This is a genomic window from Shewanella sp. Pdp11, from assembly GCF_002838165.1.
Taxonomy (GTDB): Bacteria; Pseudomonadota; Gammaproteobacteria; order Enterobacterales; family Shewanellaceae; genus Shewanella; species Shewanella hafniensis.
The window spans coordinates 4894040-4951710 of the sequence record NZ_CP015194.1 but is presented as its reverse complement, the minus strand read 5'-3'; the positions used below and the strand labels follow the sequence as shown (position 1 = coordinate 4951710).

At 46.5% G+C, this 57671-nt stretch carries 51 protein-coding genes and 4 tRNA genes (2 of these 55 running past the window's edge); 41 read left to right on the top strand and 14 right to left on the bottom strand.

The window, feature by feature from the left end:
- A protein-coding gene (locus AYJ58_RS21775; RefSeq protein WP_106651701.1) for a zinc-dependent metalloprotease crosses the window boundary here: on the top strand, nt 1-278 show its 3' portion. Its footprint begins 2131 nt before the window's first position; only the last 278 of its 2409 coding nucleotides appear in the window; the start codon falls outside the window, past its left edge; its stop codon occupies nt 276-278.
- A 20-nt stretch (nt 279-298) separates the two neighbouring features.
- Here the strand turns inward: AYJ58_RS21775 and AYJ58_RS21770 are convergent, their stop codons facing one another.
- On the bottom strand, nt 299-2107 hold the full coding sequence (locus AYJ58_RS21770; RefSeq protein WP_106651700.1) for a protein kinase domain-containing protein: 1809 nt from the start codon (nt 2105-2107) through the stop codon (nt 299-301).
- Nucleotides 2108-2356: 249 nt separating this feature from the next.
- On the opposite strand from AYJ58_RS21770, the gene AYJ58_RS21765 reads away from it, so the two are divergent.
- The gene (locus tag AYJ58_RS21765; RefSeq protein ID WP_106651699.1) at nt 2357-2698 is read left to right on the top strand and encodes a hypothetical protein; all 342 of its coding nucleotides are present in this window, start codon (nt 2357-2359) and stop codon (nt 2696-2698) included.
- 102 nt (nt 2699-2800) lie between these two features.
- Entirely contained in the window at nt 2801-3457 is a 657-nt protein-coding gene (locus AYJ58_RS21760; RefSeq protein WP_106651698.1) for a thiopurine S-methyltransferase, read from the top strand.
- Between the two features lie 311 nt (nt 3458-3768).
- On the opposite strand, the gene AYJ58_RS21755 is transcribed toward AYJ58_RS21760, so the two are convergent.
- A complete protein-coding gene (locus AYJ58_RS21755; RefSeq protein ID WP_106651697.1) occupies nt 3769-3960 on the bottom strand; it encodes a bacterioferritin-associated ferredoxin in 192 nt (63 codons plus the stop codon).
- A 315-nt stretch (nt 3961-4275) separates the two neighbouring features.
- Here AYJ58_RS21755 and AYJ58_RS21750 point away from each other — a divergent pair, with 315 nt between their 5' ends.
- Nucleotides 4276-5796 carry a methyl-accepting chemotaxis protein gene (locus AYJ58_RS21750; RefSeq protein ID WP_232790893.1) on the top strand — a complete coding sequence of 507 codons (1521 nt, stop codon included), beginning with the start codon at nt 4276-4278 and terminating at the stop codon, nt 5794-5796.
- An 86-nt stretch (nt 5797-5882) separates the two neighbouring features.
- Here AYJ58_RS21750 and AYJ58_RS21745 read toward each other — a convergent pair whose 3' ends face one another.
- A complete protein-coding gene (locus AYJ58_RS21745; RefSeq protein WP_106651696.1) occupies nt 5883-6818 on the bottom strand; it encodes a D-2-hydroxyacid dehydrogenase in 936 nt (311 codons plus the stop codon).
- Nucleotides 6819-6912: 94 nt separating this feature from the next.
- Between AYJ58_RS21745 and AYJ58_RS21740 the strand changes: the two genes are divergently transcribed.
- On the top strand, nt 6913-7245 hold the full coding sequence (locus AYJ58_RS21740; RefSeq protein WP_198555555.1) for a DUF3392 domain-containing protein: 333 nt from the start codon (nt 6913-6915) through the stop codon (nt 7243-7245).
- A 20-nt stretch (nt 7246-7265) separates the two neighbouring features.
- Here the strand turns inward: AYJ58_RS21740 and AYJ58_RS21735 are convergent, their stop codons facing one another.
- From AYJ58_RS21735 to rsgA, 5 genes are all read right to left on the bottom strand, one after another.
- Nucleotides 7266-7988 (bottom strand): glycerophosphodiester phosphodiesterase, encoded by a 723-nt coding sequence (locus AYJ58_RS21735; protein WP_106651695.1) that lies wholly within the window; start codon nt 7986-7988, stop codon nt 7266-7268.
- Nucleotides 7989-8002: 14 nt separating this feature from the next.
- Nucleotides 8003-11206: a mechanosensitive ion channel domain-containing protein gene (locus AYJ58_RS21730; protein ID WP_106651694.1), complete on the bottom strand. Its 3204-nt coding sequence runs from the start codon at nt 11204-11206 to the stop codon at nt 8003-8005.
- A 68-nt stretch (nt 11207-11274) separates the two neighbouring features.
- Complete coding sequence (locus AYJ58_RS21725) at nt 11275-12156, bottom strand: DMT family transporter (RefSeq protein ID WP_106651693.1); 882 nt, start codon at nt 12154-12156, stop codon at nt 11275-11277.
- Between the two features lie 6 nt (nt 12157-12162).
- Nucleotides 12163-13041, bottom strand: coding sequence for an archaetidylserine decarboxylase (gene asd / locus AYJ58_RS21720; RefSeq protein ID WP_106651692.1), 879 nt, complete (start codon nt 13039-13041; stop codon nt 12163-12165).
- A gap of 62 nt (nt 13042-13103) precedes the next feature.
- Nucleotides 13104-14168 carry a small ribosomal subunit biogenesis GTPase RsgA gene (gene rsgA, locus AYJ58_RS21715; RefSeq protein ID WP_106651691.1) on the bottom strand — a complete coding sequence of 355 codons (1065 nt, stop codon included), beginning with the start codon at nt 14166-14168 and terminating at the stop codon, nt 13104-13106.
- 112 nt (nt 14169-14280) lie between these two features.
- On the opposite strand from rsgA, the gene orn reads away from it, so the two are divergent.
- The 28 genes from orn to AYJ58_RS21575 all read left to right on the top strand — a co-directional run bounded on the left by orn (nt 14281) and on the right by AYJ58_RS21575 (nt 41917).
- On the top strand, nt 14281-14826 hold the full coding sequence (orn, locus tag AYJ58_RS21710) for an oligoribonuclease (protein ID WP_006080044.1): 546 nt from the start codon (nt 14281-14283) through the stop codon (nt 14824-14826).
- Nucleotides 14827-15175: 349 nt separating this feature from the next.
- Nucleotides 15176-15251 (top strand) — tRNA-Gly (locus AYJ58_RS21705).
- Between the two features lie 42 nt (nt 15252-15293).
- Nucleotides 15294-15369, top strand: a tRNA-Gly gene (locus AYJ58_RS21700).
- Nucleotides 15370-15403: 34 nt separating this feature from the next.
- Nucleotides 15404-15479 (top strand) — tRNA-Gly (locus AYJ58_RS21695).
- A gap of 114 nt (nt 15480-15593) precedes the next feature.
- Nucleotides 15594-15669: transfer RNA gene (locus AYJ58_RS21690), tRNA-Gly, on the top strand.
- 500 nt (nt 15670-16169) lie between these two features.
- Nucleotides 16170-16625 carry a hypothetical protein gene (locus AYJ58_RS21685; RefSeq protein WP_106651690.1) on the top strand — a complete coding sequence of 152 codons (456 nt, stop codon included), beginning with the start codon at nt 16170-16172 and terminating at the stop codon, nt 16623-16625.
- A 270-nt stretch (nt 16626-16895) separates the two neighbouring features.
- Nucleotides 16896-18380 (top strand): NAD(P)H-hydrate dehydratase, encoded by a 1485-nt coding sequence (locus AYJ58_RS21680; RefSeq protein ID WP_106651689.1) that lies wholly within the window; start codon nt 16896-16898, stop codon nt 18378-18380.
- A 101-nt stretch (nt 18381-18481) separates the two neighbouring features.
- A complete protein-coding gene (gene tsaE / locus AYJ58_RS21675) occupies nt 18482-18940 on the top strand; it encodes a tRNA (adenosine(37)-N6)-threonylcarbamoyltransferase complex ATPase subunit type 1 TsaE (protein WP_106651688.1) in 459 nt (152 codons plus the stop codon).
- An 8-nt stretch (nt 18941-18948) separates the two neighbouring features.
- Nucleotides 18949-20370, top strand: coding sequence for an N-acetylmuramoyl-L-alanine amidase (locus tag AYJ58_RS21670; RefSeq protein WP_106651687.1), 1422 nt, complete (start codon nt 18949-18951; stop codon nt 20368-20370).
- 13 nt (nt 20371-20383) lie between these two features.
- Complete coding sequence (gene mutL / locus AYJ58_RS21665) at nt 20384-22270, top strand: DNA mismatch repair endonuclease MutL (RefSeq protein ID WP_106651686.1); 1887 nt, start codon at nt 20384-20386, stop codon at nt 22268-22270.
- On the top strand, nt 22263-23189 hold the full coding sequence (gene miaA / locus AYJ58_RS21660; protein WP_106651685.1) for a tRNA (adenosine(37)-N6)-dimethylallyltransferase MiaA: 927 nt from the start codon (nt 22263-22265) through the stop codon (nt 23187-23189). Before mutL ends, miaA begins: the two co-directional genes overlap by 8 nt.
- 92 nt (nt 23190-23281) lie before the next feature.
- Complete coding sequence (gene hfq / locus AYJ58_RS21655; protein ID WP_006084207.1) at nt 23282-23554, top strand: RNA chaperone Hfq; 273 nt, start codon at nt 23282-23284, stop codon at nt 23552-23554.
- 23 nt (nt 23555-23577) lie between these two features.
- Complete coding sequence (gene hflX, locus AYJ58_RS21650; protein WP_106651684.1) at nt 23578-24885, top strand: ribosome rescue GTPase HflX; 1308 nt, start codon at nt 23578-23580, stop codon at nt 24883-24885.
- A gap of 36 nt (nt 24886-24921) precedes the next feature.
- Entirely contained in the window at nt 24922-26061 is a 1140-nt protein-coding gene (hflK, locus tag AYJ58_RS21645; RefSeq protein ID WP_106651683.1) for an FtsH protease activity modulator HflK, read from the top strand.
- Between the two features lie 3 nt (nt 26062-26064).
- Nucleotides 26065-26958: a protease modulator HflC gene (hflC, locus tag AYJ58_RS21640; RefSeq protein ID WP_106651682.1), complete on the top strand. Its 894-nt coding sequence runs from the start codon at nt 26065-26067 to the stop codon at nt 26956-26958.
- A gap of 370 nt (nt 26959-27328) precedes the next feature.
- Nucleotides 27329-27919, top strand: coding sequence for a ubiquinol-cytochrome c reductase iron-sulfur subunit (gene petA / locus AYJ58_RS21635; protein ID WP_106651681.1), 591 nt, complete (start codon nt 27329-27331; stop codon nt 27917-27919).
- On the top strand, nt 27919-29133 hold the full coding sequence (locus tag AYJ58_RS21630) for a cytochrome b (RefSeq protein ID WP_006080061.1): 1215 nt from the start codon (nt 27919-27921) through the stop codon (nt 29131-29133). The genes petA and AYJ58_RS21630 overlap by 1 nt, the downstream gene beginning before the upstream one ends.
- Nucleotides 29133-29831 (top strand): cytochrome c1, encoded by a 699-nt coding sequence (locus tag AYJ58_RS21625; RefSeq protein ID WP_063881808.1) that lies wholly within the window; start codon nt 29133-29135, stop codon nt 29829-29831. Before AYJ58_RS21630 ends, AYJ58_RS21625 begins: the two co-directional genes overlap by 1 nt.
- Before the next feature lie 96 nt (nt 29832-29927).
- The gene (gene sspA / locus AYJ58_RS21620) at nt 29928-30557 is read left to right on the top strand and encodes a stringent starvation protein SspA (protein WP_006080065.1); all 630 of its coding nucleotides are present in this window, start codon (nt 29928-29930) and stop codon (nt 30555-30557) included.
- Nucleotides 30557-30994: a ClpXP protease specificity-enhancing factor gene (locus AYJ58_RS21615; protein ID WP_106651680.1), complete on the top strand. Its 438-nt coding sequence runs from the start codon at nt 30557-30559 to the stop codon at nt 30992-30994. Before sspA ends, AYJ58_RS21615 begins: the two co-directional genes overlap by 1 nt.
- A gap of 194 nt (nt 30995-31188) precedes the next feature.
- Nucleotides 31189-31773 carry an anthranilate synthase component II gene (locus AYJ58_RS21610; protein ID WP_106651679.1) on the top strand — a complete coding sequence of 195 codons (585 nt, stop codon included), beginning with the start codon at nt 31189-31191 and terminating at the stop codon, nt 31771-31773.
- Between the two features lie 191 nt (nt 31774-31964).
- On the top strand, nt 31965-34445 hold the full coding sequence (locus AYJ58_RS21605) for a S9 family peptidase (protein WP_106651678.1): 2481 nt from the start codon (nt 31965-31967) through the stop codon (nt 34443-34445).
- 204 nt (nt 34446-34649) lie between these two features.
- Nucleotides 34650-35795 carry an HDOD domain-containing protein gene (locus AYJ58_RS21600; protein ID WP_006084202.1) on the top strand — a complete coding sequence of 382 codons (1146 nt, stop codon included), beginning with the start codon at nt 34650-34652 and terminating at the stop codon, nt 35793-35795.
- A gap of 55 nt (nt 35796-35850) precedes the next feature.
- On the top strand, nt 35851-36762 hold the full coding sequence (locus AYJ58_RS21595; RefSeq protein WP_106651677.1) for an alpha/beta hydrolase: 912 nt from the start codon (nt 35851-35853) through the stop codon (nt 36760-36762).
- Between the two features lie 307 nt (nt 36763-37069).
- Complete coding sequence (locus AYJ58_RS21590) at nt 37070-38287, top strand: aspartate aminotransferase family protein (protein ID WP_012197666.1); 1218 nt, start codon at nt 37070-37072, stop codon at nt 38285-38287.
- 127 nt (nt 38288-38414) lie between these two features.
- On the top strand, nt 38415-39434 hold the full coding sequence (gene astA, locus AYJ58_RS21585) for an arginine N-succinyltransferase (protein ID WP_106651676.1): 1020 nt from the start codon (nt 38415-38417) through the stop codon (nt 39432-39434).
- Nucleotides 39435-39443: 9 nt separating this feature from the next.
- Complete coding sequence (astD, locus tag AYJ58_RS21580) at nt 39444-40904, top strand: succinylglutamate-semialdehyde dehydrogenase (protein WP_106651675.1); 1461 nt, start codon at nt 39444-39446, stop codon at nt 40902-40904.
- 209 nt (nt 40905-41113) lie between these two features.
- The gene (locus AYJ58_RS21575; RefSeq protein WP_106651674.1) at nt 41114-41917 is read left to right on the top strand and encodes a DUF1338 domain-containing protein; all 804 of its coding nucleotides are present in this window, start codon (nt 41114-41116) and stop codon (nt 41915-41917) included.
- Nucleotides 41918-42058: 141 nt separating this feature from the next.
- Here the strand turns inward: AYJ58_RS21575 and AYJ58_RS21570 are convergent, their stop codons facing one another.
- The 4 genes from AYJ58_RS21570 to crp form a co-directional block, all read right to left on the bottom strand.
- Complete coding sequence (locus AYJ58_RS21570; protein WP_106651673.1) at nt 42059-43387, bottom strand: ATP-binding protein; 1329 nt, start codon at nt 43385-43387, stop codon at nt 42059-42061.
- Nucleotides 43384-44058 (bottom strand): response regulator transcription factor, encoded by a 675-nt coding sequence (locus AYJ58_RS21565; RefSeq protein ID WP_006080080.1) that lies wholly within the window; start codon nt 44056-44058, stop codon nt 43384-43386. The genes AYJ58_RS21570 and AYJ58_RS21565 overlap by 4 nt, the downstream gene beginning before the upstream one ends.
- Nucleotides 44039-44386, bottom strand: coding sequence for a PepSY domain-containing protein (locus tag AYJ58_RS21560; protein WP_106651672.1), 348 nt, complete (start codon nt 44384-44386; stop codon nt 44039-44041). Before AYJ58_RS21560 ends, AYJ58_RS21565 begins: the two co-directional genes overlap by 20 nt.
- Before the next feature lie 82 nt (nt 44387-44468).
- The gene (gene crp, locus AYJ58_RS21555) at nt 44469-45104 is read right to left on the bottom strand and encodes a cAMP-activated global transcriptional regulator CRP (protein ID WP_006080082.1); all 636 of its coding nucleotides are present in this window, start codon (nt 45102-45104) and stop codon (nt 44469-44471) included.
- Between the two features lie 430 nt (nt 45105-45534).
- Between crp and AYJ58_RS21550 the strand changes: the two genes are divergently transcribed.
- Nucleotides 45535-46314, top strand: a complete 780-nt coding sequence (locus tag AYJ58_RS21550; protein WP_106651671.1) for a tetratricopeptide repeat protein — start codon at nt 45535-45537, stop codon at nt 46312-46314.
- 122 nt (nt 46315-46436) lie between these two features.
- Here AYJ58_RS21550 and thpR read toward each other — a convergent pair whose 3' ends face one another.
- Nucleotides 46437-46982: an RNA 2',3'-cyclic phosphodiesterase gene (thpR, locus tag AYJ58_RS21545; RefSeq protein WP_106651670.1), complete on the bottom strand. Its 546-nt coding sequence runs from the start codon at nt 46980-46982 to the stop codon at nt 46437-46439.
- A 199-nt stretch (nt 46983-47181) separates the two neighbouring features.
- Here thpR and AYJ58_RS21540 point away from each other — a divergent pair, with 199 nt between their 5' ends.
- The 7 genes from AYJ58_RS21540 to AYJ58_RS21510 all read left to right on the top strand — a co-directional run bounded on the left by AYJ58_RS21540 (nt 47182) and on the right by AYJ58_RS21510 (nt 56647).
- Nucleotides 47182-49401 carry a putative bifunctional diguanylate cyclase/phosphodiesterase gene (locus AYJ58_RS21540; RefSeq protein WP_106651669.1) on the top strand — a complete coding sequence of 740 codons (2220 nt, stop codon included), beginning with the start codon at nt 47182-47184 and terminating at the stop codon, nt 49399-49401.
- Nucleotides 49402-49479: 78 nt separating this feature from the next.
- The gene (hrpB, locus tag AYJ58_RS21535; protein WP_198555553.1) at nt 49480-52029 is read left to right on the top strand and encodes an ATP-dependent helicase HrpB; all 2550 of its coding nucleotides are present in this window, start codon (nt 49480-49482) and stop codon (nt 52027-52029) included.
- Nucleotides 52030-52111: 82 nt separating this feature from the next.
- On the top strand, nt 52112-54436 hold the full coding sequence (gene mrcB / locus AYJ58_RS21530; protein ID WP_198555552.1) for a penicillin-binding protein 1B: 2325 nt from the start codon (nt 52112-52114) through the stop codon (nt 54434-54436).
- 144 nt (nt 54437-54580) lie between these two features.
- On the top strand, nt 54581-54859 hold the full coding sequence (locus AYJ58_RS21525) for a peptidylprolyl isomerase (protein WP_006084190.1): 279 nt from the start codon (nt 54581-54583) through the stop codon (nt 54857-54859).
- Nucleotides 54860-54949: 90 nt separating this feature from the next.
- On the top strand, nt 54950-55345 hold the full coding sequence (locus tag AYJ58_RS21520; protein WP_106651668.1) for a DUF2391 family protein: 396 nt from the start codon (nt 54950-54952) through the stop codon (nt 55343-55345).
- 158 nt (nt 55346-55503) lie between these two features.
- The gene (locus tag AYJ58_RS21515; RefSeq protein ID WP_106651667.1) at nt 55504-55734 is read left to right on the top strand and encodes a hypothetical protein; all 231 of its coding nucleotides are present in this window, start codon (nt 55504-55506) and stop codon (nt 55732-55734) included.
- A gap of 211 nt (nt 55735-55945) precedes the next feature.
- On the top strand, nt 55946-56647 hold the full coding sequence (locus tag AYJ58_RS21510; protein ID WP_106651666.1) for a DUF3581 domain-containing protein: 702 nt from the start codon (nt 55946-55948) through the stop codon (nt 56645-56647).
- 80 nt (nt 56648-56727) lie between these two features.
- Here the strand turns inward: AYJ58_RS21510 and AYJ58_RS22150 are convergent, their stop codons facing one another.
- Nucleotides 56728-57671, bottom strand: the 3' portion of a protein-coding gene (locus AYJ58_RS22150; protein WP_106651665.1) for a methyl-accepting chemotaxis protein. Its footprint extends 361 nt past the window's final position; 944 of the gene's 1305 nt are visible here — the last part of the coding sequence; the start codon falls outside the window, past its right edge — the gene reads right to left on this strand; its stop codon occupies nt 56728-56730.

Below are 57671 nucleotides of genomic sequence, written 5' to 3'. Positions count from 1 at the left end.
GGCTGGTCGAAGGCGTGTGGATGCGAGTGAACGCTGTGGTGATTGATGAAGTACTGGCAACACTGCACAATCCTCAAACCTCACCAGAGGTGAGGGCTGCGATTAACGATCGCGCTCAGTTTGTGATTAAGCAATTGAAAGCGAGGTCGAATCGAGCCAATGCAAGTCTTGCTGCCCATTACACTTGGTTGCAACAAGGTCTGGCTGCGGGCTTAACCGATGCTAAGGTTAAGCTGATCCCTAAGCCGTTAACCTTACCGCCGGGATCGCCGATTTAACCCGATGAACATAGGCGCCATTAGGCGCCTATTTCTTTTGGATTTTTTGGATAAAAGTGATCGGCTTTACGCTCTAGATGAGTAAAGCGGCGGGTGTTTTTGTAAGGTAGTTTCATAAAGCCCGACACGCCGTGACCTTGGATTTTGCCGACATGATGCAAGATGCGATCGAGGCTGGCGCGAAACGCCGCTTGCTTACGCGGATTGAGCAGCTTCAAGTAACTGTGAATTTTTAAGTGATTCGGCAGCGCCTCAAAAATGATACAGCCTGTGTGGTGAATTTGGTTGATGCGGGCTAATTCTTCCATGATCTCCACCGGTAATTCGAGGTTTTCGTCGGGATCTTTACCGTCTTCAAAATAAGAGTGTAATCGTGACTTATCTTCTAAGGTGGGCACATCACCGACTTCAAAGGGTAATTGCAGATCGGCGCTGGCGACAAACGGCTCGCTGGTGTCAGCTCGTTCGATATGCAGTGTGTCTTTGGCGTTAAAGAAACAGGCCTTAAATACCCCAATACGTTTAATTCCCCGTGCTAAGTCCACCATATTGTTGACCGCAATAATTAAGGCACTTTTTTGTTTTGCATCGTAAATCGCAAGATTGGAGTCGATAAACACGCCTGTTTCCTGCCAATGAATAGCCAGACCACCCACGATCGGATATTGCGCTAACCGACCCACTGCGGCGATAAAGCCTTTTTCGGTATCGCCCATGCCCGCGAGGAAGTTGCGGTAATATTTTTCGAGCTGAATATCATCCATCTTAGCGATCGGATCTTGGGCGTTGTGTTCCTTTAAAAAGGATTTGCGAGAACTGTAGCTGACGGTTTCAACATCTTTATCGCGGGATTGTACCCACACAGGAATTTCACCCTGTAAATCAGCTTTGGGCAGTTCTGGTAAATGCAGTCTGTGGCTGTGGCGCATACTTTTTAAGAAGTAATCACCAGCAATGTTGCGCTGCTCAGGATCTGTGCTGAGCATGCCCTCTAAGGTGCGGGCTAATTCGATTGGTAAGCCAATGCTGGTGGGCGAGATAACTTGTGCGCCGAAGCGACTTGCTTGCCCTGAGGCGAGGGCATACAGAGTCGCAGCAACACCTTGTTCGTCAAAGCGCGGGCTAGAGAGTGCTCCATTGAGTTGTTCTTCGCCGATAAAGTACACATCGCCCATGCGGGCGTTGGTATGTTGTTGATCGCTCGACATTAACGCCATCACATTGTCTTCGACGGGCTTATTATGTTCATCCCGTTGGGCAAACACCGCTGAGCCCCAATCGATCAACGATAAGTGTTGCTGCTCAATGTCGTAAACCAGATTCGAAGGTTTGATATCGCCGTGCACTAAGGGCTTGCCCGTGCGCAGGTAATACAAGATATCGGCGAGTTGGCGGGCGATGCTCATGACCATAGCGGTAGGCAGGGCGCCCATACGGCGGCAAAGTTGGTCGAGATCTTCGCCTTTTGCCCGTTCCATCACGAGTATTCCCTGTTTACCGACTCGCTCAAATTTGATCGCGCCCGGTACATTGGGATGCTTGAGTAAGGACAGCATAAAGGCTTCTTCTTCGAGCCTATCTTGAATATGTTGCGGCAGATTAATCCGTGAGAACTTAAACACATGGGCATCGCCCGCTTGATTGATACCTGCAAACACGAAACCGTAGGCGCCTTTGCCGACCAATTCAATATCGGTATAACCTAATTTACTCAGCTGTTGCTTACAGAGGCGGATCCACGCCTTGTGTTTACGGGCATCATTGGCTTTGAGCAAGTAAATGGATTGCTCTTCAGAAATATAAAAATGCTGCAGCTGAGGTGTTTGCAAATTGTGCTCCTTGTTTTGTTCATTTAACCAGTAAGCGGGGGCGATAATCAAATGGCGGCTGGCTTTATTTTAGGATCTTGAGCGGCATGGGCTTTCAGCGTCAGGCGCGGCTTACCTAACCGATCATTTCGTCACTGACTTTGACTTATATCAAGTTAAATCCTCGCGACTATAGGTAATCTTTGGGACATGAGATGGGATCAGTTTTTGTTAATTAACCTACAGACAAAGTACAGCTAAGGAGGGCGTATGCCCACCCAATATAAAGCCTTGTTGATCGAGTTATTGGAATATCCACGCAAGCGTATTTTACAGTCAATGGAAGTGACCCATTGCCCGCATGCGGTATTTTTTAATGATAGCGACGAGCAATGTTTAACGTGTCATCAGGGCATGGAATGTATCTGGATGAACCAGAACGACGAGCTGGTGGCCGTGAACGAAAAATCGATTGCCGAGTTAAAACAACAGTTGTTGATCGCCGTGGACTTTATCGACTCATCGTTAAGCCCGCACCATTTATCACGCCGTCAATGTCAGTGTGATAACTGTGTTTGGCTGCGTAAAGTGCAAGCCACGTTAGATCAGTAAGTGAGTCTTTACATTACTGAACTTGTCGAATGGCAGGCTACTTTGCATCTGCTTTAAAATGTCATTAGAGTAAGGACAACTTTAGCGAATAGAGATAAACCCATGGAACCCGGTTTTTGGCATGAAAAGTGGCACCAGCAACAAATAGGTTTTCATCAGCAAGACATCAATCCTTTCCTCGTTAAGTATTGGCAGCAGCTTAGATTACCCGCAAATACCCAGGTTTTTGTGCCCTTATGCGGTAAGTCGCTAGACATGTGCTTCTTGGCCGAACAGGGGCATCAGGTCATAGGTTGTGAATTGAATGAATTGGCGGTGCAGCAATTTTTCAGCGATAACCAACTCGAGATGTCGCAAACGACCGTGGGTGAACACCAGCATTATCAAACTGAACAGATCAGTTTGTATCAGGGTGATATTTTCACCTTACCTAAGGTTATCACTCAAGAAGTGACAGCATTTTATGATCGCGCGGCGTTGATCGCATGGCCAGAAAGTATGCGTGCCCAATATGCCAAGCAGTTAGCGAGCTTATTACCTAGTGGCTGTGTCGGTTTATTAGTGACCTTAGATTATCCGCAAGAAGCGTTAATTGGCCCACCTTTCGCCGTATCCCCAACCTGGGTTGAACAGCATCTGAGTGATGACTTTGATGTTGAATTATTAGCCTCCCAAGACGTGTTGGCCGACAATCCCCGCTTTATTAAAAAAGCCGTGCCTTGGCTTAATGAAGCCGCCTATTTGTTGAAACGTAAGTAGGATTGACTCGGAAGTTGGATCTGTAACCCCATTGAATTATTCGCGGCTTTCGAGCTTGGAGTTCAGTGGGGCTTGTCATTAAAACATCATATCTAAAGATTAGACTGGCAAGATTATTTAAGACGAAGTGACACTCTAAACTGGCAAAACTATTTAGGAAGAAGTGACAGATAGAAGACTTTGTTGCTGCGGGACTTTTTGGATTGAGTTTGCTTTAGCTGGATTAAGTTTGCTTGAGTCAGCGTGGTTTTAGCTTGTCGGAAGTGTGTTCGTGAGTGAGTTACCCATTACCACTCTATTCGCGATTCAATTTACGCGACTTCGTAATAATTAGGCTCACGATCTAATTGATTCTGGATGATCTGCACTGCCATTCTGGCGCATTTACCACATTGATCGGCAACACCTAAGCGCTTTTTTACGTCAGCAAGCGAGCTATCGCCCTGGCTTACTGCATTTTTAATTTGGGTATCAGTGATCGCATGGCAAAGACAAACGTACATATATTAGTCTCCAAAAGAATTGGGCTAATTCTAAATGAAAACGCTTATCAAATGCAATCATGTTTTTTGGGTGATTTTCATACTTTAACGCTTTTGTTACATGGCGCACGTTTTATCGTCTATGCTAGGTGTGTTTTAGCACTAAAAAGCTAGGCAGTTTTAGAAGTAGGTTTAGGAATACAGAGTCAGGGTGATGATGCCTCACGGATGGATAACTCATGGATGAATAACGAAGAATTAATCAAAGATCCATAAGGTTTCATGAGAACAAATCTACCAGTTACACAGTGAGAATATGATTATCCAGCGGATTGGATTTTATTGTCGACCACGGATACTCAAAGTCATATCACTTACGCCAATCAATCTTTCTGTACCGTTGCCGGTTACGACCTCGATGCCATGCTAGGCAAGCCCCACAACATGGTGCGTCATCCAGATATGCCTCCGCAAGCGTTTGAAGATCTGTGGCGATGTATCAAAAAAGGCGAGCCTTGGAAAGGGATAGTGAAAAACCGCTGCGCCAATGGCGATCACTATTGGGTCGATGCCTATGTCTCACCGATTTCAGTTAATGGCAAAGTTGTTGAGTTTCAATCGGTACGCACTAAACCCACACGCGATCAGGTTAAGCGTGCAGAAATAGCCTATGCAGAGTTGAACAAAAAGGGCAGCGTCAGCGCGTTAAAACGTACCTTGGATATGCCAGTTAAATTGCTGTTACTCGCATTGGTTGCCATGCTACCTATGCTTTACCTTGCTCTGCAAATTGGCTTAATGGGCTTTATTGCCCTTGCGATTAGCATTCTGGTATTGCTGGTGGGCGGTAATCTGGTGCTGAATCGCTATTACGCGATAGTGGCTAAGGCAAAGCATATCTACGATAACCCCTTGATGGCGCATATTTATAGTGGAAGCAGTGATGATCTTGGCGCGATTGATTTAGCACTGCAAATGCAGAATTCAGAGCTTAAGTCGATTCTTGGGCGTGCATCGGATTCCTGTTATAACGTGTCAGAACAGGCCAAAATATCTGCCGCCAAGGGTAAACAAATCCAGAGTACCAGTCAGGCTCAACTGTCTGAAATAGAACAAGTCGCTACGGCGATGCAGGAAATGACCGCTACATTAGGCGATATGTCCTCTAATTGTGCTGATGCAGCCAGTGCCTCGCAAATGGCATCCGCTGAAACCATCAATGGCGATAAAACGGTGTCGAGCACCATTAGCTCGATTCAAGCTATGGCGGAGCAGCTGCAACAAACATCAAAGGTGATTACTGAGTTAGAAGCCCACAGTAAAGATATTGGCACAGTACTCGATGTGATTCAGAGTATTGCGGGGCAGACGAATCTACTGGCATTAAATGCCGCGATTGAAGCGGCTAGAGCGGGTGAGCAAGGGCGTGGCTTTGCTGTCGTTGCTGACGAAGTGCGGGCGCTGGCGCAACGTACCCACGATGCTACTAAGGAAATCCAAAGCATGATTAACCTGTTGCAGCAGGGGACCAACAAAGCTGTGGTCAGCATGCAGCAAGGAGTGGTTGCCGCTGCCGACTGTATCTCAACAGCGGATCTTGCGGGCGCAGCCTTACGCACAATCCGTGAGGCCATTTCGACCATTACCGATATGACGCACCATATTGCCAGCGCGGTTGAAGAGCAATCGAGTGTGGCAAATGAGATGAATCGCAGCGTGGTAAATGTGTCGCAATTTACCCATTCTAGCCATCAACTCGGCAGTGAAATGGTCGGCTTGAATGATGAAGTGACTCACGAAATGGATTCACACTCGGTATTAGTTGAGCAATTTTTAAAGCGCAGCTTTAGGATTTAACTGTCTAAAACTTAAGATAAATAAGGCAATAGTCTGACTATAGCCTTTGCTTTTTCTGCTCTCTGCATCAATTCCTGAGCGCTAACTCAATAGCCCTTACTAAAGTCGATTCGATTCTGCAGTGGCTCACCGCTAATGTAGCGGCGATAGTTTTGGCTAAAAATCTCGACGATTTGTGCGGGATGGCTTGGCGCAGAAATATGCGGCGTGATGATGGCATTTTCCCGCTCCCAAATGGGATGGCTATTGGGCAAAGGTTCTTGAGTAAAAACATCCAAAACCGCTTGTTGGGCAGGTTTAGCGATAAGCTGGACATTAAGCGCATCGAGATCGAGTGCATCACCGCGGCCAACGTTAAACAGCACTGCATCATTTTTTAGCTTGCCTAAGGTATCAGCGTTAAGCAGGCTTTGGGTTGCCGGAGTGCTGGGCAGTAAATTCACCACCACATCGGCTTGCATCAACGTCTGGCCCAAATTGGCTATCACTTCAATGGCATCAAAACCTTCTACGGCATTACCGCTGCTATTGATACCAGTAACATGCATGCCAAAGTGTTTTGCGGTTTTCGCTAAATGCTGGGCGATTGACCCTGTGCCAAGCAAGAGCAATCGCATTCCCTGTAAACTTGTGTGACGTATGGGGAGTTGAACTTGCCACTGTTTTTGCTGTTGCTGCTGACGATAAAAATCATGACCACGGATATGCGCGAGTAAATAACCGAATACAAACTCACACATCAACGGGCCGAAAATACCTTTAATATTGGTAAGTTGATAGTCTTTTCTGCCCCTTGGACTCATCAGAGCATCTATGCCTGCAAAGCTTGATTGTAACCATTGCAGATTTTTAGCATGGGGCAATAGGGGCGCGGCAAGTTTAGGTTCGGCTAACCAAATATCCGCTTCAATTATGCTCGCTGGATTATCATCGAGTATCTCTAAATCAGGGAGTTTCTGCGCCTCAATCAAGTCGCGGTACTGCTGATTTGCCTTCGTTAGCAAGAGTAACTTGTGCCCCATGGCGTCTCCCTTTATGCTTAGTTATTGTTATTTTTCAATGTGCTGTCGCGGTCACTTCGAGGGATTGCGTCGCATCTTTTTAGGTAGAGTCATTATGGATCAGTTAATCGCCCTTATTGCCCAATTGGGGAACATGCTTCGCCCTTGGGCTTTTGATATTGCTACCGCTATGGTGGTGTGTCTTATTTTGGTTTTTTCAGCGGATGTCAATCGTCTCTTAAGGCGTCATTTGTTGGGGCAATCTTTTGTGCTACGGACATTTGTTTTTATTATTGTGAATGCCTTCGGTTATGGCCTATTGATCGTAAAAACCACGCCTTGGGTGGCAAGACATATAGTGGCTATGCCATCCCATTGGATGTTTTTACTGATAGTGGCCGTGTTCATTTTTATCGGCTATTGGGCTCAGCGAAATAACCAAGTCTAATATCGATATCAAGCTTGTCGTTATTCGAAGTAACCAGAGTAATCGGCCGTTGTCATTTGAGTTAAGGCTTGCATGGCGCGGTCGGGATAATTGCTAAACACGCCATCGACGCCCATTTGCTTAAGTGCATGAATATCATCGCAATGGTCGACAGTATAAACATAAACCTTGGCACCTCGGTTATGGGCGTCGTCTACTAGTGCTTGGCTGATAAAACTCACATCTAAATGCAATGAATAGGCGTTCAGTTCGCTTACCACGCCAGCCCCATCGAGTGGAATACTGGCAAGCAGCGGTGCGACTAAAGCATCTGGCAACGCCTGTTTAAGTTCGTGCAGATACGGGTGATTAAAAGAAGAGATCAGTAACTGCTCCTTATTAAAACCAAGCTGACTCATAGCCTTTGGATATAAATCGATTAACGGCGTGACGGTATTAATGCCTTTTAATTCAATATTGACTATGCAGCGCCCCGCAATCAGCTCAAGTACTTGCCATAGCGTTGGTATGGGTTCGCCTTTCACATTGATACTTGCTAGATAGTCCTTGGTCGCTAAGTGAATGACGCCCGTGCCCGAGCTTTTGTTATCAAGCCTTCGATCGTGGAACACGACTAACTCACCTTCGACATTATGCACATCGAGTTCGACGGCTTGTGCACCCAATTCTAACGCTTTAGCCATGGCGGCTAAGGTATTTTCGGCCTGATAACCGCTGGCGCCGCGGTGAGCAAAAATAAGCATGGTCTGCGATCCTATTAGCTTCTAATAATGCCTTGTTGCTCGCGATTTTGACCATTCTTAATATGGATTTCCATCTGCGGGTAGGCGAGTTCGAGATTGTTTTCTTTGAGTTTTTTAGTCACTCGTTTATGTAAATCATGGCGCAGTGGCCAGCGTGCCGACATATCTTTGGCATAGGCGCGCACTTCATAATCTTGGGTATGTTTACCAAAGCCGGCAAACCAGACTTCAGGTTCTGGGCTGGCAAGTGCATCTTCACACTCTTGCACCGCTTGATACAGGGTCGCTTCGACTTTGGCAGGGTCAGAATCCCGCGCCACCGACACATAAACAATGACCCGAGTAATAGGATCTGACAAGGACCAGTTGATCAGCTGCTCTGTGATAAAGGCCTTGTTTGGAATGATAATTTCCTTTCTATCCCAGTCAATAATGGTGGTCGCCCGAATTTGGATTTTACTGACTGTCCCTGTTAAATCACGAATTGTCACTGTGTCGCCAATTCGCACGGGTTTTTCAAACAAAATGATCAAACCTGAGATAAAGTTGGCGAAAATTTCTTGCAAACCAAAACCTAAACCGAGCGACAGTGCGGCAATCAGCCATTGAAGCTTAGACCATTCCATCCCGAGATTAGAAAAGCCGATTAATAGTCCGAGGAAAACCACCAGATAACGACTGACGGTGGTGATCGCAAACCCCGTTCCGGGCGAGAGATCAAGCCTTTGCAGGATCATTAGCTCAAGTAGGCCGGGTAAATTGGTGGCAATCATTAACGAGAAACCCACCACTATCAGCCCAAACATCAAGGACTTCATGGTAATAGGCAGTTGTTGTTCTAGGCCATTGACGCTGGTATTGGTCGTCCACAGGGTAATGCCGTCGAGGAAGGAAAATAGCGCCGTGTGGGTTTGAGTCCACAGACCAATCAAGCTGGCTAAGAAGGCCAATAACAACAACGAACGGACTAGACCGAGGGATTGGCTCGAAATAGTTTCGAGATCGACCACGGGTTCTTCGTAGGTGTCGAGCCCATCGGTAGAAAGATGATGGGTTTCACCTTTTTCCCTTTGTGCTAAGCGCTCTGCACGTTTTGCCTTAGCGCGATCGAAAGCGATACGCCGGCGTTCAATTAACATCCAGCGTTTGATCAACTGGTATAAGAGTAAGAAACCCAGACCAAGCACGATAGATAATTGCAGTTGTAACAACATTTGGAAGGCGGTGAAGTAGTAACCCCTAAAGGCTAATCCGGCACTCAACAGTGGCACAGATATCAACAAGGTCCAGAGGATCTTCTGAATGAGTTTTTTGTTTTTACCGTCTTTCTTCGCATCCGAGTTTTTACGGCTGAGGATTAAGATGTCTTTGTATAACAAGAATAAAACGATACAGAAAACAATAAAGGCACCGCGGCCTATGCTGTTGCGCACCAGTGACGTGTCGAGCACTTCGGTAAAGCCCATCAAGCCCAATAATGGACTGGCGACCAGTACAAAGTGTCTGAGCCGTGATTGTCCCGCTTGGATGAGTTTCGAGGGGCGTTTGAAATGGCCCACGAGCACGCCTTTGTCGAGCGTGAGAATAAAGATGAAGCGATACAAGAGGTAGACTAAACCAATCGCCAGTATGCCCATGCCCACAGCTTGCACAAAGTTGCGATCGGATTGATAAAAAATTAATCCCGCCATGATCACAGGGAAAGGTTTTATCAAGGCATAGCAGATACTGCAAACGAGCGCTTTGAGGGTGTAAATAAATTTATCTTGGGTCACATTGCCCACATAAGTGGTGTAATGATTTAGCAAGCGATTGAATTTAGGCGTGATTAAGTCCTGTACGACTAAACACAGTACCAGCAATATGATCCACCAAGACCAATAATCGTTTTGCTCGTCCCAAGCTTTTCCCAGTTCATCCCACTGTGCTTGTTGCACAAGCCAAACCGCGCTGCGCTCAAGGTCGGTCAGCCATAATTTACTGATACTGGCAGCATTAGGCACCCAGAATAAATGCTCGTTAAGGGTATTTTTAAGGGTGAGATGTTGCTGGCTCAGTTGTTGATAGTTGACCTTCAACTTGCCTAATTCACTCAAGTATTGGTCATAGCTTTGCATCAACTGCGAGATCAAACTCTGTTGTGAGTGTAAGAGCTTAATCTGCTGCTCATTGTATAAGCCGGGCTGTTCTAACTCTTGCTCATTGAGGGCTTGTTGCTGCTCTAAATGGTATCTGTCTAAGCGCGCATCGGCGATCAGGGTTTGCAGTTTTTCGTGGTTCGGCGGCTTAGGCAGTGATTGCAACATCTGCAAAAAGCGCTCACCAAAGGCGGAGTTCATTTTGACCCAAGTGATCTGTTCTTGGATGTTCGCCAACTGTTTGGCTTGTGATTGATATTGGGTTTCTGCCTGTTCCTGCTGCTCGACCACATTATTGATCTGCAAGGTTAAGGTTTGCAGTTTTTGGCCATAAATCTGGTTAGTGTCGGCAATATTGCGGGTAATGGGATCGAGGACTTTGTCCGTGTTGACTAAGTTTTTGGCTAGGGTGGCATCGGTTTGTTGCTGACGTTGTTTATTGATCGCCTTGTTGATGGTTTCAATCAAGGCTTCTTGCTGCACCAGTTGTTGGCGTACTAGCTGTAATTGTAATTGCGTCAGTTCAATGCGTTTTTGGCTGCTGGCAAGCTCTGCCTCATTGGTCGCAAGGCTTTGTTCAAAGAAGAGTCGTTGAGTTTGTTGTAACTCACCCGTAGGGGTATCAAGCGGGGCGAGTTCTGCTTTTTTGTTTTGGGCGACAGTTTGTCTCGCGTTGGCAATTACTGTCGGTAAGTCATTGTGGCGCTGTAATAAATCGTTAACTTGTCGGCCAAGGGTCGATTCACTTTCTTTAAGTTCAGACAAGCGAATATAGGCCATCGAAGCCTGCTGGCTGAGGTCTGTGCCTTTTTCCAGTGATAGAGGTTTGTAGGCTTCTTTCAGTGCTTGGTTGGTGCGCTTCTTGTGTTGTTCAAAATCGATCTGCGCTTGTTGGAAACTGGTCGCACTGGCGGCGAGTTTCTCTATGTTAATTTTTAGGTCGTTAATTTGTTCATCAATGCTGAGATTTTGTTGCTGATCTTGCTTGTTCATGCCAAGACGTTTGTCCAACTGCAAAGGCGAATTGGCAAGGACGGAAAATGAGAAAAAAGCAATAACGAACAATAAAATACGTGGCATAAGGACTAAAGACATTTAGGGGCGAAAGACGCTCCATATTAGCCAAATTGCGTTGAGATTGGTATGTTTCAGGCGTTCTTTTTTCGCCGCTGTGACTGGTGCGATTGATGGGTTTCGAAGATGGCGGTCGCGACTATGATAGTGCCGCCGATTACGGTGTTGAGATTGAGCTCTTCACCCAAAATAATCAGTGCTAACATGGCGCCATAGAAGGGCTGTAAGCAAGAGACTAGCCCAACCGTTTTGGCGCTGAGTTGCCTCAGTGCAGAAGTAAAAAGTGCGTGGGGCGCGGCGGTAAAGGCAACGCCGAGTAAAATAATCAATCCCCACACTTCGAGTGAGATGCTGTTCAATTCCGTTTGGTGCCACGGCAACAGGAACACCACGGCGACCAAGGTTTGGTAGAACATGGCATGGGGGCCGCTGTACTGGGAAAAGTAGCGTTTGTGCAATAAGTTACGGACGGTGAACAAGATGGCGGACACTATGCCGATGGCAATGCCCAGCGTAGTGTCGTTACCTAAATTGGCCTCAGGGATGAGTAATATCACCCCAATCAGCACTAACACGCCGCTGATCATATCGAGTAATTTTATTTTACTGCCTGTCAGCAACGGCTCGGCAATCACTGTCATCACCGGATAGGTGAAAAATGCAATCATGCCAATGGCGACCGACGAGAGCTGCATGGCGGCAAAATACGTGACCCAATGCAGACTTACGATAACCCCAAGCCCGATGGCGACCAGATAATCTTGTTTGCTGGCCAGCGTTAGCCGTTTGCGGCTGAGTTTGACCAGCAAACCTAACACAGTGGCGGCGACGATACAGCGTAGGAAGGTGATGTCCAGCGCGCTGAGTGGGATTAATTTAGAAAACAAAGCCGTGCCGCCAAATAGCAGCACAGCCAAATGTAATTCAATTAATCCCGAAGGTTTAGCAGAACTCAAGAAAGCTTAATCCGCTTGCTTAATGTCTTTCAGGTTAGCGAAGGCTTGTCCCATACGCGTTACTGCTTCGGCTTCGACACCTTCAGCAAAGGTCGCGATAGCATCTTTAGCAAACAACATCACTACAGTACTGCCTAACTTGAAGCGACCCATTTCCTCACCTTTGTCTAAGGTGATGGCATCTGGGCCTTGGGTTGGATATTCCCAAGTGAAGACTTGCTTACCTGTCGGCGGCGTGACTGTGCCAGCCCAGACAGTTTCGATACTGGCAACAATCGTTGCGCCAACCAATACCATGGCTAATGGACCTAATTCGGTTTCGAAAATCGCCACCACACGTTCGTTACGGGCAAAGAGACCGGGTACGTGTCTCGCCGTTAACGGATTTACCGAAAACAGTTCGCCAGGTACATAGGTCATTTTTGATAACGTGCCTTTAATCGGCATATGGATACGGTGATAGTCTTTAGGCGCCAGATAGATAGTCGCAAAATCACCGCCTTCGAAGCGTTTAGCATCTTCAGCTTGATCGCCAAGCAGGGTTAAGGATGAATAGTGGTGACCCTTAGCTTGGAAGATGCGACCGTTTTTGATTGGGCCTAACTGGCTTACGGCGCCATCGACGGGATGCACCATGATATCGGCGTCCATATCTAACGGACGAATACCGGGTTTAAGGGCGCGGGTAAAAAAAGCATTAAAGCTTTTATAAGCTTCAGGCTCGCTCTGCGCCGCTTCGCTCATATCGATTTTATATTGTTTGATAAACCACTTAATGGCAGCCGTGGTTAACGCGCCCGCTTCGGCGGCGGCGAGTTTACCCACTAAACGAGATAACAAGTGTTTTGGCAGCATGTACTGCAGCGCTATTTTGACTTTATCCAATTTCAATTCCTTTTCTTACTGCTCAATCTTTGCTGAGACTGTTGTTATTTATCAATAAGTCATTATTCGTCAGTTGCCGCGCGGAAATGGCGGGCATGGCGTTGTTCATCTAAGCTGGCGATAATTTTATGGTAATTATTAAAGCGATCTGCGCTGATTTTACCTTGGCTCAGAGCTTCTTGCAGTGCACAGCCGGGATCGTCACCGTGTTTACAATCGCGGAATTTACACGCGCCAAGATACTCACGAAATTCAACAAAGCACCAGCCGACACGCTGTGCGGGAAGATGCCATAGGGCGAATTCGCGCACGCCTGGGGAGTCGATTAAATCGCCGCCACTAGGCAAATGCAACAGTTTAGCTGTAGTAGTCGTGTGTTGACCTAAACCTGAGTTATCGGAAACATCACCGATAATAAGCTCCGCATCGGGTAATAGGGCATTGATGATCGATGATTTACCCACACCAGATTGGCCGGCAAACACGCTGACTTTATCTTTGAGTATGTCTTTGATGGTATCGATACCATCACCTAACTTGCTGCTGACCTTATAAACCGGATAGCCAATGTCTTTGTAGCGCTGTAGCGCTTCATCGATAGCCTGCGCTTCATCGGGGTTGAGCAAGTCAATTTTATTCAAAATGATGATAGGCGGAATATCAGTATCTTCAGCGGCCACTAAATAACGGTCGATGATCTGGGTGGTAAAGCTGGGCAACACCGAGGACACAATTAAAATCTGGTCGATATTCGAGGCGATGATTTTCACGCCATCGTATAAATCTGGGCGTGTAAGTGATGAGCGACGTGGATGAACGGCTTCAACAATACCTGCGATACCGCTATTGGCTTGGCTCTCAATGGCTAAGCGTACGATTACTTTATCGCCAGTCACTAAACTGGTGACGGCACGGCGAATATTACAGCGCACAATTTGGCCGCTTTCGGTTTCTATGTCGGCATGTTGGCCAAAACGAGAAATCACAGTACCGGGCTGTTCTTGCCCCAGTGAACTATCCTGTAACTCTGGCGTATTTTTTTCGCCACTGTCACGATTGAGTCGCTTCTCGTGATTAGCACGCATACGGCGTAATTGACCTTGGCTTAGGGGTTTCTTTTTACTCACTGATTCGTCTTCGTCAATTAGGTGATTTTTTGTGTCGGAAAAAAGCAGTATGATACACGCTCTTGAATAAAAAAGCCTGAATTTAGGCTAACTGACATGATAAGGCAGATTTATGACGGCAGATGTAAATAATCTCATTTGGATCGATTTGGAAATGACAGGGTTAGAGCCCGACGTCGACAGGATCATTGAAATTGCCACGTTAGTGACAGATCAAGAACTCAATATTATCGGCCAAGGTCCGGTTATCGCGATTCATCAATCGGATGACGTGCTGGCCGCTATGGATGATTGGAATCAAAAGCACCATGGTGAGTCAGGGTTGATTGACCGCGTTCGTGCTAGCCAAGAAACCGAAGCGCAAGCCGTGGCTAAGACGATTGCCTTCTTAGAACAGTATGTTCCTAAGGGTGCTTCTCCAATGTGTGGTAACAGTATTGGCCAAGATAGACGCTTCTTAAATCGTTATATGCGCGAGCTGGAAGATTATTTCCACTACCGCAATGTGGATGTCAGTACGATTAAAGAGCTAGTGAAGCGTTGGAGCCCAGAAACTATGGCGGGCTTTAAGAAGCAAAACACTCACCAAGCCCTGCAGGATATCCAAGAGTCGATCGCTGAATTGCAGTATTATCGCAGCAAAGTATTTAAAATTTGACCAATCAGTAGATAAATATGCAAGAAGGGGTTGCAGCCGCATGAATTTTTCATATAATGCGGCCTCAACTTTTTGATGCGAACAGAGATGTACGGTCATTTAGATTGAATGCGATATTAGCTCAGTTGATAAAAGTTGATAGACGATACCTTTGTTGATGTTGAAGGCAAATGTAGCAGCGATACAAAAGGCGACATTAGCTCAGTTAGCAAAGGTTGAAAAACGATACCTTTGTTGATGTTGAAGGCAAATGTAGCAGCGATAAAAAAGGCGACATTAGCTCAGTTGGCAAAGGTTGAAAACGATACCTTTGTTGATGTTGAAGGCAAATGTAGCAGCGATAAAAAAGGCGACATTAGCTCAGTTGGTAGAGCGATACCTTGCCAAGGTATAGGTCATCGGTTCGAACCCGATATGTCGCTCCAAATTAAAATTTAGTGATTTGCCAAATCATTAATACAGATTATGCGACATTAGCTCAGTTGGTAGAGCGATACCTTGCCAAGGTATAGGTCATCGGTTCGAACCCGATATGTCGCTCCAAATTCTAGACTGTCACAGTCTTAAAATGTGAAATGCGACATTAGCTCAGTTGGTAGAGCGATACCTTGCCAAGGTATAGGTCATCGGTTCGAACCCGATATGTCGCTCCAAATTCTAGACTGTCACAGTCTTAAAATGTGAAATGCGACATTAGCTCAGTTGATAAAGGTAGATAGACGATACCTTTGTTGATGTTGAAGGCAAATGTAGCAGCGATACAAAAGGCGACATTAGCTCAGTTGGTAGAGCGATACCTTGCCAAGGTATAGGTCATCGGTTCGAACCCGATATGTCGCTCCAATTTCCTAAATATCCCACTACTCAATTGACATTAGCTCAGTTACCAACTTGATATGCCGATACCTTCTTTTTTGCCAAGGTATAGGTCATCGGTTCGAACCGCTCTTGATCAAAATCATGTCTCTGTAATTCCGTTAAACTCTCAACAGCGACTTTTTCACGTCATTCCCTCAATTAGCTCATCTATATCTTTTCTTGATTAACGACTTTCCACTGCAAGCCCTCTATATCTGATTCATCATGTACAACCAAAGGCTTACGTTAACCTATTGGGTTAAGTGTTTTGAGATCTCTTTTGGCTTTTCTCTCTTACACAAAACGGTGTGATTGGATTTAGATGCGTGATCTGAAGCGTGTTTCTTCAAGTTTTCCTAAATTAGATAGCTTCGCGAAAGTTAAATTATGACCTTGTTCAAATATTCGTAACGCTTTTACTCACATAATGGAATTAGACAAAATTAATAGCGCCAAATAGTTGGCCTGACAATGGAGTGCATTATATGCGTATTCAACAATTACGTGATCTACTCGAGTATGTGGCAAATTGCCGCTTAGATATGGCGCAACTCTATGGCCGACTCAATAATCAAGCTGACTCGGCCCGTGTGAAAATGATGCTGGATTATTTTGAGTCACATCAAAAAACCATGGCGGAGAAACTGCGTGATTATATGGAAGAAGCGCCACATCGTATTCTTGATACTTGGTATAAAGACTTCACTTTTGAAGACTTTACCAAGCGTTGCCAAGATATTATGTTGCCCGCAAACATGAATGAAGACGATGTGCTCAACTTGCACTTAGACTTAGAAAATCGTCTGATTGGTTTGTTAGAAAAAACGGTTAACTCCACCACTGCCGAAGATGCGCGTAATGCGTTAGCTAATTTGATCCGCGTGGAAAAAACTCAGCAGCAACGTTTAGTCCATAGTACGATTCGGATGGACGATATCTAAACCGTTATTTCTTCTCGATTCCTAAAGCCAGCCGAGTGCTGGCTTTTGTCTTTGTATTATCTATGTATTGATGACTTTTGATCTACTTTGCGTCATTTGGACGGGTAACTGCGTCTGAACTGATTTACGTCATAATTATCCGCTCTGATTCTTGCTATTTTCTTACTTTAATTGGCTGATTCTTTATCGGTCTTGCTCAATGCTGCTAAGACTCCTATGGTGAGGTAACTCATGGTGGAATGAAGTCGTTGGCGTCTAAGGAGATCCTTTATGGCACAAGATCTATCGCAATTCCCCAAGGCCTTATTTACCCAAGCACAGGTTCGTGATGCTGAACTGAGCGCCGTGTCGCAGGGAGCTTCTAGCCTCTATGAATTGGTCGAGCGTGCTGGCGCGGCGGCTTTTGAGTGTTTAGTGAAGCATAACCCCAACGCCTCTTCTGTATTTATCCTCGCTGGCAGCGGTAACAATGGTGCCGATGCCTTAGTGTGCGCCCGTTTAGCCCGTGCCTGTGGTATGGCCGTTTCTGTGATGATGACGTCAGCGGCAGGCACGCCTGAGTGTCAGCAAGCATTGGCCCATTATCTTAAAGACGGCGGAGAGTTACTGCCGAAAGCCGTTGCGCCCATTCTTGCGGCCAAGATTATCGTCGATGGTTTACTCGGTACAGGTGTGCGAGATGCGGTGCGCGACGATATGGCTGAGTATATTAGTGCAATCAATGATAATTCCGCTTGGGTATTGAGCCTTGATCTACCTTCTGGAGTGATTGCCGATACTGGTGCAGTGGCGGGTGTTGCAGTGATGGCGGATGTCACCTTGTGCTTTGGTGGCTGGAAGCAAGGTTTGTTAACGGGTAAGGCGCGGCATTACTGCGGCGAACTTGAATTTGCCGCTTTAGGATTAACGCCATTCTTCCCTGAGGCAAGTGCACAAAGAGTCGGAAAAGAGACGCTTAAAGATTACTTTGCCGCCAGAGCGCGCGATAGCCATAAAGGCCAGTCGGGTAAAGTCACTGTTATTGGTGGTGATATGGGCATGGCTGGCGCCGTGCGACTGGCAAGTGAGGCATGTTTGCGTGCCGGTGCTGGGTTAGTCACAGTGATCAGTCGACCAGAGCATCAGTTGACGGTAAATGTCTCCCGTCCTGAATTGATGTTTTGGGGTTGCGATCTAGTCGATATGGAAGTGTATCTGCGCTTAGGTTGGGCGCAGGTTATCGTACTTGGCCCCGGTTTAGGTAAACATGACTGGGGCTATAACTTGTTTAAAGCCGTGGGCTTAAGCGATAAACCCTGTGTTTTGGATGCTGATGCTTTAAATCTACTCAGTAATGAGCCGCGTCGGCAAACCAATTGGGTGCTAACACCGCATCCGGGTGAGGCGGCGCGTTTACTCGGTTGTTCTGTGGCAGAAATTGAGCTGGATAGGTTTGCGGCAGTGCGGGCTATACAGCAAAAGTACGGCGGTGTTGTGTTGCTAAAAGGTGCTGGAACCGTCATTTTTGATGGCAAACAAATGGTTGTTGCGCCTGTTGGTAATCCTGGGCTTGCCAGTGGTGGGTGTGGTGATGTGTTATCTGGTATTATAGGCGCGCTCATGGCTCAAGGAATGGATAACATGCAAGCGACTGTGCTGGGTGTTGTTGTACATGGTTGCGCCGCCGATCTTGCGGCAATACAGGGAGAACGGGGCATGTTAGCGAGTGATTTAATGCCTTTTATTCGCCAATTAGTGAATAGTGATTTACTCTAGGCGGTATGTGAGACTCAAGCGGGGCTGGGCTTTGTTCTATACCTGTACCTTTTTAGGCTTGAGTCGCTTCTCCATCAATAACAGCAGTGATATAAGCGGATATGACAGAGTTAACTTTTTTCTTAGACAACGAAGACGACACTATTGCGGTTGGGCAAAAATTAGCCCGCCATGTCCAAGCGCCTTTGACTCTGTATCTTACGGGTGATTTAGGTGCCGGTAAAACGACGCTGAGTCGCGGCTTAATTCAAGGTTTAGGTCATAAAGGAGCAGTTAAAAGCCCGACTTACACTTTAGTTGAACCATATGAGCTGGATGGTGTCGAAGTTTATCATTTTGATTTGTATCGTTTAAACGATCCAGAAGAACTGGAGTTTATGGGTATTCGTGATTATTTCACGGATAAGAGTCTGTGCATTGTTGAATGGCCAGATAAGGGAGAGGGTTTATTGCCCGATGCCGATGTCCATATGCATTTAAGTTATCAAAATAGTGGGCGTGAAATACGCATAGAGGCCTTGTCAGAGCTAGGTGAAAAGTTATTAAAAGCGATAAAATAAAAACTAAAATGATAAAAAATAACCCCTTTTTTCAAATTATTATTCTTTCTTTATGTTCTTTTTTATCTGTGACGGCCCATGCGGCTAATCAGTTAGAAAGCGTACGTATTTGGGCTGCGCCTGAGTCAACTCGAATCGTGTTTGACCTAAGCGAAGTCCCGGATTACACCTATTTCTCTTTAGATGGTCCTAATCGCTTAGTGGTGGATTTAAAAAAGTCCGCCACTAAAGTTGCGCTTAAAAATATTGAAAACAACAGTAAGTTAGTCAAGGGCGTGCGAGTCAGTAAGTCGCCGACTAAGGGCGATTTGCGCTTAGTCATAGATTTGGTGAAGCCACTGAATGCGAGCTTGTTTTCGTTGCCCGTAACTGCGCCCTACGGCAATCGTCTCGTGGTTGATTTGGAAGATAAAACCTTAACAACCGCCACTGCAGTTGTGTCATCAACCCCTGTTAAAACGGTTACTCAAGCGGCAAAGTCATCCCGTGACATTGTGATTGCTATCGATGCGGGCCATGGTGGCGACGATCCCGGCTCCATTGGCCCTTCGGGCGTTTATGAAAAAAAGGTGGCCCTAGAAATCGCCAGACGTGTTTCGAGTAAAATCAATGACACGCCCGGCATGCGCGCTGTGATGATCCGTACCGGCGATTATTTTGTGAATCTGAATAAGCGCTCTGAGTTGGCCCGCAACAGTAAGGCCGATCTGCTCATTTCTATCCATGCCGATGCTTTTACATCACCCAATCCGCGCGGGGCCTCTGTGTGGGTATTATCTATGCGTCGTGCTAACAGTGAAATTGGCCGTTGGTTAGAGCAAAAAGAAAAACATTCTGAGTTGCTGGGCGGCGCGGGTGAGATTATCCAAAATACGGATAATGAACAGTATCTTGCAATGACCTTGCTCGATATGTCGATGAACAGTTCGATGGCCATTGGTCATTCAGTTGCGGGCGATATTCTTAAGGATTTAGGCAGCGTGACCGAATTGCATAAGAGTCGCCCAGAATCGGCGAGTCTAGCCGTGCTGAAGTCGCCGGATATTCCTTCAATTTTAGTGGAAACGGGCTTTATTTCGAATCCTAAAGAAGAGCGTTTGTTGTCGAGCAGTCGTCATCAAGAAAGCATTGCCGATGCTATTTACAAAGGTGTGAGTCGTTACTATCACAATAATCCGCCCGCGGACACTTTGCTTGCCCAGCGTGGCGGCGCAAGTTCTAGCAATACTAAATCGACAAAAGAGAGAACGCCAACCGCTTATGTGGGAAGTTCAACGGCATCGAATGTCAAACATAAAGTCAGTCGTGGTGAGTCTTTATCAGCCATTGCGCAGCGTTACCGTGTGCCTATGTCTAGCATCAAACAAGCGAATGGGATGAAGTCCGATGTGGTGCAGTTAGGACAAACGTTAGTCATACCCCAGAGTTAAATAGGAAAGCATGATGGGCATTCAGATCCTGCCACCGCAATTAGCCAACCAAATTGCGGCGGGGGAAGTGGTTGAGAGACCCGCTTCCGTAGTCAAAGAATTGGTCGAGAATAGCCTCGACGCAGGAGCGAGCCGAGTCGATATTGAAATCGATAAAGGCGGCAGCAAGCTGATTAAAATTCGCGATAACGGCTCTGGCATACCCAAAGATGAACTCGCATTGGCCTTATCGCGCCATGCGACTTCAAAGTTGCACACCTTAGACGATCTTGAAGCTATCCTCAGTTTTGGTTTCCGTGGTGAAGCGTTAGCCAGTATCAGCTCAGTCTCACGCTTAACGTTGACGTCGCGAACTGCAGATCAAACCGAAGCATGGCAAGCCCATGCCGAAGGTGCCGACATGGCGGTTAAAGTCATGCCCGCCGCGCATCCTGTTGGTTCGACGATTGAAGTGGTGGATTTATTCTTTAATACGCCGGCTCGCAGACGCTTTTTAAAGAGCGATAAAACCGAATTTACCCATATCGATGAATGGTTAAAGCGCATCGCCTTAGTGCGCGGCGATATCCATTTCACACTGACCCATAACGGCAAGACGGTACGCAATTATCGTCCCGCCATGAATGAAGCCCAGTATTTACAACGTTTGACGCAAGTAAGTGGTCGCCCATTTGCTGAGCAAGCGCTTAAGATTGAATGTCAACACGATGATTTGCGCCTCAGTGGTTATTTACAGTCACCTTGGTCGCCGGTGATTACTGATACCCATTTTTTTTATGTCAACGGACGGCTTATCCGTGACCGCTTAGTCAATCATGCTGTGCTCCAAGCCTTTGCCCAAAAAGCAGAACTGGAGCAACCCGGCTATGTGTTGATGCTGGATATCGATCCCCATCAAGTGGATGTAAACGTGCATCCTGCTAAACATGAGGTACGATTCCATCAGAGTCGCTATGTGCATGATTATATTTTGCAGGCACTGCAATCGGCGCTGGAAGAAGCAGGGGAACTCAACGTCGTTCACTCTAGTTCCTTGGATGAAGTTGAAGATGTGTTTGTGGATTCTCCAACAAGCGCAGTTGGAATAGCTGCCCCTTTTGCACTTGGTGCTGATACATTTGAGTCTGCTCAATATGCAGTTGCCCCTGCCGTTCAAGTAAAATCTGCCAGCGCAGGACGAGAAGGCGCCAGTTTTAGCACTCAAACCAATGCCTTTGGCAGCATGGCCACGCCAAGGGACAGTAGTCGCGGCAGTTATTCTGCAAGTGAATCTCGGCAACGTACTGAATTACCGTCAAAAGCGGCAATTGCAAGTTATGGGGCTTTACTGCAAACACCTGCTTACAGTGTAAAAGATCAAGATTATCAGCTATCTTTGCCTATGCCTGCGATTTTAGATGGCCAATATTGGGTAATGGTTACGGAAGATAAGCTCAGTCTATTGCCAATAAAATCAGTAGCATTGGCGACGCGTTGCCAAGAGATTGAAGCTAAGCTAGCGACCGGATTAATTGGGCAGCCTCTACTGATGCCAGTGTCTGTCGCGGCCGATGCAGATTGGCAGGCTGTGCTCGATGAACATGACACGCTGATCCGCCAATTAGGTTTAGAACTAACAATTCGTTACCAGCAGTTGATTATTAAAAAAGTGCCCCCATATATCAGAGAGAGCCAGTTAGCCAAAGTGATCCCTGATTGGCTACAATCGCTTCGTTTTGAAACACCTGCGCCAAGCGCATTGGCATTTTGGTTGGCAAAACACAGTTTAGCGGGATTCGTTTCGGCGCCAGAAATTTGGGCTGCATTTTCGCAGTTAGCTGACGACAAAAAACAGCTTATTGCCAATAAAGCAATATCATTACCTTGGCAATCGTGGCTAGAAGAGCAAGCAAGTGAATAAAGAATTACAGCCTAAAGTGATATTTTTGATGGGGCCAACGGCCTCAGGCAAAACTGCTTTAGCATTAGAATTGGCCGAAAAGCATAACTGCGAAATCATTTCGGTCGATTCAGCATTAATTTATCGCGGTATGGACATTGGCAGCGCCAAGCCTTCAGCCGACGAATTGGCCCGTGGGCCACACCGATTGATCGACATTCGCGATCCTAGTGAAAGTTATTCGGCAGCCGACTTTAGAGCCGATGCGATAGCCGAGATAGAACAGATTGTCAGCATGGGTAAAACGCCAGTATTAGTTGGCGGAACCATGATGTATTTCAAAGCGTTACTCGAAGGTTTGTCACCTTTGCCGAGTGCGGACGAGGCTATTAGAGCCGAGATCCAAGCGCAGGCGGATGAAAAGGGATGGGAAGCACTGCATGATCAATTAAGGGAAATAGATCCCGTGTCGGCAGAAAGAATTCATCCTAATGATCCACAAAGACTTTCAAGAGCGCTGGAAGTCTATAGAATAAGCGGTAAGAGTATGACTGAGCTGACTCAGACTAAGTCTGCTCCCTTGCCCTATGACGTAGTGCAGTTTGCTATTGCACCGCGTGAGCGCAAAGTGTTACATGACTTAATTGCGCAACGTTTTGCGATTATGCTCAAGCAGGGCTTTCTTGAGGAAGTCACAGAGCTGAAAGCCCGTGGAGACCTGCATTTAGACTTGCCTTCAATGCGTTGTGTGGGTTATCGACAGTGCTGGCAATATCTCGATGGTGAGTTTGACTATGATACTATGGTCGAAAAAGCGGTTGCTGCTACTAGGCAATTGGCTAAGCGTCAATTAACATGGTTACGCAGTTGGCCAGAGTTGAATTGGCTCGAAAGTGGTGCTGAGGGGAATTTAGTTACACTTATGCGTCAATGCCGCTAGCTTATTAGCCCTTGCTGTATAATACTAAAACTAAACAAAAAACTATCACTGATATCGATTTATTTTATATAAATTAAAAAGGAAATAATAAAATGGCTAAGGGGCAATCTTTACAAGACCCATTTTTGAACGCATTGCGTCGCGAGCGCGTTCCTGTATCAATTTACTTGGTGAACGGCATTAAACTCCAAGGACAGGTAGAGTCGTTTGATCAATTTGTCATTCTGTTGAAAAACACAGTGAGCCAAATGGTTTATAAACACGCTATTTCTACTGTCGTGCCAGCACGCCCATTCAACGTTACTGGTCACCAAAATGCCCAAGGCGGATATGGTGCTCAAGATGATGCGCCTAGTGGCGAATAAGTTTTATCTAAGGAGTTTACTTCTTGTTTGATCGTTATGAGGCGGGAGAAACTGCGGTTCTTGTCCATATCGACTTTTCCGATGAGGAACGCCGAGAAGATTTAGTCGAGCTGCAGCTATTAGTAGAATCAGCTGGAGCCCGATCAGTCGGGGTGATTACTGGAAGTCGACGTTCGCCGGATCGCAAATTTTTTGTGGGTTCTGGTAAAGCTGAAGAGTTAGCCGCATTAGTGGCGGCGACCGAAGCCAATGTGGTGATTTTTAATCATGCATTGAGTCCAGCCCAAGAGCGTAATCTTGAGCAAGTGTGTCAATGTCGAGTACTCGACCGTACGACACTTATTCTCGATATTTTTGCTCAAAGAGCGCGAACTCACGAAGGTAAGTTGCAGGTGGAGCTAGCGCAATTGCGCCATATGTCGACTCGCCTGATCCGTGGTTGGACGCATCTTGAAAGGCAAAAAGGTGGTATTGGTTTACGTGGTCCAGGGGAAACCCAGCTCGAAACCGATAGACGTTTGCTCAGAGGACGGATTAAAAATATCAACAAACGCTTAGAGCGAGTTGATAAACAACGTGAACAGAGTAGACGTGCACGTAAGCGCAGTGATTTGTCGACAGTATCATTAGTCGGCTACACCAACGCCGGTAAATCAACGCTGTTTAATGCCTTAACATCTTCCGATGTTTATGCAGCAGACCAGCTGTTTGCCACACTCGATCCCACGTTAAGAAAGTTAGATTTACCCGATGGTGCCGTGATACTCGCGGATACAGTAGGGTTTATTCGTCATTTGCCCCATGATCTCGTTGCTGCATTTAAGGCGACTTTACAAGAGACAAGGCAAGCTGAGTTACTACTGCACATTGTTGATTGTGCAGATGAAAACATGGCGGATAATTTTGATCAGGTTCAATCTGTACTGAAAGACATCGAAGCCGATGAAGTCATGCAACTCGTGGTATGTAACAAAATCGATTTACTCGAGGATGTAACCCCAAGAATTGAATATAACGACATAGGCAAACCCGTTCGAGTTTGGGTTTCAGCACAGAAGCGTTTGGGATTTGATTTGCTATTGAAAGCCATCACTGAGCTTATCGGTGAGGTGATTAAAGAGCTAACACTAAGAATTCCGGCAACTGCTGGACATTATCTTGGCCAGTTTTATCGACTGGATGCGATACAGCAGAAAGAGTACGACGATCTGGGGAACTGTATTTTGTCTGTTCGTTTATCGGACGCCGATTGGCGCCGATTAGCTAAACAGAGTCAGGGTGAGTTAGAAACCTTCATCTACGAAGATTCGATAGATGAGGCTGTTTGTTAATAATCTAATTTATTTCATCCACTTATGGAGTGCTAAATGGCTTGGAACGAGCCCGGTAACAAGGGTAATGATCCTTGGGGAAATAAAGGTGGTAACGACAAAGGACCACCGGACCTTGACGAGGTTTTTCGTAATCTTTCAAAGCGCTTTGGCGGCAAAGGAAATGGCTCAGGCCAATCTTTTAGTTCGTTTAGCCTAATCATCATTCTTGCTGTTGCTTTGGTTGTTTGGGGACTCTCGGGTTTTTATACAATTAAAGAAGCGGAGCGTGGTGTGGCACTGCGATTTGGTCAACATAATGGCGAAATAGGACCAGGTCTTCATTGGAAAGCGACTTTCATTGACCAAATTTATCCCGTTGACATTCAATCGGTTCGCTCTATTCCTGCGTCTGGTAGCATGCTGACATCCGATGAAAACGTCGTGAAAGTTGAGCTTGATGTGCAGTATCGTATTTTAGATGCTTACTCATATCTGTTCAGTGCCGTCGATGCGAACGCCAGTTTGCGTGAAGCGACCGACAGTGCATTGCGTTATGTCATCGGACATAACAAGATGGATGATATTCTGACTACTGGCCGTGATGCTATCCGTCGCGATACGTGGAAAGAGTTAGAGCGCATTCTTGAGCCCTATAAATTGGGTCTGGCGATTGTCGATGTTAACTTCTTGCCGGCACGTCCGCCTGAAGAAGTGAAAGATGCCTTCGATGATGCGATTTCTGCCCAAGAAGATGAACAACGTTTTATTCGTGAAGCTGAAGCCTATGCCCGTGAAATTGAACCTAAAGCTCGTGGTGAAGTTGAACGTATGGCACAACAAGCGAATGCTTATAAAGAGCGTGAAGTCTTAGAGGCTCGCGGTAAAGTGGCTCGATTTGAGCTGTTATTACCTGAGTATCAAGCTGCGCCTGAAGTGACTCGCAAGCGTTTGTATCTCGATACAATGCAGCAAGTGATGACTGATACGAATAAAGTGCTGATTGATGCCAAAAACAACGGCAACTTAATGTACCTACCGCTAGATAAGTTAATTCAGCAGAAGCCTGCGACAATTGAGCTGGAAGCTAAGCCACAGCAAAATGTCAATTCTTCATCTGTATCAACGACTCGCGCGAATGAGCCTTTGAGTGGACGTCCATCCCGCGATGATCGTACTCGCCAAGGGAGGGAGTAATCCATGGGTAGATTAAGCGTTATTCTTATCGCCGTACTTTTAGGTATTGGTTTGTCATCTTTAATGGTGGTGAATGAAGGCGAGCGCGCAATTGTGGCGCGTTTCGGTGAAATTTTAAAAGACAATGTGGATGGCAAGCAAGTCACTCGCGTCTATGGTCCAGGTTTACACGTTAAAGTACCTGTGATCGATAAAGTAAAATTACTCGATGCCCGTATTCAAACACTCGATGGTGCTGCGGATCGTTTTGTAACTTCAGAGAAGAAAGACCTTATGGTCGATTCCTATGTGAAGTGGCGTATTTTGGATTTCGAAAAATATTACCTGTCTACAAATGGTGGTATTAAATCGAATGCTGAATCGCTTTTACAACGTAAGATAAACAACGATTTACGAACTGAGTTTGGTCGCCGCACAATCAAAGAGATTGTCTCTGGTAAGCGTGATGAGTTACAGAATGATGCATTGGAAAATGCTTCAGAAAGCGCTAAAGACTTAGGTATTGAAGTTGTCGATGTGCGTGTAAAACAAATCAATTTACCCGCTAACGTCAGTAACAGTATTTACCAACGTATGCGTGCTGAGCGTCAAGCTGTGGCAAAAGAGCATAGAGCACAAGGTAAAGAGCAATCTGAAATTATCCGTGCAACGATTGATGCTAATGTAACAGTGAAGATTGCTGAAGCTGAGCGTAAAGCCTTAACCATTCGTGGTGAAGGTGATGCATTAGCGGCTAAGATATATTCTGATGCTTATAGCAAAGATGCTGAATTTTTTAGCTTTGTTCGTAGCTTAGATGCCTATCGTGCTAGTTTCTCAGGCAAGTCAGATATCATGGTATTAGAGCCTGATAGCGAGTTCTTCAAGTATATGAAGAGCACTTCACCTAAGAAGTAATACGTTAAAAGTGTTGATCTAATAGGCCCTGTTACCCAGGGCCTATTTTTTTATCTGGCGATTGTTAACTTAGATAGAAAAGTTAAGGCTAATTTATATTAGCGATGCATGCTTTATGCCGATGTCACAGACAAGATGCTCAAAAAACCTTCCAAATGGATTAAAACGGCTTAATAGTTGGGGCTTTTTTCGACTTTTTTCAAAAAACACGCAATCTCCCTAACTTACTTGCGTGTTTTCACTATGATCTGCTTCTAATTTTTAGCTATAATGAGCCCCGCTTCAAACTTCGATTTTTGACCCTAGTGATGACTAAGGGCCGAAAGTCTTTGAAATATAAAAATTCCAACACCCTCTGGGAGATAAGTGGATGAGCAATGCGCCAGTCGATACCGGACGTCGCAGATTCCTGACAGCCGCAACCGCCGTAGTAGGTGGTGCTGGTGCCGTCGCTGTAGCGGTTCCTTTCATCAAGTCATGGAATCCGAGTGCCAAAGCGAAAGCTGCAGGTGCACCGGTCGAAGTAAATATCAGTAAAGTAGAGCCAGGTCAGCTGATCCGTGTTGAGTGGCGTGGAAAACCTGTATGGGTTGTCCGTCGCACAGATGCTGTGATCAATGAACTGCCAACACATGATGATAAGTTAAGAGATCCTGCTTCTGCTGAAATGCAGCAGCCTGAATATGCAACAAATCCTTTGCGCTCAATTAAGCCAGAGTATTTTATTGCTGTCGGTATTTGTACCCACCTCGGATGTTCACCTACTTATTTACCAGATTCATTTGGTGAGCAAGTTGAAGGTGTCACTTCTGGTTTCTTCTGTCCATGTCATGGCTCTAAGTTCGATATGGCTGGCCGCGTCTTCCAAGGCGTACCTGCTCCATTGAACCTAGTTATTCCTCCACATCAATACGTTGATGATGGCACCGTGATTATCGGTGTAGATAAAGGAGTGGCGTAATGGTTAAGAATTTAATTAATTGGATTGATGCGCGTATCCCTATGACGGCGACTTATAACCGTCACGTGGGTCAGTATGCGACGCCAACTAACTTTAACTTTTGGTACTTTTTCGGTTCGCTAGCGATGTTGGTATTGGTTAACCAATTACTGACGGGTATCTGGTTGACGATGAACTATGTACCAACAGCAGAAGGCGCATTCGCTTCTGTTGAATACATAATGCGTGACGTTGAATACGGTTGGTTGCTGCGTTATATGCACTCTACCGGTGCTTCAGCGTTCTTCGTAGTGATCTATCTGCATATGTTCCGTGGTCTGATTTACGGTTCATATCAGAAGCCTAGAGAACTACTGTGGTTGTTCGGTATGCTGATTTTCCTCGTGCTGATGGCTGAAGCCTTTATGGGTTACTTGCTGCCATGGGGACAAATGTCGTACTGGGGCGCGCAGGTAATTATTTCTCTGTTTGGTGCTATTCCTGTTATTGGTGACGATTTAACCCTGTGGATCCGTGGCGATTACGTGATCTCTGGTGCAACATTGAACCGATTCTTCGCACTGCACGTGATCGCACTGCCGTTAGTATTAGTGGTACTCGTGTTCTTACACTTAATTGCGCTACACGAAGTGGGTTCAAACAACCCTGACGGTATCGAGATTAAGAAGAACAAAGACGAGAATGGCTGGCCAGTTGATGGTATTCCATTCCACCCATACTACACAGTTAAAGACATCATGGGCGTTGCAGGCTTCCTGATTGTGTTTTGTTATGTGTTGTTCTTCATTCCTGAAGGCGGCGGTTACTTCCTTGAGAAGCCAAACTTTGAAGCGGCTAACCCGATGAAGACACCTGAACACATTGCACCTGTATGGTACTTCACACCTTTCTACGCCATTTTACGTGCTATTCCTGATAAATTAGCAGGCGTAATAATGATGGGGCTATCGATTGCTGTACTGTTCGTATTGCCTTGGTTAGATCGTTGTAAAGTTAAATCAGTTCGCTACCGTAGCACGCTGCACAAGTTGAACATTGCTCAATTCGCAATTTCTTTCATAGTGTTAGGTTATTTAGGTGTAGTTCCTGCTACGCCGACGCTGACGATAGTTGCACAGGTGTTTACTTTTACTTACTTTGGTTTCTTTGTGGCGCTGTGGGTATACAGCAAGAATGAAAAAACTAAACCTGTTCCAGCGAGGTTGACACACTAATGAAAAAATTACTGATTGCATTAGTCACCTTGTTGCCGACGCTGGCTATGGCCGCAAGCGGGCATAAAATACATTTAGAAGACGCTAATGTTGACCTGCATGATAAAGCTTCTTTAGAGCGTGGTGTGGACCTGTTCCAACATTATTGTTCTGGTTGCCATAGCACTCAGTATCAGCGTTATGAACGTGTCGCTACTGATCTCGGTATCTCTATTGATGATATGCGTAACAAGTATATGTTCACCGATGCCAAAATTGGTGAGCTTATGCAAAACGCGATTCCGCATAAAGATGCTGCTAAATGGTTTGGTGCTACACCGCCTGATTTAACATTAGTTGCACGCGTTCGTGGCGAAGATTGGGTTTATTCCTATCTAAAAGGCTTCTATAAAGATCCTAGTCGCCCATTTGGTGTGAATAACACAGTGTTCCCATCTGTTGGTATGCCACATGTACTCGAAGAGTTGCAAGGCACACCAGTTAAACAAGAAGATGGCACTATTGTGGTGACTGGCGGTAAATTAAATGCGGAAGAATATGATCAAGCGGTTCGTGATATCACGGGTTTCTTAGTCTATTCGGCTGAACCTGTTAAGCTAGAGCGTCAAGCTATGGGTTGGTGGGTACTCGGATTCCTGTTTATATTCTTTATTGTGGCCTACCTCTTGAAGAAAGAGTATTGGAAAGATGTACACTAGGCACCAATAACGGGTAAAATGTAATATCCGCATAGTGTAAACGGGGGGCTTAGCCCCTCGTTTACTTTTGTTTTATTTCGATTCTGGAGGGTATCAATGGCTGTTGCTGCCAACAAACGCTCTATCATGACACTGTTTTCAGGTGCTGATGATCTGTATAGCCATCAAGTACGTATCGTGTTAGCTGAGAAAGGGGTTACTGTTGATGTTTTACAGGTCGACCCTAACGAAATGCCTGAGGATTTGCTCGAAGTAAATCCATATAACTCAGTGCCAACTTTGGTAGACCGTGAACTCGTATTATACGAATCACGCATTATCATGGAATATTTGGATGAGCGTTTTCCTCATCCGCCTTTGATGCCAGTTTATCCAGTGTCTCGCGGCCAAAGCCGTTTGATGATGCACCGCATAGATACAGACTGGTATTCGCTAGTTGACCGTATCCGTAAGGGTGATCGTGTTGAAGCCGCTCGTAAAGAGTTGACTGAAAGCCTGATTGCAATTGCGCCAATCTTCGGTGAAGTGCCTTACTTCATGAGCGAAGAATTTGGTCTCGCGGATTGCTACCTTGGCCCATTGTTATGGCGCTTACCTGTATTAGGTATTGAGCTAGATAGCCGTGTAGCTAAAGATATCAAAGCGTACATGACACGTATTTTTGAGCGTGAATCGTTTAAAGCTTCTTTGACTGAAGCTGAACGCGAAATGCGCATGGGTATGTAATGAAGCCTTTGACTCCAAATCGTCCTTATTTACTAAGGGCTTACTATGATTGGTTGATGGATAATCAATTGACTCCTCACGTTGTGGTCGATGCCTTTATCGAAGGTACTCAAGTACCGCAGCAATACGTGAAGGATGGCCAGATAGTGTTGAATATCGCTGCTGGCGCAGTGGGCAATTTGCAAATTAGCAATGAGTGTGTGGAGTTCAATGCGCGTTTTGGTGGTGTTCCTCAGCAGGTGATGTTGCCAATGGCGTCAATTGTCGCTATTTATGCCCGTGAAAATGGGGCTGGCACTGTCTTCGATATCGAAGATGCTTATTTGCTTGACGATGAAGTCGATTCATCTTTATCGGTTGTTGAAACAAACGATAAAGCGCCTGAACCGACGGATGAACCACCTAAGCGTCGCAGCCATTTAACCGTCGTAAAATAACGACCGCTAAATCGCTGTGGTGAAATGCCCAAGTTGTTTTAAAACTGAGCCAGTCCAATGACTGGCTTTTTTGTCGCTATATTTTATCGCCGTAATTGGCTAAACCTTGAGGATAAGGTGTGGTAGCATTTGCGCCCGCATTCATCCGTCGGATATGCGTTCTACTCTTACCCATTTAGGCCAATGGATCTTGTATGTTGCTAATGATCGATAATTACGACTCTTTTACCTTTAACTTAGTGCAGTATTTTCAGCAGCTAGGGCAAGAGATAGTGGTTAAACGTAATGATGAAATTAGCATCGCCGACATCGAGGCGCTTGCGCCTACTCATCTGGTGATTTCGCCCGGCCCTTGCACTCCCAATGAGGCGGGGATTTCCCTCGCGGCGATTGAACATTTTGCCACGCGTATGCCGATCCTAGGTGTGTGTTTAGGGCATCAGGCGATGGCGCAGGTTTTTGGTGCCAAGGTGGTGCGTGCTAAGCGGGTGATGCACGGCAAGGTCAGCGCCATTGCTCACACTGGGCAGCGGTTATTTGAGGGATTGAATCAGCCCTTAACTGTGACACGCTATCACTCGTTATTGGTGGATGCTGTGCCTGAAGGTTTTGTTCTCGATGCTTGGTTTGATGATCCTATCCATGGCCGAGAAATCATGGCCATGAGTCATCAAGATTTACCCTTGTATGGGGTGCAATTTCATCCCGAATCGATTCTTACCGAGCAAGGTCTCGAACTATTAGCCAATTTTTTAGCGCAATCGGCTATGCCAGTATAATTTCCTCACCCTAAAAACTCTCCGCACTATATTCGTACTATCAATTTCTGTTACAAGATTTATCCTTTTTTTAAGCAAGTTTAGCGATTAACTATGCTATAACTGCGGCAAAACTACGCGAATAGGCAAAACCAGCAGATAAACTAGACTGGGTCATTTAGCCGTTGCGATAACAATAAAAGGAAGGACAAATGAGAAGCGTAATGCGAAATTTGGGTTTAAGTGCGTTAGCGGTTGCCGTGTTGGCAGGTTGCGCTGCGACATCGACTGAAACAGCAGTTCCTGCATCATCCCCGCAAGCATTCCAAGTTCCCTTAGCCCAACCGCCACAGGTTTCACAGGCGCTTACGCTTAATCAAATTATGGCAAATCCCGATTGGATGGGCGTTTTCGCCAAAGAGGCATACTGGAGCGACGATAGCCAAAGTGTGCTGTTTGCCCGCCAAGCGAGTGCTTCAGCTCTGCGTAGCTATTATCAGCAAGGTATCAATGACAGTCGCGCCGTCGAGCTAGCGCTTGATAAATTACACGCGGCAGATCAGCAGTTTGGTGTGTTTGATCGCACTAAGTCCCACAAGGCTTATCTGTATCAGGGCAACATTTTTGTTAAGCAATTAAGCACAGGCAAAATCAGCCAGCTGACTCGCCAGCGCAGTGACATCGATGGCGTGCGTTATCTCAATAATGGCGATATCGCCTATTGGCAGGGCGACAATGTTTTCCAAATTCATCAAGACTCAGGCTTAGTCGAGCAACTTGCTGAAATTAAAATGGCGAAAGCCCCTGAAGGTGTAAAAGAGCCAACGTCTTACATTGCTAAGCAACAGCACAGATTAATTAAGTATGTGGCGCTGCAGCAAGAGAACGCTAAAGCCAAAGCACAGTACAAAGATGAATTGCAAAAAAGCGACCCAACACTCGCCGCCAGCACTTGGTATTTAGGCGATAGCGAAGTCGTGTCAGAGCTTAGCCTGTCACCGGATGGCCGCTATATTTTACTTGCTCTGACCGACAAGAATTACACCGGCAGCAGTGAACACGACATCATGCCTAACTACTTAGGCAGCGATGGTTATATTGATCCCGTACCCGTGCGTGCACGTGTGGCTGAAGATACGCCGCCAGGGCAACGCTTTGTAGTGCTTGATTTAAACCAGCATAAACAAGTCGATATCACTATCGAGGGCTTGACGGGTTTTGATGAAGATGTGCTCGCCAAAGTGAAAGCTGAGAATGCTAAAGCGAAAGGCGAAACTTACCAAAGCACTAAAGCGCCACGCAAAATTCAGTTGATGCAGGATTGGGGCTGGACTCAGAGTGCGATTCAATGGCATGAATCGGAAGATAAATTGGCTCTGATGCTAGAAGCTACCGATAACAAAGATCGCTGGATCGCCAGTGTCGATCTCGCTAAAGGTAAATTCACCACAGAACATCGTTTGCATGATGATGCATGGGTGAATTATGACTACAACCAATTCGGTTGGTTGCCGGGGACGGATTCTCTGTACTATTTGTCGGAAGAATCAGGTTATTCGCAGCTCTATGTGAAAGGACTTGGTGAAAAGCTGCGCGCCTTAACCCAAGGCAAGTTTGTTGTGAGCGACATCCAGCTGTCACCGGACGCGAATTATATCTACTACAAAGCTAACCAAACTCACCCTGGTATGTATAACGTTCACAGGGTGAACTTAGCCACAGGCAAAAATGAGCAATTAACGCAGTGGGATGGCAACTTAGATTACAGCCTAAGTCCTGATGGCACTCAGCTATTACTTAATGCTTCACGTCGCACTCAGCCCAATGAGCTGTATGTTCAACCCATTGGCGGTGAGTTAAAGCAGCTGACGTCTTACACCAGCGATGCCTTTAAAAATTACCCATGGCAAGCGCCAGAAGTGGTAGCAGTACCTTCAAATCATGGCGCCGGCAAGGTGTACGCCCGCGTTTATCTGCCACAAGGCTATGATAAGTCCCGCGCCGAGAAATACCCTGCGGTGATTTTCAACCACGGCGCAGGTTATCTGCAAAATGCTGACTACGGCTTTAGTGGATACTTTCGCGAATTTATGTTCCACAACCTGCTGACTCAGCAAGGTTATGTGGTAATGGACATGGATTACCGTGGCTCTAAAGGTTATGGCCGAGATTGGCGCACTGCGATTTATCGCAATATGGGTCATCCAGAAGTCGAAGACTTAAAGGATGGTGTTAGCTGGATGGGAGCCAATACGAATGTCGATACGCAACGTGTCGGGACCTATGGTGGTTCCTACGGCGGATTCTTAACCTTTATGTCATTGTTCACTGCACCAGACCTGTTCCAAGCAGGAGCCGCACTGCGTCCTGTGGCGGACTGGGCACATTATAATGCGCCTTATACCTCCAACATCTTAAATACGCCTGATGTCGATCCTATCGCCTATGAGCGCAGCTCTCCGATTGAGCATGCTCAAGGATTAACGAAACCACTGCTTATTATGAGTGGCGTCATGGACGACAACGTCTTCTTCCAAGACAGCGTGCGCATGGTGCAGCATTTGATTGAACTGGAAAAACCGACCTTTGAAACGGCGATTTATCCTGTCGAGCCCCATGGTTTCCGTCAGCCTTCTAGCTGGTTAGACGAATACCGCCGTATCTATAAGTTATTCGAACAAGAACTCAAATAACTCAGCTCGATTTCCTGTAAAGGCCTCTATGTGAGGCCTTTTTATTGGGTAACTGAGTAGGAAATATCCGATATCACACTATGTTTGTGTTCTGCGACTTTGCGTTATTGCTAAGATTAAGTGTATGTGCTGAAATTGTAATGATTTTGAGAGTTTGATTGTTTTGACGTCACTCAGGCATTAGCGATATAGGAAAGACTTATAGTGGCGATTTCGGTTGCGGGCGGTGTAAGACCCGGCAAAATTATAGAGATAGAGCACAGACTCTACCAACAGTTGATCCTCGGAAAGCATAAAGCGAGCCCGACTCTTTTGGATGACCTCGACCTTGAATTAGAGGCCGATGCGAATAAGTTAGATGTTGAGCGCGAAGCGATTTTGGCACGTTTGATGAAACAAATTAAAGCCAAAGAAGTGTTTGAAGCCGTGTCGAGCCAGCTGCATGAAACGGTCAATAATGCCATCGAGCATCAACTCGCGTCCCCCGAACTGGTTCTGGCTAAGTCAGAGATCAATGAATCGCAAATTCTGTTGCTGGAATTACTGCTGGCAAAAAATCTTGATGCGACGCGATTAAGACCGTTGATCAGCAACTTAAGTTGGTTGTGTCGCGACTTAACCAATATGGTCAACAGCCCGTCTTTTCGCGCTCGTCGGCCTCAGAGCTCAGATGTGCGAGTTACCGATATTAAATTGGTGATGAATTACATCGGCATCGAAAATCTGCGAACGATTATCCCTTATTTTTGCCTGCGTAATTGGCTGCCGAGCGCCAATGCTAAGTTGTTGTGGACTACCCGTAAATTATGGCGCTACAGCATAGTCAGTGGCATTGCGGCCAATGCGTTGGCTCAGCTTCATAATACTGACTCAGCCTTAGTTTACAGTAGTGCCTTACTCAATCAATTAGGCACCTCGGTTGTGCTGAGTTTGAGCGCGCGCTTATTCGATCAAACTTGGGGCTCTTGGATAAGGGAAGCTAGCAGCAGCCGTGACAAGGAAGTGTATGATGCTGTGATTGCCACTGAGTTTCCGGCCAAGGCTGTGTTTGAACAAGTGTTAAGTCATGGTCATAAACTAAACTGGCAGTTATTAGAGCTGCTTAAGTTTGAAGCTAGCCCTTTGACTGGGTTATTGAAGGAGCTAGACCTGACCTTAAGTTATCGGGAGTTGTCACCGCAGGCGGCATTAGTCGCACGGGCAAACTGTTATGCTAAAGTGGTGTTACTCGAAGAGATGCGTCAAATCGATCCCCAAGAAAAGCGTTTAATGTTTGATTATTACGAGTTAACTGAGCAAGAAGTACTGCGCTTAAAAGCACAGAATTATAGAAAGTTAGATCTGCTGTAATCCACGACCTGCGACTTGAGCGTCGGGATGGCGGCGTTTAAGTAGAGGAAGTGATATGCCAAGCTGGCAAGCATCTGTACTGAATACTATTTTATCCTATGTTGCTAGGCCATCCATCAGTCGCGGCAAAGCCAAAGTCCCCCTAGCGCAAGTGCGTAAAAAGTTGCTTGATCTCGATAAACGTTGGCTTCCTTGGCCGGATAAGTTAGTCAGTGCCACCATCCCTTTGCAACACTCTAGCTTGCTGCACTATGTGCTTCTCAATGAACAAACTCGCCTTGGCAATCTGTTTTATATCCGTGGTGGAGGTTTTTGTTTTAAAACGCCCCATGCCCACGCAAGATTGATCGCGGATATTAGCCAGCGTTGTAAATTGGATGCCTATATTCCCGATTATCGTCTCGCACCTGAGCATCCTTTTCCTGCGCCATTTGATGATGTGCTTGAAGCCTATAAGCGATTAATTGCGCTTAAGGGCGCTGACAATGTGATCCTTATGGGCGACTCTGCTGGCGGCAATTTAGCCTTGAGCTTATTGCTGGAATTAAAGCGTTTAGCTCTGCCTTTGCCGACGGCTTGTATCCTGTTATCGCCCGCGTTGGATTTAGCACTAACCGGAGATACTGAGTTGATACTCGCGGCTGACGATCCCTTCTTCACCATCGAAGCCTTACTGCGTTTACGGGGCGCTTATCTTGCTGGGGCAGACCCTATGTCAGCAAAGGTTTCACCCTTGCAGGGAAACTTAGCTGATCTGCCGCCCATCTTAGTGATTGCGGGTACGCGGGAACTCTTATTGCAGGATTCTGAGCGCTTAGTCGCTCAAGTCAAAGCCTGTGGCGGCGAGATAACGGGCTGTTTTTACCCTAACATGCCCCATGTGTTTCCCTTGTTCGATTTATTGCCCGAAGCCCTTGAGGCGAGGTCTAAAATTAGCCATTTTGTGCTTTCGCACTTGATTCGTTAAAATGGTGTAGTTATTCACATTCAGTGAATAGCTAGCAAAATGAGGGGTAAATAACTTTTTTTCTGACTAATTATGCTGCAAGCCACGGGTTTAAACGCTTGTATAGTTCTTAAACTGCAATCTTTATGCACTTTGGGTAGAAGAGCTAGGATTGATGTTTGTGAAAAACTGGTATTTTGATCACATTTTCGCTAATAATGGTTATTAATAGACACAAGCAATCCCAGTATCACTAACTCTAGATAAAGATACCTATGGGACTCTGACGGCCCCGATGCCGTTAAACAAACACAAAGGACGAAGAAGAATGAGCGTTGATATGAAGTTAGACCGTGCCCAGTTTGACGCAGTTATGGTGCCTAATTATGCGCCTGCTGCTGTGATCCCTGTTCGTGGCGAAGGAAGCCGAGTTTGGGACCAAGAGGGTAACGAGTTTATCGATTTTGCTGGCGGTATTGCGGTAAATTGCTTAGGTCACTGTCATCCTGCCCTTGTGAATGCCCTTAAAACCCAAGGCGAAAAATTATGGCATCTGTCAAACGTAATGACGAACGAGCCTGCCTTAGAATTAGCGACTAAATTAGTCAACAGCACGTTTGCCGACAAAGTGTATTTTGCCAACTCTGGTGCCGAAGCCAACGAAGCCGCATTGAAACTTGCCCGTCGTTACGCCTTAGAAAAACACGGCGTTGAAAAAGACGAAATCATAGCATTTGATAAAGCCTTCCACGGCCGTACCTTCTTCACCGTGAGCGTCGGTGGACAAGCTGCCTATTCCGATGGTTTTGGTCCTAAGCCGCAGAGCATTACTCACCTGCCATTTAACGATGTTGCCGCATTAGAAGCCGCAGTAACGGACAAAACCTGCGCCATCATGCTTGAGCCGCTGCAAGGCGAGGGCGGTATTATTGATGCCGATCCTGCATTCCTGAAAGCCGTGCGTGAACTGGCTAACAAGCACAATGCGCTAGTGATTTTTGATGAAGTGCAAACGGGTGTGGGTCGTACTGGCGAACTGTACGCTTACATGGGGACTGAAATCGTACCTGACATTTTAACCACAGCTAAAGCACTCGGTGGTGGTTTCCCTATCGCAGCTATGCTGACAACCGCTGAGATTGCTGAACATCTAAAAGTGGGCACTCACGGTTCTACCTACGGTGGTAACCCATTAGCCTGCGCTATTGGTAATGCTGTGTTAGACGTAGTGAACACGCCTGAAGTGTTGGACGGCGTTAAACATCGCGAGCAGTTATTGCGCGATGGTTTGAACAAAATCAATGAAAAATATCATGTATTTTCAGAAGTACGCGGTAAAGGTTTGCTGTTAGGTGCAGTTCTTAATGAACAATACCAAGGCCGTTCACGCGACTTCTTGGTGGCCTCTGTCGCTGAAGGCTTAATGAGCCTGATGGCGGGTGCTAACGTGGTACGTTTTGCTCCTTCTCTGGTGATCCCTGAGGCAGATATTGCTGAAGGTCTAGCTCGTTTTGAACGTGCTGTGGCGAGCATAGCTGCCGCCTAAATGACCAAAGGAGTGCTGAATTTATTCGCACTCCTTTTTTGTCAGGGAATACTTACGTGCATCACTACCTGTCTTTTTGAAGAGAGGCGCCTTGATGCACGGCAAGCCAAAGTGAGGAGACACTAAGATGTTAATCATACGTCCTATTCAGGCTGGCGATTTTGAAGCCTTATATCAAATTGCCGAAGAGTCTGGTCATGGTTTTACGTCATTACCCGTGAATGCCGATTTGCTCAGACATAAAATTGCGCGAGCAGAAGCCTCATTCGTTAAAATCGTCGATGCACCCTTCGATGAAGGTTATCTGATGGTGCTGGAAGATACCGACACCCGAGAAGTCGTGGGCACGTGCGCTATCGAAGCGGCCGTGGGAATGGAAGATGCGTTTTACCATTATCGACTCGGTACCGAAGTCTATCATTCCGAACAAATTGAAGTGCGTAACGAGGTCGAAACCCTCACTCTTTGCCATGACTACACGGGCGCCGCCGAGATGTGCACCCTGTTTTTGCGTGAAGCGTATCGCAAGGGCAACAATGGCCGCATGTTATCCCGCAGTCGCTTTCTGTTTTTAGCGCAACATGCGAAGCGTTTTGGCGAAACTGTGATTGCCGAAATGCGCGGTGTGAGCGATGCCGATGGTCATTCACCTTTCTACGGCTGGCTGCAAAAACACTTTTTAGGCATTGATTTTATTCAGGCAGATTATCTTTCTGGTTTGGGCAAAAAGGCATTTATGGCCGAAATGATGCCACGAAACCCTGTCTATGTTTGTCTGTTGCCGGAAGAGGCACAGAAAGTGATTGGTGAAGTGCATACCAATACCCGTCCCGCATTAAGTCTGCTACAGGCCGAAGGCTTTCGATGCCGCGGTTACGTGGATATTTTTGATGGTGGTCCAACGGTTGAGTGTCGTTTATCGGACATTCGCGGCGTGCGAGAAAGCCGTCTGTTGACCGTCGATATTGGTGAGATGGCCGAAGCCGACACTCAATTTATTATCTCAAATACTCAATTAGCCAATTATCGAGCGACGTCAGCCGCACTGGCTGTGGACGATAAATCCGAACACATCATTATCAGCCCAGAGCTGGCAGCGGGTTTGTTACTCGCAAAAGGCGATCAAATCCGTATTTTGGCAATGTAGGAATAACAAATGACACATTATATTCAAGGTCAGTGGCATGCTGGCAAAGGTCATGACGTGGCCTCAATTAACCCAGCCAATGCTCAAACTATTTGGACAGGTAAAACTGCCACCGCAGAACAAGTTAACGCCGCCGTTGATGCCGCGCGCGCCGCGCAGTTTGATTGGTTTATGTTAGGTTTCGATGCGCGTTTAGCCATAGTCGAAGCGTATCGCAGCCAACTTGAAGCCAACAAAGCGGAACTGGCTGAAACGATTGCCCAAGAAACCGGTAAACCTCAGTGGGAAACGGCGACCGAAGTCGGCGCCATGATAGGCAAGATTGCGCTATCAGCCGCGGCTTACAATAAACGTACGGGCACAGAAGCTAACGATACGCCAGCGGGACGCGCGGTTATCCGCCATAAGCCCCAAGGTGTTGTGGCGGTTTTCGGTCCTTACAACTTCCCCGGTCATTTGCCGAACGGTCACATAGTGCCTGCGCTGTTGGCGGGAAATACTGTGATTTTTAAACCTTCTGAATTGACGCCTAAAGTTGCCGAGCTGATGGTTAGCCTATGGGATAAAGCGGGTCTGCCTGCTGGCGTGCTCAACTTAGTCCAAGGTGAGGTGGATACGGGTAAAGCACTGGCTTCTCACCCGCAGCTCGATGGTCTGTTCTTTACCGGCAGCTCACGCACGGGTCATTTTTTACATCAACAATATGCCGGTCATCCAAGCAAGATTTTAGCACTTGAGATGGGTGGGAATAACCCACTGATCATTAAAGGTGTGCAGGATATTAAAGCTGCCGTGCACGATATTTTGCAGTCGGCTTATATCTCATCTGGCCAACGTTGTACTTGTGCGCGCCGTCTATATGTAGAACAAGGCGAGCAGGGCGATGCCTTGATTGCCATGTTAGCTGATGCGGTCAAGCAGATTAAAGTTGGCCCTTGGAACGCGCAGCCACAACCTTTTATGGGCTCAATGATTTCTGAAGCTGCCGCCAAAGGTATGGTTGCGGCGCAGACGAATCTGCAGAACTTGGGCGGCGTGTCTTTGGTCGAGTTGACCCACTTAGAAGCGGGTACGGGCTTAGTCTCTCCTGGCCTTATCGATGTGACTGCTATTGATGTCTTGCCGGATGAAGAATACTTCGGACCTCTGCTACAGCTAGTGCGTTATAGCGATTTCGATCAAGCTATCAAACTGGCTAACCAAACGCGTTACGGTTTGTCTGCGGGTTTACTGGCAGATAGCCGTGAAGATTATGACTATTTCCTCGCGCGCATTCGTGCAGGGATTGTTAACTGGAACAAACAAATCACTGGCGCATCGGGCGCGGCACCTTTTGGTGGCGTTGGCGCATCGGGTAACCACAGGGCGAGCGCTTTCTATGCCGCCGATTACTGTGCTTATCCCGTCGCTTCGGTCGAGGCCGATGCAGTGAGCTTACCTGCGACATTAAGCCCTGGTTTGAGCTTATAAGCGGGTAAAGATTTGTCTTTTATGTGGTAAAGAGTACGTGGTAAAGAGGAGGAAGGACGAATGTTCTTCCTTTTTAATAACAAGCAGTAACGTAACTTGAGCTTCTACTGTGGGTATGTGTGACGCTGCAACAGTGGCATCTAGGTCGTTACATTTAGTGTTCGCGGCAAAATAACAGCAATAACCGCAGCACAATAAAAGGAGTTTTTATGCATACCGACATCAACGCGTTATTTGCCGCCCTGTGGCAAGACTATATTCAAATGACCCCTTCGGCGGCAAAAGTGCATGCGCTGCTGGGCCATGGTAAGCCGATCATCAACGATCATATTGCCCTGCGTACTTTCAACATCGCTAAGGTGAATTTGGACGTGCTTGCTAAGCATTTTACTTCACTTGGTTATGTCGCTTGCGGTGATTATAAGTTTGAACAGAAAAAACTGATCGCTAAGCATTTTGAACACCCAGACTCGACTCAGCCTAAAGTGTTTATCTCTGAGCTATTAGTTGAAGAATTTAGCCCAGTGCTACAAGAGACCATTCAAGGCTTAATCGCCCAAGTAGATGCTGCCGCGACCACGGCGGACAACTTTATTTACTCGGGTCGCCATTGGTCTTTAGATTCTAAAACCTATCAGGATTTATTAACTGAGAGCGAATATGCGGCTTGGGTAGCGGCTTTTGGTTATCGCGCTAACCATTTCACTGTGTCTATCAATCACCTCGATGGTTTTGAAACCTTAGAGTCTGTGAATGATGCACTGAAGCAAGCGGGCTTTGTGCTCAATGGTTCAGGCGGTGAGATCAAAGGTTCGCCAGAAGTCTTATTAGAGCAATCGTCGACTATGGCCGATAAGATTGGCGTTGAATTCACCGATGCGACAGTGGAAATCCCTAGTTGTTTCTATGAGTTTGCGCTGCGTTATCCTATGGCCAATGGTGAGCTGTATACCGGCTTTGTGGCAGCGTCTGCCGACAAGATTTTTGAAAGTACGAACGTGAATAAGGCTTAACGTGAATAAAGCCTAACGTCGTTAAGATTTTGAGCATAAAAACGCCATCACTTCGATGGCGTTTTTTATGATTATATTAAAGAGGAAATATTAAAGAGTGCAGTCAAACTGGGTGTATAACGCTGAGCTGGTTCAGCAAGACTAACTGAAGATCAGTTCGATCCTCAATCCACCTAAGCGAGTGCTGTGGCTAAACTTAAGCTCAATCTCATATTGCTCGGCAATTTCCTTCACTATCGACAAGCCTAAGCCGTGCCCCATGACAGACTCATCTAATCGCGTGCCCCTTTGTGTGAGCTTATCGAGTTCATCATCGGCAACCCCCGGACCATCATCATCGATACAAAGGCAGAGACGCTCCTGTTGGCGTGATAGCTGAATGCTGACACGGCTCTGGGCCCATTTAAAGGCGTTGTCTAGCAGGTTGCCTAAAAGCTCCATGCCATCTTCCCTGTGGATCGGCAGCCTGAGAATATTAGGGTCGAGTTCGAAATCACATTCGATGGTTTTATTGCGGTGAACCTTATTTAAGGTGTTGGCTAGGCTATGTAAATCCCTTGGGATCACTAACTGCGCCGCGGGAAGCATATCGCCTGTAATCCTTGCCGCCGCCAGTTTGCGCTCGACCATCTTGTGGATAGAATCCAGTTGTTGCTGCAAGGCAATGGCGGTTTCGGGATCTTTAAGGCCAAGGGCTTCGACCTGTTGCTGCATCACAGCCAGCGGGGTCTTAAGCCCATGGCTTAAGTTGCCTAAGTTATTGCGGCTACGCTCAATTTGCTTGGCGGTGTACTCGAGTAACTCGTTGTAAGTCTTAGCGAGTGGCTGCACTTCTGGGGGGATATTATTCAGCTCAAGCGCGTTAATTTCGCCTTCTCTTAGCCGCGAAAGCGCGTGCTGAATATGCTTAACTGGCTTAAAGGATTGGCGTAGGATCAGGAAGATCCCTGCGATCATCGCCACCAACATCGCCAGATTGATCCCCAGCTTAGTGCCATAGACTTCGCTAAACACGCGCCTGCCAATACTCAAGTCTTGGGCGACAGTTAAGGTGGCGCTGACATTGGCGCTACTGGAATTTAGCCCCAGTGATAACAGTTGCATATCGTTATTTTTTGGGCCTTTAGCTTGCCAGACACGGGTTTGATTTGGCGCGAGTGGCTCGATATCTAACTGCATATCCCACAGGGAGCGGGAGCGAATGACTTCATTGGGCAGGTTAAGCTGGAAATAGCGGCCTGAATAGGCGGGCTTGTAGAAACTGGAAAGCTGGCTTTGATCTATGCTGATGTCCCCATCGTGGATATGGGTTGCCAACATAATATGTTCGAGATCTTCTTCTAAGCGATTGATAATAGAATCATGAAACGCCTGACGCAGCATGGACTCAAACAAGATGAGCCCAATGACTGTGCCTATTACCAGTAAGCCCGTTAACCATAAACTGAGCTTAGTGCGGATTGAGATCATTCAATAATGCCGTGGAAGATATAACCTTGGCCGCGGCGGGTTTCGATAGCGGTTTTGCCTAATTTCTTGCGTAAGTGGGTTACATATACCTCGACCACATTACTCTCTTTTTCATCGTCAAACTGATACAGCTTATCGGTAAGTTGTGTCTTAGATAACAGCTTCTTAGGCGACATCAGGAAGATTTTTAACAGTCTGAATTCCATCGCCGTTAGCTCAAACAATTGGTCTGCCACTTTTACCGTTTGCTCGGCTTCATCTAAGATCACGCCGCCATAGCTCAATTGCTTGCTAGAAGTATTTAAACGGCCATGGGCACGGTGGATAAGGGCTTGAATACGCGCCAATAATTCCTGTGCGTGGAAAGGTTTGCCTAAGTAATCGTCGGCGCCAGCATTAAAGCCTTCGACTTTTTCATGCCACTGGCTGCGTGCGGTCAGCATGATGACAGGAGTGCTGATCCCTTGATTACGCCAGCCTTCGAGTAGTTCGAGGCCGTTGCCGTCGGGCAAGCCGATATCTAAGATCACGCAATCGTATTGGGTTTCTTTGATCAGATAATCGGCTTCAAGCGCTTTGTCAGTAATATCGGTCACATAGCCAGCGAGTTTGAGTTGTTTCTCCAGCTCGGTGACTAGCATAGGGTTATCTTCAACGAGTAACAGTTTCATGTTTTCGACATTCGCTCGGTAATGCTATTGAGTGATCGGCTTGACCATTAGTTGCATCAATACTGAGATTGACGATTTGGCCACGCTGAACTTTGATTTGCAAATCATAGCGCCATTTATGATCTTCTTGATAGAGATGAGCATCAATTAGTTCACCTTGGCAAAACTGATTAACTATGGAGAGTGTACCGTTTAAGGATAGTATTTGCCCAGAGTTGACGAGTGCCTTGGCTTGATAGTGTTCTAATTCAATAGGTTCGGCATTCAATTTCATTGGATGCGCCAGCGTGAACAGGCTGAAAAAACAGATTAAAAACAGCCGTTTCATTTGAGCTCTCCAATAAAAAATGGCCTAGAATTTATTCTAGGCCACTTTAATAAGGCAGGCTTAAATCAAGCTGAAGACTAACTTAACGGGTACCGTATACCACGATTGTCTTACCATGAGCTTGGATTAAATTCTGTTCTTCTAACATCTTCAAGATACGACCCACAGTTTCCCGTGAACAGCCAACGATTTGGCCGATCTCTTGACGAGTGATCTTAATCTGCATGCCATCAGGATGCGTCATCGCATCAGGCTGTTTCGCCAGATGTAACAGCGTTTGGGCAATGCGGCCTGCCACGTCTAAGAATGCGAGGTTACCCACTTTCTGGCTGGTGCTTTGCAGGCGATAGGCCATTTGTGCAGACAGCTTCATCAGTATTTCAGGGTTAACTTGAATTAACTGTCTGAATTTTTTATATGAAATCTCAGCGATTTCACAAGCTTGTTTAGCACGAACCCATGCAGTACGTTCGGCTTGTTCTTCAAACAAACCAAGCTCACCGATAAAGTCACCTTGATTCAGATAAGAAAGGATCATCTCCTTACCTTCTTCATCTTTAATCAATACCGCTACAGAACCTTTTACTATGTAATAAAGAGTATCTGAATCTTCACCAGCATGAATAAGAGTGCTCTTTGCAGGGTACTTATGAATGTGACAGTGTGATAAAAACCATTCCAAAGTTGGATCAGGTTTTGGCTTACCAATCAGAGCCATGTTGGTGTTCCTCGATTGATTAAAACGAAAGTAAGAATATTCTAAATAAGCATTTTACGTCAATTAAACTAATAAAAACTTGATGGAAGTCTTACTTTAGAATAAGTGAATAAATGCAATTAACCATCTAAAATTAGAGCTTATTTTGCTACTTTAGTGATTTAAGTCAACTAAATCGACGTCAAACTCGCTGGATTCACTTAACTCTGTCGAGTTAATCACATCTTACCAGTTTAATTAAGCCGTTTTATTATAGATTATGGATAAAACAGGCCCCTAAATGACAGTAGAAGATGTTTCACAGTTGAAATTAGCTGCTCATTTGCTTCAACTTCCCCCATTATCCTGAGGTTTGTGTGTATTTAGACTCGACTTATGGGGTTAATTCTGGCTAACTTTGAGGGCAGTCGCTTTTAAGAGAGGTAAGCAAGTGAAATACAGATTATGGGTTTTAGGTGCAGGTTTAAGCTTAACGATTGGGTTGAGCTCTGCGGCGCACGCATTTTCTATCCCGCAGCCTGCTGCCGAACTCGCAGCCAGTAAGTTTGTGCATATTCAGGTGACGGCAGAACAAGGCGACGCCGATGCCCAATTTCTGCTGGGATTAATGTATCTCTCAGGGCGTTTTGTGGAGCAAGAAGTGCCCTCTGGTTTGCATTGGATTTCACTTGCCGCCGAGCAGCAACATGAAAAAGCCCAGCAAACCTTAGCCGACCTGTCTTTTGAAGGTCAATTGATCAAGCGTGACTTATCCGTGGCCGAGCATTGGTATCGAGCCTTGAGTGAGCAGGGCAGTCGTTGGGCACAATTTCGTTTAGGTTTTATTTATGCTTCTGGCGGCGATGGTGTGCAACGTAATTGTGGTAAAGCGGTCGAGCAATTTTCCCAAGTGGGTGATGATGTTGCCTTAGGTAATGTGGCGTGGATTTTAGCGACTTGCCCAGAAGCTGAGTATCGCGATGGCAATAAAGCGGTCGAGTTATCCTTAAAGTTACTCAAAGTGAATGAAAACGATCCGACAAATTTAGATAATCTGGCGGCGGCTTATGCCGAAGTCGGCGATTTTGGTGCGGCAATTTCGACGCAGCAAAAAGCGATAGAAGCGTTAAAGATGAGTGCCGAAATGACCAAGACAGATGAGTTTATGCAGCGCTTACAAACCTACGAGCAAAAGCGTGCGTATCGCGAAACCTTACGCTTACTCGAATAAGGCATTGGTTATTGGAGCCCTTAAAGTAAGCCCTGTTGGTTTATTCGCGCTTTAGTTGATGCATATAATGATAAATTGGAAAGCCTGAGTTAATACTCGGGCTTTTTTGTTTTTAATTCACGCTAACCGAGCGTCCAAGAATCTAGGATGTGGTATTCCACACCCGTGCTTGTGCTTTTTGAATGATATAAATACAAATGTTCGGGCGTTAACGTTAGCGTATTCATCTCCTTGAGTTGCAATAACGCTGGCTCATCTCGTGTCCATTGTTTGGCCTTCCTAAATAAACTAATGTGCGGGCAAAAGTGGTGTTCACTGCTATGTAATTGCAGGCGGCCTGCTATTGCTTGCGTCTGCTTAGCTAATTGCGTTAACGGCGGATCAACTTCATCGGCTTTTAAGCAACAGACTTGGGCATTAGGCCATAAATCGAACTGGTTAAGTCGAACACTGAATCTTGGCTTAGCTAAGCGGTCAAGTGCATCAAGGAGGGAGATACGTTGATCGTCGTCCACTTGCCCTAGAAAGCAGAGCGTTAAATGCATATTGTTGACACTCACTGCTTTCGCCTCAGGATTAAGGTGGCAAAGCAGTTGTTGCTGTAAATCACTCAGCCTTGCCCTTTGTGCAGCGGTAGGCGCGAAGCCGAGAAATAGCCTTTGTTGCATCGGTTTATCGTCCTTTGTGGGGCTCAACACGGATTATCTCAGGGAACACTTTGACGGTTAGCGTCTTTGAGCGTTAATCTAGTTGTTGAATTTATCGGCTAATTTACGACTCAAGCAGACGTTTAATTCACTGTGAGCCTATACTCAATATACGTCGATAATACCTTAAATGGATTTTTAGGTAAGGAAGTCACTTTTCATGTCAGTAGGTTTAGCAAATCCACTCCAACAGGCCTTAGTGAGTATTTTTAGTGAGTCTCCACTAGAAACCTTAGAGCAAAATGTTGACCGAGCACTTGAGACCATCACATTGCAACTGCATTGTGATGGGGTATTTGTATTGACGGGCAGCCAGTCTCTGGATCGTTTACGCACGCGTAATTTGTATCTAAAACCCCAATTTGCTAAAGGCCAGCAAACTCGAGTTTGGCCCTTAGCGCGCATGCCATTTTTTCGCTCACTCGTTCGTACCCCAAGACTATTAAATCTGCCCGATGTGAATACCTTACCCGCCGATGCACAGGCCGAGCGAACGCTATTAAGAGATTGGGACGTCAAAAGTTTATTGGTATTGCCGCCTGTGGTATTTGGCGAAACGCGTATCGCGCTGGGCGCGGTGAATTGCTCTGAGTGTTGCGAATGGAGCGAAGAGTTTATTCAGGAATTTAATCACGCCGCTGTGATGATTGGCTCGGCGATGGAACTGACGCGCATCGCCCTGAGCATGCTCGCCAGTGAGCATAAATATTGTGAAGTCTTCAATCAGCTACCTTTAGCCTGTGCCTTGCTAGATAAGCATGATCAATTGACTATGCTCAATAAAGTCGCCCTGCAAACGCTACCAATCCAACATGGTTATGACTTATTCGACATGGTACGTGAGGAAGAGCATGCCATGCTCACCGATACCTTACATGTGGTACGAGAAGGTGTACTCGGTCACGCTTGGTGTGAGTTACCCTTAAAATCTATCCATCAATTGGCTTGGTTGAAACTCAGCTTTAGCCAGATCAGTGGCGATAAAGATACCTTAGTCATGATTGCCGAAGATGTCAGTGAAAAGTATCGCCTAGCCGATGAACTGTCCTTCCATGCCAATTATGATGCGCTCACAGGATTGCCCAATCGGTTACATTTCGAAGCCCTATTAGAAAATCTGCTGTACGCCCACGACGACATGCCAATATGTGTGGCGTTTCTCGATTTAGACCAATTCCAAGTCATCAACAATATCAGTGGCCATCAGGCAGGCGATAAGCTGCTGTGCCAAGTGGCATTGCGCTTAAAACAGCTCGTGCGTAAGGGCGATATTGTTGCCCGTTTAGGAGGCGATGAATTTGGTATCTTAATGCATTACTGCAATGTGGAATCGGTGAAACAAATTGCTAAACGTATCTGTACCCAATTGGCGAAGCATGAGTTTATTTGGGAAAGCCGTAGTCACAATGTCAGTGTCAGTATGGGGATTGCCAAGTTAAATAAAAAAGCCGCCGACATTTATACCGTGATGAGTCAGGCCGATGCAGCTTGTCGCTTGGCGAAGGATCAAGGTCGCAATGGCTGGCATTTATACAGTGCGAGCGATCCTAAAATGAACCGTCTCTATACCGAGATGATGGCGTCGGTGGATATCGTTGGCGCACTCGCGTTAAATCAATTTGAGCTTTATTTTCAAAGCATAGTGCCATTAAACCGTGAGGAGTCAGGTCTGCATTTAGAGATCCTACTGCGCATGGTGCAGACTAACGGCACTATAGTGTCTCCCGCCATTTTCTTACCCGCCGCCGAGCGATACAACTTAGCTTCTAAGGTCGACTTGTGGGTGATCGATAATTTACTCAAGTGGGGCGGTTGCCATTTAGATATCTGGCAGCAATTGGACCTAGTATCGGTGAATTTGTCGGCGACGTCTTTGGGCGACCATGAGTTTATGAACTGGCTAGAAATGCGTTTGATGGCCGAACCTGAGCTGGTGGACAAGCTTTGCATCGAAATCACTGAAACCGCAGCCGTGAGTCAGCTCGATCAAGCGACAAAGTTACTCGATATATTGCGCCCGCTCAATTGCAAGTTAGCCCTCGATGACTTTGGGGCTGGTTTTTCTAGCTTTGCCTACCTTAAGCGCCTTAATGTGGACATTGTGAAGGTAGATGGTCAATTTGTAGTGAACATCTGCGAAGACAGTGCGGATCAGGCGATTGTTAAGTCGATTTGCCAACTTGGCCAAGATATGGGCTTTGATGTGGTTGCCGAATTTGTCGAATCCCAAGATATTGGCCGAAAACTACAAGCTTTAGGCGTCGACTATGCCCAAGGTTACGCCATCAATAAACCGATGCGGTTAGCTGAATTGCAGTCAGGACTCTGTCAGCCTTGGCTCGAAAAACGTGAGACCTTTGCGGCCTATCCACAGCTTTAGTTTTGGGCACGACCGCTTAGCGCGATTATGTTGCAGTGAAATGGTACTCAAAGCCGATTGTTAGTACACTGACGGCCTGTGTTGGCCGCTGATGTCTTTTTCTTGAACTCTCTACCTATTCATAGCTTGTTAGCACCGCTGCGTGCGGCTTTTTCTCGTCACGCTCAAGTGATCCTCGAGGCACCGACAGGTGCGGGTAAATCTACCGCATTACCTTTGGCTATGTTGGATTGGCCAGAAATCAGTGGACGTATTTTAATGCTCGAACCGCGGCGTGTCGCGGCGCGTAGTGTTGCGCACTATATTGCCCGTTGTCGCCAGCAAAAGGTGGGGCAAGAAGTGGGTTATCGCGTGCGCGGTGAAGCTAAAGTCAGCGCCAATACCCGCTTAGAAATCGTTACCGAAGGCATACTCACGCGGATGATCCAGCAAGATCCCGAGTTAACTGGGATTGAGATGATCATCTTCGATGAAATTCATGAACGCCACCTCACTACCGACTTAGGCCTCGCCTTAGCGCTCGAAGTACAAGCTTCACTGCGGGACGATTTAAAGATATTAGCCATGTCGGCCACCTTATCTGGCCTTGCCTTAGCTGAACTCATGCCAGAGGCTGTGACCTTACACAGTGAAGGCCGGAGTTTTCCCGTTGAGGTTGAATATCGCCCCGTGCCGACGCAGCAGCATTGGATCGATCATCTTGGCCGCTGCGTGCTCGATCTGGTCTCTGCCAGTAGCGCCGGTGTTGATAAAACGGCTAGCAATAATGCCGTGCTCGTGTTTTTACCCGGAAAAGGCGAAATATCACGATTGCAGCAGTATCTGCGTGAGCGTTTAGCGGATGATGCTTTTCTGATTTGCCCCCTTTATGGTGAGCTTTCAGGCGCAGAGCAAGATAGCGCGATTGCGGCAACTACGGACGGCAGGCGCAAAATCGTGCTAGCGACTAACGTGGCGGAATCGAGCTTAACTATTGAAGGTATAGGGTTTGTCATCGACAGCGGCTATAAACGTCAGGCCAGTTTCAACCCTAAAACTGGCGTCACTCGTTTAGGCTTAAAACGTATTAGCCAAGCCTCGGCGACTCAGCGCAGTGGCCGCGCCGGACGTTTATCTGCGGGCATGTGTGTGCGTTTGTGGAGCCAAGAAGAACATGGCCGCATGCTCAGGGCCGATGAACCTGAGATCAGCCAAGCGGATCTGGTGGCTATGGCCCACGACTGTGCTTATTGGGGTGCAAAATCCTTTAGTGACTTGATGTTGTTAACGCCGCCACCGAGTGTGAATGAGGCGCTGGCGTGGCAATTACTGCAGCGCTTAGGCATGGTCGATGGCCAAAATAAACTGACTCCCCACGGAAAAGCAGCCTATGAGCTAGGGTGTCACCCAAGGCTTGCCCATATGTTATTGGGCGCGAAAAGCTTAGGCGATGATTATGAGCAAACTGCGCAATTGGGCAGTTTGGCCTGTTTGCTGTCGGGGATTTTAGAAGCGCGCGGTTTGCCTAAAAAGGGCGCCGATATCATGAATTACTTGCACTTTGCCTGTCAGGGGCAAGCGGGACAGCAGGCAAAACAGTGGCAGAAAAAGCTCGGTTTAACTGCTGACTTAGTGAAAGTCGCGACCCATGCTCACCACAGTGATGTGGGATTATTGCTGGCACTGGCGTATCCAGATCGCATCGCCAAAGCCCGAGGCGTTGAGGGTTATCAATTAGCCAATGGGACTGGCGTGGTGTTAGCAGCCGAAGATGCCTTGTCGCAAACGCCTTGGATGGTGGTGGCAGATTTCCAAGAAACTGAAGGCAGAAACGCTGGGCGGATTTACTTGGCGAGTCAGTTTCAGCCGAGCTTGTTCGATAGCGAGCTAAAAGACTTGCTGGAAATCCACGAGATCTGTGGCTGGGATGAAGGCAAAGGCCGAGTGATTGCCGAGCGCCAATACAAGGTCGGACAAATTTTAGTGAAAACCGAGACCATTGCTAAGCCTGAGCGCAAGCAAATTGTCGCGGCCTTACTAGCTTATATTCGCCAGCAAGGATTACAAATTCTCAATTGGAACGCTAACTTAGAGCAGTTTCAATACAGGCTTAAACTCGCGATTGAGTTCGATGCTGGCAGTGATTGGCCAAAGGTCGATGATGAGGTGTTATTAGCGAGCCTAGAAACTTGGCTGGCACCTTACCTCGAAAATGTGAATAATCTGCCGCAATTAGTTAAGCTCGATTGCTTTGGTTTTGTGGCAAACTGTTTGAGCTGGCAGCAGAAACAGCGGCTGGAGGAGTTATTGCCAACCTCTTGGCCGTTAGTTACCGGTACCTCTGCGCCAATCGTATACGATGAATCTGGGCGTGCGCTGCTGCGGGTGCGTCTGCAAGAAACCTTTGGCATGGCGCAGAGCCCTATGTTGGCGCAGGGCAAGCTAAAGGTGACGATGGAATTACTTTCTCCCGCTCAACGTCCATTGGCTTTAACGGCGGATTTAGCCAGTTTCTGGCAGGGACCTTATGTGGAAGTGAAAAAGGAAATGCGTGGCCGATATCCAAAACATCTGTGGCCGGACGATCCTGTGAATACACTACCAACAAAATTTACCAAGAAGAAAACCTTGGGTTTAGCTCAGCCATAGCAGTGACACTGGTTTTTTTATCGGGTGAAAACACGCCCTGATTCGCACCACGCTTGCTATCGTGGCTGATGTCTTTAAATGCATGAATGATGAAGTAGATATGACGACTAAGACGACAAAAAAAACACCCGCTTCCCGTAGGGCCAACAATGGCCGCGGTTTCTTTCGACGAGTTTGGTCAATCACTTGGAAATTAGCCTTAGCCGGATTAGCGGTAGTGACTTTCTACAGTATTTATCTCGATCAAATTATTGCGCAAAAATTTGAAGGTCAAAAATGGCACTTGCCCGCGCAGGTGTTCAGCCGTTCTATGGCGCTGTATCCCGGCGCGGCGGTCAGCCATCCGCAAATGATGGCTGAACTTAAGTTGCTCGGCTATCGCAAGGTCGCGAATCCACGCCAAGTGGGTGAGTTTTCGGCATCAAGCACTCGTATCGAATTGTGGCGTCGACCGTTCCTGCATCCTGAAGGCGATCAAGTAGAACAAAGAGTCATGATAAGCTTCGACAGCAATGGCGTTAGTTCAGTCACCCGAGTGTCGGACAAACGCCAGCTTGCCGTATTCCATCTTGAGCCTGTGTTGCTCGATCGCATTATTACTGGCGACGGCGAAGACAGATTGTTTGTGCCGACCGAAGAAATGCCTAAGTCGATTGTGCAGGCGTTACTGCTGGTGGAAGACCGTAGCTTTTACGAACACCATGGGGTAAATCCTTTCGCGATTGCTCGCGCGGCTTTTGTGAACATCAGCGCCGGTCGCACAGTGCAAGGCGGCTCGACGTTAACCCAGCAGTTAGCGAAAAACTTTTTCCTATCGAGTGAGCGTTCTTTGCTGCGTAAAGTGCGCGAAGCCTTGATGGCAGTGATTATCGATTTTCGTTACAGCAAGGACGAAATCCTCGAAGCCTATCTTAACGAAGTGTATATGGGGCAGGATAAATCCCGCGCCGTTCATGGTATGGGTTTGGCTTCACGTTTCTATTTCGGCCGTCCTATCAGTGAGTTGACTATCGCTCAGCAGGCATTTTTAGTGGCGACGATTAAGGGACCGTCTTACTACAATCCATGGCGATATCCGGAGCGTATTCAAGAGCGTCGCGATCTGGTACTGCGTTTACTCATGGATGCCGGCGATTTAACCACGGCCGAGTACAAGGCGGCGGTAGAGTCACCTCTGGCAATTCGTAATCTGAATAAACCCGCACATCAAAAATTGCCTTCTTTCTTCGCCCTAGTAAAACAGGAGGTGAACGAGCGTTATGGTGATGCGTTACTGAAGCAATCTGGGGTAAAAATTTATACCACGCTCGATCCTATGGCCCAAGAAGCGGCAGAAAAAGCGGTCACTCAAACCCTTAAGAGTTTAGATAAGAGTAATAAGTCATTACAGGTGGGCATGGTAGTGACCGACAAATATACGGGTGGTATCGCGGCTATGGTCGGTGATAAAACCCCAGGATTTGACGGCTTTAACCGCGCAGTTGAAATTCGTCGCCCGATTGGCTCGTTAATTAAGCCTTTTGTGTACGCCACGGCATTGGCACCTAATAGCCAATTTACTTTAGCTACTCCCCTTAAAGATCAGCCTATTACCTTAAAAAATGAACAAGGTAAGACATGGTCACCGCAAAATTTCGATAAGAAGTTCAGCGGTCAAGTGCCTTTGTTAACGGCGCTGAAAAAGTCGATGAACGTCCCGACTGTGAATCTTGGGATTGCGGTGGGCGTGGATGCGGTTGCGACAACCTTAGCTAAGTCGGGTTGGCAGGAACCGTTAAACGAGTATCCTTCTATGTTACTCGGTGCCGTCAATGGTTCGCCATTAATGGTGGCGCAGGTGTATCAAACCTTAGCCGATAGTGGGGTTTATCGTAAATTAACCACAGTGACGGCTGTGTTAGATGCAGATAAAAATCCATTACCTGTGACACGATTGCCTAAAGAGCAGGCTATTTCACCCGATACTGACTTTTTGATCCAGTACGCTATGCAGCAAGTGGTGAATACAGGCACAGCTACGCGCTTAGGCAATGCCTTCCCCGGAGTGGGATTGGCGGGTAAAACAGGCACAAGTAACGACAGTCGCGACTCTTGGTTTGCGGGCTTCGATGAGCGTAACGTCGCCGCCATTTGGGTGGGGCGTGATGATAACGGCAAGACTAGCTTGTATGGCAGCAGTGGCGCCATGGCAGTGTATCTTGCCTTCTTAAAGGAACGTCCACCTATTAGTCTGCGCTCTATCCCAGTGAATGGCGTAGTAAAGGGCTTTTTTGACCGAGATACTGGTGTGGCCAAGGAATCGGATTGCAGCAATGTTGATGCGCTTCCGGCATTAACCGCGACTTATCGTCCGGTGAATAATTGCGGCGAGCCTTTGCAATGGTGGCAGAAAATTCTCGGCCAATAGCTCGAGAATTGGCCAAAGACGTTGTGTGTGGAATATAAAATTTTAAGTAGTAGAACCTATGTAAATGGACGTGGCGTTATCGAGCATACACGCGTGACGCCATCTTCCCTTAGCCTAGGTCGTTAACCCAAAGTGAGAAATAACATGTTTAAAACCGCTGCCGCCGTGCATATTTTAGTGAAACACAAAGAGCAGGCTGAGGATATTGTTAAGCAGCTGAATAATGGCGCTAATTTTGCGGTACTTGCCAAGCGTTTTTCCTCTTGCCCTTCGGCCAAAAAAGGCGGTGATTTGGGCGAGTTTAAAAAAGGCCAAATGGTGCCACAGTTTGATAAAGTCGCTTTCTCGGGCGAGTTATTAGTGCCGCACATAGTTAAAACTAAGTTTGGCTGGCATGTGGTTAAAGTGCTGTATCGCACTTAATACCGCAGCAATAAGCCCCAATGTAGCGTCTTATCGCCGCACGTCATTTTCGGCGAATTAAATGGATTGGAATATTAAGGAGCGATGGGCATGACCTTTAGTTTTAATACCGAAGATGCGAGCCAAGTTTGCGTGGGGGCATTTGCGCTGGCGGTGCCCGTGGCGTTTTCAGAGGAAGCCTGGCACCTCGGCGAAACCTTGCCTGTGCTCAATATCGCCATGCTCTTTAGTTTATCTTTGTTATTTCTAGGGGTTTTTACTTACCACAGCGTGTTCCAACAGAATATTCGTGCCCGAGTCCCTGTGTTTATTTTCCGCATCATGGTGGCGTATTTGCTCACCGCGCTGGTGGTTTTCCTCGTCTTGCTGTGTCTCGATAAAGTGCCATTTTTTGAAGACCCGCTAACCTCGATCAAACGGATTATCGTCATCACTATGCCTGCCTCCATGGGCGCTATTGTTGTGGATAGCTTCGATAAGGAATGATGCGCCTTAGCTAAACCTCATGACTTTTGTCACTGGTGGATAAGCGTTATTTTGCGCATACTCATTGCCATATTCTGACTTTGAGCTATATCTAGAGTCGAAATAAGCCTGATTTTTTAGCCTGATAACAATAGCGCCAATCGATAAAGGAAATGACTATGAATACCGGAGCCCTCGCTTTACTTATCCCGATCCTCGCCATTGTTGGCGGATATGTGGTGGCGATTATGAAAATTCGCGACAAGCAAGGGGTGTCTAGCCGAGCGCAAGAGGCTGAAAATCAAGCTATGCGGGCCGAGTTAGCCACACTGCGTCAACGCGTCGAAGTGCTAGAACAACTGGTTACTGACGATAGTTTTCAATTGAAGCGAGAATTTAAACAAGTCTAACTATTTGTTCCTTGTCCAATGGAAGGCGCTAGCCTGTTAACCTAAGTTAATACCCTTGTAATGTGTTTGGCTTTACAAATGTGGTCATGGTGTTACTTTGTACATCTTCCGTGGGATCAAGTCATCGGGTGAGTTAAATACCTAATTTAAGGTAGACTCGTGATAATTTTGTTATCCATCCCTGTATTGAGTTATTACAAATAGAGTTTATATGTTTCTAGCGCCTTATTTTTCCGAGCAAAATCAAGCCATTTCCGTATCCGCACAACAAGCCAGCGACTTCGCGAAGAAAATTGCGCAGGACTTTAATCCCATACACAATGTGGGCGCAAAGCGCTTTTGCGTGCCGGGAGATTTACTGTTTGCCATAGTATTGACTCAATATGGTCTGAGTCAGAGCATGAAATTTAGCTTTGCGGGTATGGTGGGCGATAGCGTCGAACTGCAATTCCCAGAACAAGTGAGCGAGAGTTTTTCGATTCGCGATAGCCGCGAAAAAACCTATCTTAATGTGAGTCGCCAAGGCGATGTAAGTTGTTGCGATGCGCAGACCGAATCCTTTATTCGTCAATATGTTGCCTTCTCTGGACATAATTTTATCGATATCCTGATCCCTTTGATGAAACAACATCAAGTGATGATCAACCCAGACCGACCTTTAGTGATTTACGAAAGCATGTCGTTTGACTTAACCACCCTCGATTTTGTGCAAGTGACCTTATCACTCGTTGACCAAGATTTAAAAATCGATGGTAAACGTGGCGATGTGACACTGCACTTTGAATTACACAGTGGCGATACTTTAGTCGGCACAGGTATCAAAACCTTAGTCATGAGTGGATTACGTCCTTATGACGAGGCGCTGGCGCAGCAAATGTGCGCCACCTATGAAGGTAGTAAAACTGATTATTGATTGACGGAACAATCACATGGCGTTTTATCGGTAGATAAAGCGCCATGCAATCCTTGATAGCGCGATGAAATGCGAGGGGATTAATGACCGTTGATTGAAAGTTGAGAGACGATTTGTGAGACGTTTTCTGCTCCGTTGCGTATTTCTCCCATCACCAAAGTTACCTCGGCTAACTGTTGTTTCCCTTCCTGTGCGATACCTTCAACTTCGTTCATCATGTCCGTTGCACTTGTGGTGAGCTGGGTATTTTTAGTGACTACGGCGGCAATTTCACTGGTTGATTTACTGGTTCTGGAAGCGAGCTGCCTCACTTCATCGGCGACAACCGCAAAACCTCGGCCTTGTTCACCCGCACGTGCGGCCTCAATCGCGGCATTTAATGCCAGCAAATTGGTTTGATCGGCAATCGAGCTAATCGTCGCGACTATGGCTTGAATACTTTGGGATTGCTCATTCAGTTGAGTAATCGCCTGAGTCGTTTTATGGGTTTGCTCAGCAATAGCATTGGAGGTATTGACGGTCGCATTAAGCAACTTAACGCCTTGTTCCGCTTGCTCAACGGTGCGTTGCGATGTGGTGAGCGCAATATTTGCGGCTTCACGCACAGCGTGGCTTTGCTCGATCCGCTTGCTGATATCACTGGCGAACTTAATGACTTTAACGACCTTTCCATGCTCATCCATAATGGGATTGTAAGCCGCCTCCAGCCAAATTGAGTCGCCATAGGCATTTTTGCGCTCAAATAGCCCTTTGCTATAGCGACCTTGCTTAAGCTCGTCCCAAAAGTGAGGATTTTGTCGATAAAATTCATCGAAACAGAAAATTCTATGATGCTTACCTAGGATCTGTTCTTTGCTGTATCCCATTGTTTTTAAAAAGTTGGCATTTGCCTTCAGGATAGTGCCATCAGGGGTGAATTCGATTATGGCTTGGGAGCGATTTAGGGCATCAAAGATGGCGGCTTGATCGTCAAGCTGTTGCTTATATTGGGTAATTTCAGAAGCCGTTTTCATTATCTTCACGA

What these genes read in the sequence shown, in the direction of transcription:
- AYJ58_RS21765 (WP_106651699.1), top strand. Translation starts at nt 2,357, where the DNA reads ATGCCCACCCAATATAAAGCCTTGTTGATCGAGTTATTGGAATATCCA.
- AYJ58_RS21760 (WP_106651698.1), top strand. Translation starts at nt 2,801, where the DNA reads ATGGAACCCGGTTTTTGGCATGAAAAGTGGCACCAGCAACAAATAGGT.
- AYJ58_RS21755 (WP_106651697.1), bottom strand. Translation starts at nt 3,960, where the DNA reads ATGTACGTTTGTCTTTGCCATGCGATCACTGATACCCAAATTAAAAAT.
- AYJ58_RS21745 (WP_106651696.1), bottom strand. Translation starts at nt 6,818, where the DNA reads ATGGGGCACAAGTTACTCTTGCTAACGAAGGCAAATCAGCAGTACCGC.
- AYJ58_RS21740 (WP_198555555.1), top strand. Translation starts at nt 6,913, where the DNA reads ATGGATCAGTTAATCGCCCTTATTGCCCAATTGGGGAACATGCTTCGC.
- AYJ58_RS21735 (WP_106651695.1), bottom strand. Translation starts at nt 7,988, where the DNA reads ATGCTTATTTTTGCTCACCGCGGCGCCAGCGGTTATCAGGCCGAAAAT.
- AYJ58_RS21730 (WP_106651694.1), bottom strand. Translation starts at nt 11,206, where the DNA reads ATGCCACGTATTTTATTGTTCGTTATTGCTTTTTTCTCATTTTCCGTC.
- orn (WP_006080044.1), top strand. Translation starts at nt 14,281, where the DNA reads ATGACGGCAGATGTAAATAATCTCATTTGGATCGATTTGGAAATGACA.
- AYJ58_RS21685 (WP_106651690.1), top strand. Translation starts at nt 16,170, where the DNA reads ATGCGTATTCAACAATTACGTGATCTACTCGAGTATGTGGCAAATTGC.
- AYJ58_RS21680 (WP_106651689.1), top strand. Translation starts at nt 16,896, where the DNA reads ATGGCACAAGATCTATCGCAATTCCCCAAGGCCTTATTTACCCAAGCA.
- tsaE (WP_106651688.1), top strand. Translation starts at nt 18,482, where the DNA reads ATGACAGAGTTAACTTTTTTCTTAGACAACGAAGACGACACTATTGCG.
- AYJ58_RS21670 (WP_106651687.1), top strand. Translation starts at nt 18,949, where the DNA reads ATGATAAAAAATAACCCCTTTTTTCAAATTATTATTCTTTCTTTATGT.
- mutL (WP_106651686.1), top strand. Translation starts at nt 20,384, where the DNA reads ATGGGCATTCAGATCCTGCCACCGCAATTAGCCAACCAAATTGCGGCG.
- hfq (WP_006084207.1), top strand. Translation starts at nt 23,282, where the DNA reads ATGGCTAAGGGGCAATCTTTACAAGACCCATTTTTGAACGCATTGCGT.
- hflK (WP_106651683.1), top strand. Translation starts at nt 24,922, where the DNA reads ATGGCTTGGAACGAGCCCGGTAACAAGGGTAATGATCCTTGGGGAAAT.
- hflC (WP_106651682.1), top strand. Translation starts at nt 26,065, where the DNA reads ATGGGTAGATTAAGCGTTATTCTTATCGCCGTACTTTTAGGTATTGGT.
- petA (WP_106651681.1), top strand. Translation starts at nt 27,329, where the DNA reads ATGAGCAATGCGCCAGTCGATACCGGACGTCGCAGATTCCTGACAGCC.
- AYJ58_RS21630 (WP_006080061.1), top strand. Translation starts at nt 27,919, where the DNA reads ATGGTTAAGAATTTAATTAATTGGATTGATGCGCGTATCCCTATGACG.
- AYJ58_RS21625 (WP_063881808.1), top strand. Translation starts at nt 29,133, where the DNA reads ATGAAAAAATTACTGATTGCATTAGTCACCTTGTTGCCGACGCTGGCT.
- sspA (WP_006080065.1), top strand. Translation starts at nt 29,928, where the DNA reads ATGGCTGTTGCTGCCAACAAACGCTCTATCATGACACTGTTTTCAGGT.
- AYJ58_RS21615 (WP_106651680.1), top strand. Translation starts at nt 30,557, where the DNA reads ATGAAGCCTTTGACTCCAAATCGTCCTTATTTACTAAGGGCTTACTAT.
- AYJ58_RS21610 (WP_106651679.1), top strand. Translation starts at nt 31,189, where the DNA reads ATGTTGCTAATGATCGATAATTACGACTCTTTTACCTTTAACTTAGTG.
- AYJ58_RS21605 (WP_106651678.1), top strand. Translation starts at nt 31,965, where the DNA reads ATGAGAAGCGTAATGCGAAATTTGGGTTTAAGTGCGTTAGCGGTTGCC.
- AYJ58_RS21595 (WP_106651677.1), top strand. Translation starts at nt 35,851, where the DNA reads ATGCCAAGCTGGCAAGCATCTGTACTGAATACTATTTTATCCTATGTT.
- AYJ58_RS21590 (WP_012197666.1), top strand. Translation starts at nt 37,070, where the DNA reads ATGAGCGTTGATATGAAGTTAGACCGTGCCCAGTTTGACGCAGTTATG.
- astA (WP_106651676.1), top strand. Translation starts at nt 38,415, where the DNA reads ATGTTAATCATACGTCCTATTCAGGCTGGCGATTTTGAAGCCTTATAT.
- astD (WP_106651675.1), top strand. Translation starts at nt 39,444, where the DNA reads ATGACACATTATATTCAAGGTCAGTGGCATGCTGGCAAAGGTCATGAC.
- AYJ58_RS21575 (WP_106651674.1), top strand. Translation starts at nt 41,114, where the DNA reads ATGCATACCGACATCAACGCGTTATTTGCCGCCCTGTGGCAAGACTAT.
- AYJ58_RS21570 (WP_106651673.1), bottom strand. Translation starts at nt 43,387, where the DNA reads ATGATCTCAATCCGCACTAAGCTCAGTTTATGGTTAACGGGCTTACTG.
- AYJ58_RS21565 (WP_006080080.1), bottom strand. Translation starts at nt 44,058, where the DNA reads ATGAAACTGTTACTCGTTGAAGATAACCCTATGCTAGTCACCGAGCTG.
- AYJ58_RS21560 (WP_106651672.1), bottom strand. Translation starts at nt 44,386, where the DNA reads ATGAAACGGCTGTTTTTAATCTGTTTTTTCAGCCTGTTCACGCTGGCG.
- crp (WP_006080082.1), bottom strand. Translation starts at nt 45,104, where the DNA reads ATGGCTCTGATTGGTAAGCCAAAACCTGATCCAACTTTGGAATGGTTT.
- thpR (WP_106651670.1), bottom strand. Translation starts at nt 46,982, where the DNA reads ATGCAACAAAGGCTATTTCTCGGCTTCGCGCCTACCGCTGCACAAAGG.
- AYJ58_RS21540 (WP_106651669.1), top strand. Translation starts at nt 47,182, where the DNA reads ATGTCAGTAGGTTTAGCAAATCCACTCCAACAGGCCTTAGTGAGTATT.
- mrcB (WP_198555552.1), top strand. Translation starts at nt 52,112, where the DNA reads ATGAATGATGAAGTAGATATGACGACTAAGACGACAAAAAAAACACCC.
- AYJ58_RS21525 (WP_006084190.1), top strand. Translation starts at nt 54,581, where the DNA reads ATGTTTAAAACCGCTGCCGCCGTGCATATTTTAGTGAAACACAAAGAG.
- AYJ58_RS21520 (WP_106651668.1), top strand. Translation starts at nt 54,950, where the DNA reads ATGACCTTTAGTTTTAATACCGAAGATGCGAGCCAAGTTTGCGTGGGG.
- AYJ58_RS21515 (WP_106651667.1), top strand. Translation starts at nt 55,504, where the DNA reads ATGAATACCGGAGCCCTCGCTTTACTTATCCCGATCCTCGCCATTGTT.
- AYJ58_RS21510 (WP_106651666.1), top strand. Translation starts at nt 55,946, where the DNA reads ATGTTTCTAGCGCCTTATTTTTCCGAGCAAAATCAAGCCATTTCCGTA.